The following is a 56123-nucleotide window of genomic DNA, read 5'->3' as shown; positions in this document are numbered from 1 at the left end:
CGGCCGAAGAGCGGAAGAAGTTCAGGAACGAGTCGGTGGGCAGGGCGTACTCGACACCGCCGCCGACCGTCCAGCCGGTCTTGAAGTCGTTCCGGCGGCCGGCGAAGTTCTGCAGGCCGACGCGAGCGCCGTCATCCGTGCCGGTGGCGTAGGCGAAACCGCCGGTGGCGTACACGAGGGTCCGGTCGAAGGCCCAGCCGAGACGACCGCGGACGGTGCCGAAGAAGTCGATGGTGTTGAGCGTGCCGTTGACCGGGATGAAGCCCGGGTTGATCGCCACGGCGTTGGTGGCGAAGCGGGCGCGACGGCCGAAGTCGAGGTACTGGGCGTCAGCCTCGAAGCCGATCACGGCGCCGGAGCCCGGGGTCAGCTGCCAGTTGTAGCCGATCTGGCCACCGCCCGAGAAACCCTCGCGGCTGTCGTTGCTGTAGACCAGCGACGAGCCGTTCGGCAGCAGGGCCTGGTAGGGGACGAGACCGCCCGGAACCAGAGCGACCGGGTTGCCGGGCGTCTGGACGAAGCCGCGGGTGGAGTTGCTGCTGGCGTCGAACGCGTAGCCGGCGTTGATACCGAAGTAGGCGCCGGTCCAGGTGAACACCGGAACGGGGGTGAACACCGGCGGCGGCGCGGCGCGGCGCGGCAGGTCGGCGGCCGAAGCGGCGGCCGTGAGCGCGGTGAACGCCGCGAGAGTGGTGAGAAGCTTCTTCATTACTGTGATCCCCAGCATAAGCCCGATCGCCGGTGAAACTATGCGATCGGGCCCCGCGAGGATGTAGCTTAGCTGCCACAGCGGGAGGAAAGCGTGGCCGTGGACGGGTGTCCGTCCGGGCGATTGCGGCGATTCGACGGATTTTCGAATGCAGAATCCGGATTTCACAGGTCTCCGGACCCCGGCCACTTGATACAGCGGCCGCGCGCGGCGCTCTCAGACTGGAGACGACTCAGACCGGCGGCGTGTCGTTGGCGGCGAGAACCATGCCGGCCAAGTAGAGCGATCCGCAGATCAGGATTCGCGGCGGGCGCTCGAAGGCGATGTCCCGCACGAGGGCGAGGGCCGCCTCGATGCTCGGCGCCGCGTAGGTCTTGAGGCCGACATCCTCGCCGATCCGGGCCACCTCCTCGGCCGGGCGCGCGGCCATGGTCCCGGTGATCGGGACGGCCACCAGGGCCCGGGCCAGGCCCACGAAGTTGCGCAGGAACCCGTCGGCGTCCTTCGTGCCGAGCAGGCCGACCACGAGGACGAGCGGCACGTCGCTCTTCTCGCCGAGATCCGCCATGGCGGCCGCGAGGATCCGGCCGCCGTCGATGTTGTGGCCGCCGTCGAGCCAGAGCTCGGTGCCGGCATCGAGCTGGGCGGCCAGCCGGCCGCGGCCGAGGCGCTGCAGCCGGCCCGGCCACTCGACCTCGGTCAGGCCCCGCTCCAGGGCCGCGATCCCGATGTCGCCGAACCCGGCGGCGCGCAGCGCGGTGATCGCGGTTCCGGCGTTGACCAGCTGGTGACGCCCGGCGAGGCGCGGCCGCGGGAGGTCGAACAGGTCGGTCTCGTCCTGGTAGACGAGCCGGCCGCGCTCCTCGTGCACGGAGAAGTCCTGATTGCCCACCAGCACGGGCCCGGCCCCGAGGGCCTCCGCGCGCCGGCAGAGGACGGCGTCGGCCTCGGCGTAGTCCTGGGCGGCGATCACCGCCGGGCAGCCGCGCTTGAAGATCCCGGCCTTCTCGGTCGCGACCGACTCGACCGTGTCGCCGAGATACTCGGCATGATCGCGGCCGATCGGCGTCACCACCGCGCAGGCCGGCCGGTCGATGACGTTGGTGGCGTCGAGCCGGCCCCCGAGGCCGACCTCCAGGAGCAGGACGTCGGCCGGGCTCTCCGAGAAGAGCAGGAACGCCGCGGCCGTGGTGATCTCGAACATCGTGATCGGCTCGCCGGCATTGGCGCTCTCGCAGCGCGCGAAGGCGTCGGCCAGCCGGTCCTCGTCCACGAAGTGCCCGCCGCCGATCCCGCCGATGCGGATCCGCTCGTGGAAGCGGACGAGGTGCGGGGAGGTGTAGACGTGGGCGGCCAGGCCCCCGGCCTCCAGGATCGACCGCATGAACGCGATGGTCGAGCCCTTGCCGTTGGTGCCGGCCACGTGGATCACGGGCGGCAGGCGGCGCTCGGGATGGTTGAGCCGCGCGAGCAGCCGCTCGATGCGCCCGAGCGACAGGTCGATGGTGCGGGGGTGGAGCGCCAGGAAGCGCGCCATCAGGGCGTCGGACGAGGCCATCGCCGGGCTCAGGCCGCCTCGGAGGCCGCGGCCGGCGCGCCGGCCTGGGACACGTTGGTCAGGAGGCTGCAGAGACGCGTGATCGTCTCCTTGAGCTGGTGCCGGTGGACCACCTGATCGACCATGCCGTGCTCGCGCAGGTACTCCGCCCGCTGGAAGCCGTCGGGCAGCTTCTCGCGGATCGTCTGCTCGATCACCCGCGGTCCCGCGAAGCAGATCAGCGCGCCGGGCTCGGCGAGGTGGACGTCGCCCAGCATCGCGTAGGAGGCGGTGACGCCGCCCGTGGTCGGGTTCGTCAGCACCACGATGTAGGGGAGCCGGGCCGCGTTGAGTCGGCGCACCGCCACGGTGGTCCGCGGCATCTGCATCAGCGACAGGATCCCCTCCTGCATGCGCGCGCCGCCGGAGGCCGCGAACAGCACGTAGGGCGTGCGCTTCTCCAGCGCCGTCTCGGCGCCGCGCACGAAGGCCTCGCCCGCCGCCATGCCGAGCGATCCGGCCATGAAGCCGAATTCCTGCGCGGCCAGCGTCATCGGAAGGCCGCCGACCCGGCCGAAGCCGATCTTGAACGCGTCCTGCAGGCCGGTCTTGGCCCGGGCCTCCTTGAGCCGGTCGACGTAGCGCTTCTCGTCGCGGAACTTCAGCGGGTCGGGGGTGACCTCGGGCAGGGCCACGTCGATCCACGTGCCCTCGTCGAACATCATCTTCAGGCGCGCCTGGGCGCCCATCTTCAGGTGATGCTCGGAACCGGGAATGACCCAGTGATTGGCCTCCACCTCCTTGTGGAACACCATCTGCCCCGTGTCCGGGCACTTGACCCAGAGGTTCTCGGGCGTCTCGCGCTTGAACAAGGTCTTGATCCGGGGGCGCACCACCTCCGAGATCCAGTTCATCGGTTCGACCATCGACTTGCGTCCGTCCGCTTCAAGCCCGCGCAGATATCAGGTGCGGCGCGCTCCGCCGCCAGGGGTGCCCGGTCCGCCCGTCAGGCGGCCCGTCCGACGCCCGCCGACCGCACGCCCGCGGCGAGTTCGCGCACCAGCTCCGTCACAGCCTCGACGGTTCCGGGCTGCGGCCGGCCCTCGCCGTCGAGGGAGCGCACCAGGACGTCCACGAGCGCGGAGCCGACCACGACGCCGTCAGCGCCCTCAGCGATCGCCGCCGCGTGGGCGCCGGTCTTGACGCCGAACCCCACGACGACGGGCAGCTCGGTGTGGCGGCGGATGCGGGCGACCGCCTCGGAGACCTTGCCGAAATCCGGGGTCGCCGTCCCGGTGATGCCGGTGATCGACACGTAGTAGACGAAGCCCGCCGTGTTCGCGAGGACGGCCGGCAGGCGCCGCTCGTCGGTGGTGGGCGTGGCGAGGCGGATGAAGGCGAGGCCCTTGCCGAGGGCCGGCAGGCACAGCTCGGAATCCTCCTCGGGCGGGAGATCGACGACGATCAGCCCGTCGACGCCGGCCGCCAGCGCGTCGTCGAGGAAGCGGTCGACGCCGTAGGTGTGGATCGGGTTGTAGTACCCCATCAGCACGATTGGCGTGGTGTCGTTGCCGGCGCGGAAGCGGCGCACGAGGTCGAGGGTGCCCGACACCGTCTGGCCCGCCTTGAGCGCCCGCAGGCCGGCCGCCTGGATCGCCGGGCCGTCCGCCATCGGGTCGGTGAACGGCAGGCCGAATTCCAGGATGTCGGCGCCGGCGCCCGGCAGCGCCTTCAGGACCTCGAGTGAGGTCGCGGGATCGGGATCGCCGGACATCACGTAGGTGACGAGGACGGACCGGTTCTCCGCGCGGGCGCGGGCGAAGGTGGCGTCGATGCGGCTCGGCATGGTCGGTCGATGTTCGCTTCTGCAGGGCCGCCGACGGCCCGGGATTGCCCCCGCGCTACACCAAAGGCACCGGCCCGTGAAGCGGGCGGGCCCGCGGCGACCGCGGGCGAAGGCGTCCCGGAGGCCCGGCCACGCGCGAGACGCGGCCATGCGCGCGGGCCGGTTGCCGGCGCGCCGCCGCCGGCCTAGCCCTCGCCCATGCCCGAGTCAGCCCTCCCGTCGCGCCCCCTGGCGGCGCTCCTGTTCGACATGGACGGGACGATCATCAGCTCGATCGCCTCCGCGGAGCGGATCTGGTCGCGCTGGGCCGAGGCGCACGGCCTCGACGCGGCCTCCTTCCTGCCGACGATCCACGGCGTGCAGTCGGTCGAGACCATCCGGCGGCTGAACCTGCCGGGCGTCGATCCCGTGGCCGAGGCGGCCGCGATCACCGAGGCCGAGATGGCGGATGTCGACGACATCGTGGCCATCCCGGGGGCGCAGGCCTTCCTGGAGGCGCTGCCGCGCCACCGCTGGGCGATCGTCACCTCGGCGCCCCGGCGGCTGGCGGAGCGCCGCCTCGCGGCGGCCGGAATGCCGGTCCCCGACCTTCTGGTGGCCGCCGAGGACGTGGCGCGGGGCAAGCCCGCGCCGGACTGCTTCCTCCTGGCAGCTGGGCGCCTCGGCGTCGCGGCGCCGGACTGCCTCGTGTTCGAGGACGCCCCGGCCGGCATCCGGGCGGCCGAGGCCGCGGATGCGGCCGTCGTGGTCGTCACCGCGACCCATCACGAGCCGGTGAGGACCAATCATCCCACCATCGCCGACTACACCGGGCTGCGCGTCGCGGCGGCCCCGGAGGGGATCCGGGTGACACGGACCGCCTGAGCCTCTCCATCCCGGCCGCGGATCCGCTGGCGGCCGGCCCCGCCCGGTCGTATCGCCCGCCTGCGCCGCGCGGCGCGCGGATCAAGGTGAAGGGACACGGCCATGGCAACGATCAGTCGACGCCGCGCGCTCGGGGCGGTCGCCGCCGGGGCCGCCGCGGGCCTCGGCCCCGCCGCGGCCGCCGAGGCGCAGCCGGCCCCGCTGTTCCCGCTGCCGCAGGCCATCATCCCGATCCTGGGCGAGGCGCAGGTCTTCCCGGTCCGCCGGATCTACTGCATCGGCCGGAACTACGCGGCCCACGCCCGCGAGATGGGCTCAGACCCGTCGCGCGAGCCGCCCTTCTTCTTCCAGAAGCCGGCGGATGCCGTGCAGGTCGTCGCGGGCGGCGTCGCCGACCATCCCTACCCTTCGCTGACCCAGAACTACCACCACGAGATCGAACTCGTCGCCGTGCTGAAGTCGGGCGGTCGCGACATCGCGGCCGCGCAGGCGCTCGACCACGTCTACGGCTACGCCACCGGCCTCGACATGACCCGCCGGGACCTCCAGCGCGGCATGGGCAACCAGAAGAAGCCCTGGGAGATCGGCAAGAGCTTCGACCAGTCCGCGCCGATCACGCCGATCCTGCCGGTCGCCCGGGTCGGGCATCCGGCGCGCGGCCGCATCCGGCTCGCCGTGAACGGCACCGTGCGGCAGGACGCCGACCTGTCGGACATGATCTGGTCGGTCGCCGAGCAGATCGCCGAGCTGTCGCGGGCCTTCGAGCTGAAGGCCGGCGACATCGTCTTCTCGGGAACGCCCGAGAATGTCGGGCCGGTCGTCCGCGGGGACGTGCTCGCCGGCTCCATCGAGGGCCTGCCGGACCTGTCGATCCGCATCGTGTGATCGCGCGTCGCGCGATCCCCCGCGGAGATCCGGTCGCGGCGGGGCGTTGACTTTCCCTGCCGGCGTCGCGGCTTTATCCGGTACGGATCCGCGGGGGCAGGAGCAGCGCGCGTATGACCAAGCCCGACGGCGTGCCGCCGCACCTCTTCGAGACCGCCGAGGGCCGCCGTCTCGTCGAGGCCCGCTCCGATCCGGCGTGGCGCCGCTGGGGGCCGTACCTCAGCGACCGGCAATGGGGCACGGTGCGGGAGGATTACAGCCCGAAGGGCGACGCCTGGGACTACCTGCCCCACGACCACGCCCGGTCCCGCGCCTATCGCTGGGGCGAGGACGGGATCGGCGGCTTCGGCGACCGCCACCTGAACTGGTGCCTGTCCCTGGCGCTGTGGAACGGGCGCGACCCGATCCTGAAGGAGCGGCTGTTCGGCCTGACCAACCAGGAGGGCAACCACGGCGAGGACGTCAAGGAACTCTACTACTACCTCGACGGGATTCCGACCCACGCCTTCATGCGGATGCTGTACAAGTACCCGCAGGCCGCCTTCCCGTACGGGCGCCTGGTCGAGGAGAACGCGCGGCGCGGCCTCGACGACCCGGAATTCGAGCTCCTCGACACGGGCCTGTTCGACGAGGGCCGCTACTTCGACGTCGAGGTCGCCTACGCCAAGGCCGCCCCCGACGACATCCTGATGCGGGTGACCGCGACCAACCGCGGCCCGGACCCGGCCGCCCTGACGCTGCTGCCGCAGCTCTGGGCCCGCAACACGTGGTCGTGGAAGCAGGGCACGCCGAAGCCGGAGCTGATGGCCGGGTCGGAGGGCTCGGTCTGGGCGCGCCACCCCGAGATGCCGACCTTCCGGTTCTTCGCCGAGGGCGCGGGCGACCTGCTGTTCACCGAGAACGAGACCAACACGCACCGGCTGTTCGGCAGCGGCCCCGCCGAGGGCTTCTACAAGGACGGGATCGACCGGTGCGTCGTGGGCGGCGACCGGGCCGCCGTCAACACCCTGTCCGGCACCAAGTGCGCCGCCCGCTACGACTTGCACCTCGGCCCCGGCGAGACGCGGACCGTGCGCCTGCGCCTGCGCGCCGAGACCGCGCCGGGCGCGCCCTTCGCGGATTTCGACGCCGTCTTCGCCGCCCGCGAGGGCGAGGCCGACGACTTCTACGGGGCGCTCCAGGCACCGATCGCCGATCCCGAGATGCGGCTCGTGCAGCGGCAGGCGCTCGCCGGCATGCTCTGGTCGAAGCAGCTCTACCATTACGACGTGCGCGAGTGGCTCSCCGGCGACCCGGCGCAGCCCGCGCCGGCGCCGGAGCGGCGGCACGGCCGCAACAGCGACTGGTCGCACCTGCGCGCCAACGACATCATCTCGATGCCGGATGCCTGGGAGTATCCCTGGTTCGCGTCCTGGGACCTCGCCCTGCAGGCGATCGTGTTCGGGCTCATCGACCCGGACTTCGCCAAGAACCAGCTCCTGCTGCTGGTCGACGAGGCCTACACCCACCCGAACGCCGCGCTGCCGGCCTACGAGTGGGGCTTCGGGGACGCCAACCCGCCGGTCCACGCGCTGGCCGCTTGGCGGGTGTTCGAGCTGGACCGGGCGCTCACCGGCCAGCCGGACCACGCCTTCCTCAAGCGGATCTTCAACAAGCTCACCCTGAACTTCACGTGGTGGGTGAACCGGAAGGATTCCGACGACCGCAACCTGTTCCAGGGCGGCTTCCTCGGCCTCGACAATATCGGGATCTTCGACCGGTCGAAGCCGGTAGGCGACGGCGCCACGCTGACCCAGTCCGACGCGACGGCCTGGATGGCGACCTACGCGCTGAACCTGATGCGGATCGCCATCGAGCTGGCGCTCGACGACCCGACCTTCGAGGACATGGCGGAGAAGTTCTTCGAGCACTTCCTCCTCATCGCCGGAGCCACGGGCGCGGGCGTGTGGGACGAGCCGGACGGCTTCTTCTACGACGTCATCGAGACGCGCGACGGGCAGCGCCTCCCGATCCGCGCCCGGACCATGGTCGGCCTGATCCCGATCTTCGCGGTGGCGGTGATCAACGAGTGCGACCTCGCGCGGCTGCCGTCCCTGCGCAGCCGGATGGTGTTCTTCCTCAAGAACCGCCCGGACCTCGCGACCCTGGTCTCGCGCTGGAACGAGCCCGGCGAGGGCCAGACGGCGCTGCTGTCGCTACTGCGCGGGCACCGGCTGAAGGCGCTGCTCCACCGCGCCCTCGACCCGAACGAGTTCCTCTCGGATTACGGGCTGCGCGCCGTGTCCCGCGTCTACGCGGACGAGCCGTTCTGCTTCGCCTGGGACGGGCGGGACCTGGGGCTCGCCTACGAGCCGGCCGAGTCGCGCTCGCGGCTGTTCGGCGGCAACTCGAACTGGCGGGGACCGGTGTGGATGCCGGTCAACTACCTGCTCATCGCCGGGCTGAACCGCTTCCACGACTATTACGGCCCGGATTTCCGGGTCGAGGCGCCGACCGGGTCGGGCCGGACCTACGCGCTCCGGGAGATCGCCGCCCACCTGTCACGGCGGCTGATCAGCCTCTCGACCCGCCGCCCGGACGGGCGCAGGCCGGTCTACGGCGACAGCCGGATCGAGCAGGAGGATCCGCATTTCCGCGACCACGTCCTGTTCTACGAGTACTACCACGGCGACAGCGGCCGCGGGGTCGGCGCGTCGCACCAGACCGGATGGTCCGGGCTCGTGGCCCTTCTGATCCAGGAAGTGGCGACCGCCGCCGCCGAGGCGCAGAACCCGGGTTGGCCGTGAGGACCGGTCGCCGGGCTCGCGCGCCGGCGACCGACGCCCATTTACTCCGCGGCCTGCTGCATCCGCAGGCGCTGGCCCTCGCCGATCTGGCGGGAGATCGTCGAGCGGCGGGCGCTGTAGACCGCCGAGACCAGCGGGTAATCGACGGGCAGGCCCCACTTGGCTTTGTAGGCCTCGGGCGTGAGGCCGCGCATCGTCAGGTGACGCCGCAGGGCCTTGTAGGGCTTGCCGTCCTCGAAGCTGATGAGCGTGTCCGGCCGGATCGAGGCCCGGATCTGCGCCTCGGTCGGCCGCCGAACCTGCGGCTCCGCGGGCTGGTCCAGGGCGGTGATCGAGCGGTGTACCTCGGAGAGCAGGTCCGGCAGCGTTCCCGCCGGGACACTGTTGCGCGTGACGTAGGCGCTCAGGATCTTTGCGGCGAGTTCGACGCTCGGCGATGTCATCTGCATGGTCGTCACCTCGATTCTACGTGTTTCGGATGTGGCTCTCGTCGGTTTCCATCGGGCTCTTCGCCGCCGACGGCCGGTGCATGTCCCTGAGACGTTCTCGGCCTCGGCCGGAGGCGGCGGATGGCCTCATTATGGGCCAGTCCGCTGCCGCTACAACCGAGCCGCGCATTTATCGCGCCGATATTTCTACTTAGGATTGAGATTTAGGGTCAACGACGAATCAACGGGCGCGTCGTTGTTCCGGCTCAAGTGCGGTATTGAGGACTCACCTGCCCAACCGGGCGCGTCGGAGAACGCGAAGACATGGAGGCCCTGGTCGTCGGAGCCGGCGTCGTCGGACTCGCCATCGGGCGGGCACTCGCGCTGCGCGGGCATGCCGTCATCGTGGCGGAAGCCGAGGACGCCTTCGGGACGGGTGTCTCGTCCCGCAGCTCGGAAGTGATTCACGCCGGCATGTACTACCCGGGCGGATCCGAGCGCGCGCACCACTGCGTCGAGGGCGCCCGGCGCCTATACAACTTTTGCGCGAGTCACGGCGTCCCGCATCGCGCGTGCGGCAAGCTGATCGTCGCCTCCGACGACGCGGAGGCCGACAAGATCGCGGCGATCCGACGCCAGGGCGAGGCCAACGGCGTCCCGGGCCTCGAACTCCTCGACGGACGCGCCGCCCGGCAGCTGGAGCCGAATCTCGCCTGCACGGTGGCGCTGCACTCGCCACGCACCGGCGTCGTCGACAGCCACGCGCTGATGCTCGCCCTGCTCGGGGCGATCGAGGATCACGGCGGCGCGCTCGCCCTGCGCACCCCGGTCGAGGGCCTGACGCGGCGGGACGGGCAGTGGCAGGCCGCGTTCGGCGGCGCCGAGCCCGGCACGATGGCCTTCGACGCGGTGGTCAACGCCGCGAGCTTCGGCGCCCCGGCCCTGGCCGCCGGCACGGAGGGCTACCCGGCTGAGCGCGTCCCGACGCTGCGCCTCGCCCGCGGCAACTACTTCGGCTGCACCGGCAAGCCGGCCTTCTCGCGGCTGATCTACCCGGCGCCGCGGATCGACGGCGGCCTCGGAATCCATTTCACCCTCGACCTCGCCGGCCGCACCCGCTTCGGGCCCGACGTGGAGTGGGTCGACGGGTTCGACTACCGGGTCGATCCCGCGCGCGCCGAGGCCTTCTACGGCGCGATCCGGCGCTACTGGCCCGGCCTGCCCGACGGGGCGCTGTACCCGGACTACGCGGGCCTGCGGCCGAAGCTGACCGGGCCCGGCGAGGCGGCGGCCGACTTCCGGATCGACGGGCCGGCCGAGCACGGCCTGCCGGGGATCGTGCACCTGTTCGGGATCGAGAGCCCCGGCCTGACCTCCAGCCTGTCGCTCGCCGAGGCGGTGGCCGACCGGCTGGACGCCTGAGGCCTCAGAACAGCCGGTGCTCAGAACAGCAGGTGCAGCGCCAGGGGCGCGAGGATCGCCGTCAGGAAGGCGTTGAGCCCCATGGCGATGCCCGCGAAGGTGCCGGCGACCTCGCTGACCTGGAAGGCGCGGGCCGTCCCGATGCCGTGGGCCGCGAGCCCTGCGGCGAAGCCGCGGGCGCGCATGTCGCGGATCCGCAGGAGGTTCATCATCGGCGTCACGAGGATCGCCCCGATGATGCCGGTGAGGATCACCAGGATCGCCGTGAGCGTCGGGTCGCCGCCGAGCGCCTCCGCGATGCCCATCGCGACGCCCGAAGTCACGGATTTCGGGGCCAGCGAGACGAGGATCGGCTGCGGGATGTCGAGGAGGCGCGCGAGGCCGATCACCACGGCGAGGGTGGTGGCCGACCCGGCGGCGAGGGCCGCCAGCATCGGCGCGAGGGCGCGCAGGACGGTCGCCCGCCGCTCGTAGAGCGGCATCGCCAGCACCACGGTGGCGGGCCCGAGCAGGAAGTGGACGAACTGCGCGCCCTCGAAATAGGCCCCGTAGGGCGTGCCGGTGACGGCCAGGACCGCTCCCACCAGGACGACGGTGATGAGGACGGGGTTGGCGATCGGGTGCCGGCCGGTCACGGCGGCGATCCGGTCCGCCAGGACGTAGGCAGTCAGCGTCACCGTCAGCCACAGGAGCGGCGTCTTGGCGAGGTAGACCCAGAGCGAGAAGTCGCCGCCCACCCGTCACGGCTCCCCGTCGGTCCCGCGCCGCTCGACCAGCGCGGCGACGGCGCGGAACACCAGGACGGTGACCAGCAGAGACAGGGCGGTCGAGACGACCAGCACGAGAGCCAGCTTGGCGCCCTGAGCCCGCAGCAGGTCAAGGCGGCCGACGACGCCGACGCCCGCGGGGACGAACAGGAGCGACAGGTTCATCAGCAGCCCGCGCGCGGTCGTCTCGAGCGTCCCGTCGGTCAGCGGCTTCGGCAGCACGCGCGGCAGGCCGAGGCGGGCATTGTCGCGCAGCAGCAGGAACGCGAACATCAGGCCCATGCCGATCACCGGCCCCGGGATCGGGACGCCCGCGCCGCGCGCGAGGGCTTCGCCCAGCAGCTGCGCGAGCAGGATCAGGGCCAGGCTGGCGATCATCGCGGGCGGCCGGGACTACGCGGCCGCGACGCCCTGCTGTCCGCTGCGGCGGGCCGCCGCGATGGCGGCCTCGTCGAAGCCGAGCAGGCGGCCGAGGCGCTCGACCAGCGCCTCCTCGAACTCGTCGACGTTGCCGTCCGCCGCCGCGACCGACCACGCCATGGTCAGCAGCTCCTCGCGCTCGGACCGGTCGGCCTCGTGCGGGATCATCTCCACGAGGCTCGCCACGTCGCGCACCTCCGAATCCATGGCGGCGGCGCGCTCGATCAGCGCCCGCGCCGCATCCGGACCGTCGGCGTAGTGGCCCTGCACGAGGCGCGAGAGGCGCTCGCTCTCGGCCGGCGCCAGGATGCCGTCGACGCGGGCGACGTGGACGAGGAGCGCGGTGGCCGCGAGATGCGTCTCGTCCACGGTCTCCTGCGTGCCGACGCCGAGAGCCTCGGCCGCGTAGGCGCGCAGGCGTGCGATCAGGGACATGGCGGCTCCGGGGGATCGTGCACCGCAACAGTTCGGGCCCCGGCGGCGCGCCGTCAAGCACGCCGCCGCACGTCGCGCCGGACCGTGTCCCGGTTGCATCGCCGGCGCGGCGCTCACCGGCGCGCTGCGGCCTCCGCCCCCGTCACCAGCGGCGCGAGGATCGCCTCGGCCGCCCGGACGGTCGCGGGCCCGGCCTCGGCGGGCGTGCCGGCGCGGAAGGGCGGCGCCGGGGCGTACTCGGCGACGAGCTGCGCGGTGCGGGCGTAGGAATCCCCGCGCAGGCGCGCGGCGAGCGCCAGCCCGAGATCGAGCCCGCCGAGACCCCGGCCGCGGTGACGCGGTCGCGGTCGAAGACGACGCGCTCGGCCACCGGCCGGGCGCCCAGGAGCGGCAGCACCGCGTCGCGCACGCTCCAGTGGGACGTCGCGCGGTAGCCGCGCAGCAGGCCCGCCGCCCCGAGGATCAGCGACCCGGTGCAGACGCTGGCGATCCAGCCGGCCCGCGCGGCGCGGTCGCGCAGGAAGGCGAGGAGCGCGGCGTCACCCATCTGTGCGGGGGTGCCGTCGCCCCCGGGGACGAACAGGACGTCGAGATCCGCCGGGCAGGTCGCGAAGCCGTGGGTCGCCACCAGGACGAGGCCGGTGTCGCTCGTCACCGGGCCGGGCTCCGCGCCGACGAGGTGGAGGCTGCCGGGCGCGAGGCCGGCGAGGAAGGTCTGCGGCCCCACGAGATCGAGCGCGGTGAGGCCCGGATAGACCAGCATGGCAATCCGGACGGGACGATCCGGCGGGATCGGCGCCGGATCGCCGGCGGCGGCGGCCAGGGTCGGACGGAGCGGCGCGGCGAGGGCTGCAGCGAGCGCGGCGGCGACGAGATCGCGGCGGCTGGCGTCCGGCGCGGTCACGGGCGCGCCGGGCGGGTCACAGGACCCAGGCCGCGTCGCGGTAGGCGCTGTCCCAGAACTGCCACTCGAGCCGGGTGGCCTGCGTGAACGCCCGGTGCATCCGCGCGCGCTCGGCCTCCGACGCGTCCCGCGCCGCGCAGTCCGTGGCGGCGATCATGGCCGCGACCGCGGCGGCGAAATCGTCGCCCGCGTAGGTGTCGATCCAGGCGCGATACGGGTTGTCGGGCGCCGCGCGGGCGAAGATGTCGTCGCCGACCGCCTTGTAGATCCAGAAGCAGGGCAGCAGGGCCGCACAGAGGACCGCGTAGGGCTCGGCGTAGGCGGTGGCCGTGAGGTAGCTGACGTAGTGGTCGCAGGCCGGCGTCAGGGGCGTGGCCGCGAAGGTCTCCGGCCCGATGCCGTAGTCGCGGAAGAAGCCGCCGTGGAGGGCGCGCTCGACCACGATCGCCTCCTGCGCGGCGCGGGAGAACTGCACGATCGTGTCCGGATCCGGCGCCTTCGCGGCGGCGAGGCTCAGCGCCCGGCCGAAGCCGATCAGGTAGTGCGCGTCCTGCACGATGTAGTGCCGGAACCGGTCTTGCGGCAGCGTGCCAGCGGCGAGCTCGGCGTTGAACGGCATCGACCGGATGGTCTCGTAGGCGGCGGCGTTGCGCGCCCAGGCCTCCCGGGAGAAGGCGTCGTCAGGTCCGGGAAATGCCACGGCTTAGCCCTGCCGCTGCGCGTGGGTGACGGCGACGTGGATCAGCTCGGCGAGGGTGCGCACGCCGAGCTTCTGGCGCATCTGCGAGCAGGCGTTCGTCACCGTCTTGTAGCTCACCGACAGGTCGGCCGCGATGGCTCCGTAGGAGCGGCCCTGCGCGAGGCGCGCCAGGATCTGCTGCTCGCGGGGGGTCAGCTGCGATTCCGGCGCGCGGCGGGCGTCGGCGCGCAGCATCGCCACCTCGGTGGCGAGCCGCCGGTCGAGGTAGACCTCGCCGACGCGGACCTTGGCGAAGGCCTCGAACAGCTCGGCCGAGGCGTGGTCCTTGAGGACGTAGCCCAGGGCCCCCGCCTCGAGGGCGCGGGCGACGATCACCGGGTCGTTGTGCATGCTGAAGACCAGGATGCGCGTCTCGGGCGCGACCGCCCGGATCCGCCGGATCAGGCCGAGCCCGGCCATGCCGCTGCCCTGGAAGGTCAGGTCGCAGATCACGACCGGCGGGCGGAGCCGGTGGAAGATCCGGTAGCCGCCGACGACGGTCGTCGCCTCCGCGATGGTCTCGACGCCGGAATCCTCCAGCACGCGTCGACAGCCCTGCAGGACGATGGGGTGATCATCGATGACGAGAACCGGCAGGCGCGTGGCGGCGGCGTCGATCTGGGATGCGATGGCGTTCATGCGCTCGGCGCGGTGTTGTTCTCGTCGCCCCGGTCGGGCGGAACGGGGATCGTGATCCGGACGATCGCCCCGGGGCCGGCATTGTCAAGGGCGAAGGTGCCGTCGAGGGCCTCCACGCGCTCGCGCATCCCCGACAGACCGAGCCCGGTACCGTGTTCCGGCGGGATTCCGGTGCCGTTGTCGCGGATGGTGAGGTCGATCCGGCCGCCGGTCTCGGCCGCCTCGGCCTCCACCCGGGTCGCGGCGCCGTGCCGCACGGCGTTGGTGGCGCTCTCCTGCACGCAGCGGAACACCGTGAGGTCCACGAGGTCGCCGTAGCCCCGGGCCAGCCCGTCGAAGCGGCCCGCGAAGGTGATGCCGGGATGGCGCTGCCCGAAGCCGCGCAGGAGCAGGTCGAGGCAGGTCGCCAGGGGCGCCTGCCCGAGGCCGTGCGGCCGCAGGCGGTTCAGGAGTTCCCGGTTGACGGTCTGGACCTGCCCGACGATCGCACTGATCTCGGCTGCCCGGGCGGCGAGCTTCTCGCGGCTCGGCTCGGCCGCGCCGGAGGCGATGCGGCCGATCGAGGCGGCGTTGGCCTCCAGGGCGAACAGGCACGGACCGAACTCGTCGTGCAGCTCCAGGGCCGTCCGGCGGCGCTCGTCGTCCTGCGCGGTCAGGAGCTGGCGGTTGAGGCGGCCGTTGGCGGCCCGGACCTCGCCCAGGGCCTCGGCGACCTTGTTGAACCGCTCGGCGATCACGGCCAGCTCCCGGGCGCCGGGCGGCTCCAGGCGGGCGGTGTAGTCGTGGTGCTCCAGCTGGGTCAGGCCGGCGCCGAGCCGCCGCAGCGGCGCGAGGATCCGGCCCAGCGCGATGTAGAGCGCGATCAGCATCGCGGCGTTGATCGCCAGGGTGGTCAGCGAGAGCGCCCGGGCGTAGCCCCAGATCTCGTCGATCTCGTCCATCGGCTGCGTGGTGATCTGCGCCGTGCCGAGCCGGCGCCCGTTGACGACGATCGGAAGGGCGTGGCGCTCGATCGGCGGCATGATCAGGTCGGCGAACCAGCGCGGCGCCTCCCGGTCGGCGCGCGGCGGCGGCAGCGGCCGGCCGACCTCGTCACCGTCCGCGTCGAGCACCGCGACCCGGACGTGCCGGAGGACCTTGAAGCGCAGGTCGAGGGTCTGGAGCAGCGTGTCGGGCGCGGCCGTGTCGGACAGGCGGATCGTGTCGGCCACCAGCGACTCGACGGTCGCGAGCGACGCGCGGGTCTCGACGCGCACGGCCGACCGGGCGTTCAGGACGATGACCGCGCAGGAGATCACGGCCGCGAAGGCGTCGATCAGCAGGACCACCGCGACGAGCCGCGCGCGGGTGGACCACGCCGACCAGGGCCAGCGGCGGAGCCGGGGAGCGTCCGGCGCTTCGGCCGTCTCAATACGCGGGGACAGGTTCGGGCGGGTATCCACGCGCTGACGCATAGCGACCGCGCCGGCGAAGTCCATGGCGCCCGCCGCGGGCGGCCGGCAGAGTGGCGCCCCGGACGTGCTCAGGCCGTCCCACCCCCAGTGCCGCGGACGGGGCGAACACCGATTCTTAAGCGGCGCGACGTAATCTTGTGGATAGCCGCGCCAGGACTGGCTGGGCAGGCAATTCGGACCGACATCATTGCGCCGTATTGCAGCTCCTCTATCGCCACCAGAGTCGAACCACCTTCGAATCCTCGGAGTGTGGCGGCCGGTGAAGGGGAGCCCGGTCGCGCGCGGCGTGTATCGTGTCAGAGACCCCGGCCTATGATCGATCTCAACCTCGACCCGTCCGAGACCCGGCCTGACCGGACGCCGTCGGCCAAGACCGGGCCGTCGCTGAATCTCAAGGTCGCGCTGTTCAGCGTGGCCGGCGCGAGCGCGCTGGTCGGCTTCGGCGTCGCCGCCTCGACGGTGATGGCCGGCCTGGCGGCGCCGACCCCCGTGAAGATCGTCGCGTCCCGGCAGGCCGCGGACTGGCCGGAGCTGAAGGACGGGCTGCCCGCCATCAAGGGCTCCGTCCAGGCGGCGGCCGCCCCGGCGCAGCCCGCCAAGCCGGAGACACCGGCGCTCAGGATGGTGTCGCTGCCGGAAGCCTTCGCGGCGATCACGCCGACGCCGCCCGCGCCCGACGCCCCGCGGCCGGCGGCCCCGCAGCCCGCGAAGGTCGCCGCCGCCCCCGTCGCGCCGACGCAGCGCATCCCGGTTCCGACGCCCGTCACGCCGGTCGCGGCCGCGCGGGAAGTCGCGCCTCTGGCGCCGGTCCGCACGGCCGCGCTTCAGACGCCCCGCGCCTCCGAGACGGTCCGGGCCCGTGAGCTCGTCGAGCCGGCCGCGCCGAAGCCGGTGGCGGAGAGCACGGAGCGCGCGGAGAAGGCCGAGCGTCCCGAAAAGAAGGAGCGGGCCGAGAAGACGGAGCGCTCCGGGAAATCGGAGAGGACGGAGCGCGCCGAGAAGATCGAGCGCCCCGAGAAGCCCGCGCCCAAGGCGGCGACTCGCCAAACGCCCGCGCCGACGCGGACCGCCGACAAGGCGAAGGGCGCCGCCAACGCGACCGTTGCCCAGGCGGAGCCCGCCGAGGCTGAGGACACCGAGGTGCTCGGCATCAAGCTCCCGTCCCTGGCGCCGGCCGGGCGGAAGCTGAAGGAGAGCGTCGACGCCCTCGGCGACGCCGTCAAGAACGTCTTCTGATCCGCCGCGCCGGCCCCGATCACAGGGCCGAACGTCTGCCGGGGCCGGCGCTCAGGCCCGGCCCGTCTGGCGCCCGGCCTTGTCGCCCTTCGGCCCGGTGCGCTCGGCCTTGCGCTGGTGCTTGCCGGCCCGCGGGCTCGCGAATCCCTTCGGCCCGGCGGGCGGGCCCCGGCGCTCGGCCGGCGCACCATCGCCCGCGAGCGCCTCGACCTGGATCTCCGGCGAGCCGTTGCGGGCGAAGGATTCGGCGAAGCGCGCCGCCGCGTTGCCACGCACCTCGAACTTGGTCTCGCGGTCGAAGATCCGGATGGCGCCGATCTCCTGGCGCCCGATCCCGCCCCGACGGGTCAGCATCGGCAGCAGCCGGCGCGGGTCGGCGTTGTCGCGGCGGCCGAGGTTCAGCCGGAACCAGACCGCCGGGCCCATGGCGGCGATCCGCTCCGGGTCCATCGGGTCGTAGGGCGGACGCTCGCCGCGGGGCGCGCGGCCCTCGCCCGGATCGCTGACCTCCTCGGGGGCCGGCAGGCGGGTGCGGTACACGCGGGCCAGGAGCGCGGCGAGCTCTTCCGGGCTCTTGCCGGCGAGCAGCGTCTCGGCCAGCGCGACGTCCTCCTCGGCCGGCGGCTCGGCGAAGAGCGGGTCGGAGAGCATGCGCTCGCCGTCGAGCCGGCGGATCTCGTCGGCCGAGGGCGGCCCCGACCATTCGGGGCTCACCTTGGCGATGGCGAACATCTGCTCGGCCCGGCGCCGCCGGGAATTGGGGATCAGCAGCACCGAGGTGCCCTTGCGGCCGGCGCGGCCGGTGCGGCCGCTGCGGTGCTGGAGCACCTCGGCGTCGTGCGGGAGATCCGCGTGGATGACGAGGCTGAGCGACGGCAGGTCGATGCCGCGGGCGGCCACGTCGGTGGCGACGCAGACGCGGGCGCGGCCATCGCGCAGGGCCTGGAGCGCGGCGTTGCGCTCGCCCTGCCCCAGCTCGCCCGAGAGTGCCACCACCGAGAAGCCCCGCTCGGTCAGGCTGGCCTGGAGGTGCCGGACGGCGTTGCGGGTGTTGCAGAAGACGATCGCGGTGGCGGCGTCGGCCTCGCGCAGGAGGTTGAGCACCACGTGCTCGGTCTCCCGCGGCATGATCCGCACCGCCCGGTAGGCGATGTCGGCGTGGCCCTTGGTCTCGCCCTTGATCGCGAGCCGGAGGGCCCCGCGCTGGTAGCGCTCGGCCAGCGTCTCGATCGCCTTCGGCAGGGTCGCGGAGAACAGGTAGGTGGCCCGCTCCGCGGGCGTCGCCGAGAGGATGAACTCGATGTCCTCGCGGAAGCCGAGATCGAGCATCTCGTCCGCCTCGTCGAGGACCACGGCGCGCAGCGCGGTCGGGTCGAGGTTGCGGCGCTCGAGGTGGTCGCGCAGGCGGCCCGGCGTCCCGACCACGATGTGGGTGCCGTCCGCGAGCATCCGGCTCTCCCGGCGCGGATCCATGCCGCCGACGCAGGCCGCGACACGGCCTCCGGCCGGCCCGTAGAGCCAGGACAGCTCCCGCTGGACCTGCAGGGCGAGTTCCCGGGTCGGGGCGATCACGAGGGCGAGGGGCGCCGCCGGGGGCGGCAGATGCTCGGCCTCCCCGATCAGCATGCTGGCCATGGCGAGGCCGTAGGCCACGGTCTTGCCGGACCCGGTCTGGGCCGAGACGAGGAGGTCGCGGGAGCCGGCGGCGGCTTCCAGCACGGCGGCCTGGACCGGCGTCGGGTCGGCGTAGCCGCGGTCGCTCAGGGCCCGCGCGAGGGGGGCGGGCAGGGTCGGGAAAGGCAAGCTTCGGGAACTCTCAACGGCCGTGCCGCGCCCGGCAGCGCGCCATCGCGCGGCGGGGGAATCAGGCGCCGGACTTTATTCGGGTACCCGGAAGGTAACGCCAACCGGGCCGACTGACCACTCCCGTCGCAGCATGGGGCGGTTGCGCGCGCTCGATCCGGGATCCGGCACGCCTCATCGGCGCGCGAATGGACCCGCGGCCGATCGGCCGTCGACGCCGACACTGGTCCGACGACCTGCTAAGGCTCCCGTGAATCGCGCACGTCGAGGCCCGACGCGAACCGAGCGGAGTACACGTTCCTCATGATGGCAGCCCTGCGGGTGGCGGTAGCCTGGGCGACGGTTCTCGCCTTCACGTGGTTCGGCAAGGACTGGCTCGGGGACCTGTCTCAGCCCCTGTTCGCGGGGGGCCTGTTCGCGTGGCTGCTCGCCGTGATCGTCTGGGCCGCCTTCGGCGTGGTGCACGAGGCCGAAGAACTGGCACACCGCCTCGGCGAGCCCCTCGGGACGCTGGTCCTGACGCTGGCGATCGTCATCATCGAGGTGGCGCTGATCTCCGCCGTGATGCTGTCGGCCAAGGACGCGCCGACCCTCGGTCGCGACACGATGTTCGCGGTGCTGATGATCGTGCTGAACGGCGTGGTCGGGCTGGGTCTCCTGGTCGGCGGCCTGCGCCACCACCAGCAGCGCTACAACCTCCAGGGCGCCTCGGCCTTCATGGCGGTGATCATCCCGCTCACCACCATCGCGCTGATCATCCCCAACTTCACCAGCTCCACCAGCGACGGGACCCTGACGACACTTCAGGCGGTCACGTTCTCGGTGTTCACCCTCGCCCTCTACGGCGTGTTCCTGCTGATCCAGACCGGGCGCCACAGCGAGTTCTTCATCGACGCGGAGATACCCGAGGCGACGGAGCCGCCGCACGGCGCGGATCCGGTCTCGGGCGGCAGCGTCGCCAAGCATGTCGGCCTGCTGCTCGCCAACGTCCTGCCGATCGTGATCCTGGCCAAGAGCCTCGCGGTGATCCTCGACCACGGCATCGCGGCGCTCGGCGCGCCGACGGCGCTGGGCGGCGTGCTGATCGCCGCCATCGTGTTCACGCCGGAGGGGATCTCGGCGCTCAAGGCGGTGGCCCGCAACGAGCTCCAGCGGGCGATCAACCTGTGCCTGGGGGCGGCCACCTCGACGGTCGGCCTCACCGTGCCGGCGATCCTGACCATCGGGCTGCTCACCGGCCAGACCGTGGTGCTCGGCCTCAAGCCGACTGAGATGACCCTGCTGGCCGTGACGCTGATCCTCAGCGCCCAGACCTTCTCGGGCTCGCGCACCACCGTGCTGGAGGGCGCGGTGCACCTCGTGCTGTTCTTCGTCTACCTCGTGCTGATCTTCAGCCCCTGATTCGGCTTCCGGCGGAACGCTTCGGTCGGTGCAACCCGCTCCGTCGTCGCGAGCGCAGCGAAGCGACCCGGGGCGGCGCGACGTTGGAGAACGTGGCGCACTCCGGATTGCGTCGCTCTGCTCGCAAAGACACAGAGCTGGGATCCTCGACCGGAAAGCGCCAGGCCTCGTTCAGGCGCCGAAGCGCTCGGTGCGGATCAGGCCCGGCGCGACGCCCTGCGCCAGGATCAGGTCCGAGGCCGCGGCCACGAACCGGTTCGAGCCGCAGAGGAACACCTTGCCGGGCGCCCCGATCCGCGCCAGCGCGTCGGCGACGAGGGGCGAGTCGATCCGCTTGCCACCGGGCTCGCGCGTCGTGGCGAGATGCAGGGAGAAGTTGGGATCCGTCTCGGCGAGCCGCTCCAGCTCGGCGACCGCGATCGCCTCCGCGCGGGTGCGGGCCGAGTAGATCAGCGCCGCCGGGATCGCCCGCCAGTTCTGCGCCCGCCGCCGCAGCATCGCCAGGAGCGGCACCACGCCGGACCCGCCGCCGCCCAGGAGCAGCGGCCCGCCGTCGGTCCCGTCCCAGGAGAACGAGCCGCCGATCGGCCCGCGCAGCTCGACCCGGTCGCCGACCTCGGCGCAGTGCGAGAACCAGCCGGACACCTCGCCGTCCGGCAGGGCCTCGATCATCAGCTCCAGGGTGCCGCTGCCGTCCTGCGCCGAGGCGACGGAGTAGCTGCGCTGCGCCTGGTAGCCGTCCTCGGCGGTGAGCCGGACATCGACGTGCTGTCCGGCCCGGTAGGACTCGGCGAGGCCGCAGCGCAGCCGGACGCTCTTCACGTGCGGCGTCACCGGCGCGATCGCGGTGATCTCCGCCTCGTGCCAGCGGAAGACGATGGGCTCGAACGCCGGGTCAGTCACTGTGTCCGTCACCGTGTCCGTCACTGCGCCAGTCACCACCTTAGGAACCGCCTCAGTCACCGATGTAGCGCTGCTCACGCCAGGGATCCCCGTACATGTGGTAGCCGCGCAGCTCCCAGAAGCCGGCCGTGTCGGTCTGGGTGAACCGGAGGCCTTTCACCCACTTGGCGCTCTTCCAGAAGTAGAGATGCGGCACGAACAGCCGCGCCGGGCCGCCGTGATCCGGATGGATCGGCTGGCCCTCGTAGCGCGTCGCCACCAGGGCGCGACCGCCCACGAGGTCGGCCACCGGCACGTTCGTGGTGTAGTCGTCGTGGGATTCCGCCAGGAGGTAGCCGGTCGGCGCCGCGATCCCGGCATCGGCCAGGATGTCGTCGAAGCTGACGCCCTCCCAGGTCGTGTCGAACTTCGACCACTTGGTGACGCAGTGGATGTCGCCGCGCCAGGTGGTGCGGGGCAGCGCCTCGAACTCCGCCCAGCTCCACGCCTTGATCGGCCGGGCCCCCTCGCGCAGCGTGAACCGCCACGTCGCCATGTCGACGGTCGGATTGGGGCCGATCTGGAGGATCGGGAAGTCGTCGGTGAGATACTGACCCGGCGGCAGGCGCGCGCCGGTCTCGGGCGGCTGCCTGCGTCCGACGAAGCCCCGTGTCACCATGACGGTCGCCGCTCCTCTCGCTCGCCCTCCGGCTCGCCCCCGGGTTTGGTGCGGCGGAGCACCTCACGTCAAGCCGGCACGTGCGGCCGAACAAACGCCCCAAAGCTCGGGTGTGCTAGCAGCTCTGTGCCGATCGATCGGCACGAATCGCCTGCTTTCAGGGGGATGTCATGAAGTACCTTCTCGCGACGAGCCTTGTCGTCGGGAGCCTCGCCACGCTCGCGCCGGCCGCCCAGGCCCGCGACGGCATCGGCGCCGGCGGCGCCGCGGCCCTCGGCGTGCTCGGCGGCCTGGCCGTCGGCGGCGCCATCGCGTCGGCCAACAACGGCTACTACCCGGGCCGCCCGGTCTACCGCGCCCCGCCGCCGGTCTACGTCGAGGAGGATTACGGCCCGGTCTGCCACTTCGAGCGCCGCCGAACCTACGACGCCTACGGCGACGTCTACATCCGCCGCGTCCGCGTCTGCGAGTAGGCGGCTTCCGGAGTCGCCTCTGCGGCGGGCGCCGGTTTCAGGCGCTCGGCGCAGGCGATCCCGGCCAGCACCAGGGCCAGGGCGACCCCTTCCGTCGCGCCGAACGGCTCGCCGACCAGCAGGACGGCGAGGATCGCGCCGAAGATCGGCACGAGGTTGACGAACAGGCCGGCGCGGTTCGGGCCGATGATCTCGACGCCGCGCATGAAGAAGAGCTGCGCCAGTAGCGACGGCCCGAGGCCCACGAAGGCGACCATCAGCCAGCCCTCGCGGTTGGGCCAGACGGCGTGGCCCGTCGCCCACTCGACGGCGAGCGGCGGCAGCGAGGTGACGAAGGCCGCGACCGCCATCGCGGCGAAGAACACCAGGGCCGGCACCTTCGGGCGCGTCGGCAGGAAGATCGTGTAGCCCGCGTAGAGCAGGCAGGCGCCGAAGACGAGCACGTCGCCGCGGTTGAAGGCGAGGTTCGTGAGCACCGACAGGTCGCCGTGCGTGGCGGCGAGGCCGGCGCCGACCAGGGTCAGCGCCACGCCCAGGACCTGCCCCGGCGTGACCGGCACCCGGTAGGCGAGCCGGTTCAGGACGATCACCAGCACGGGGATTGCCCCCTGGAACAGGGCGAGGTTGATCGCGCCGGTATGCACGCCGGCCGCGTAGAACAGGCAGTTGAAGGCCGTGTAGCCGAGGCCGCCCATCAGCAGGATGCGCAGCCAGTGCGGTCGCAGGAGCGGCCACGCGGCGGCGAGCCGGCGCGCGGCGAAGGGAATGAGCACCAGGCAGGCGACCGCCCATCGGAGCGTCGTGATGACCTGGGGCGACACGTGACCGGGCGCCCAGCGGCTGGTGACGGCGTTGCCGGCCCAGAGCAGCGCCGTGACGGTCAAGAGCAGGTAGGCGGGCGCGGCCGGGGAAGCCCGGCGCGCGCGCCCGGTCGTCAACGGCGGCGGAACTGACCGCCGCGCACCGGCGGGCGGGGTCCGGACGAGCGCTCGTCCTTGTGGCGGAACACGAGGCGGCCCTTCTCGAGGTCGTAGGGCGACATCTCGACCGTCACCCGGTCGCCCGCCAGCGTCTTGATGCGGTTCTTCTTCATCTTGCCGGCCGTGTAGGCCACGATCTCGTGGCCCTGGTCGAGCTGCACGCGGTAGCGCGCATCCGGCAGGATCTCGATCACGAGACCATCGAACTGCATCAATTCTTCTTTCGCCATGCACCTTCTCCAGTCGGACCGTCCGGCAGCAGGCGTTCCGGCAATGCGTGTTCGGCTGTCATCGAGCTCGGGAAACGCCGCAGGGCGCGGATCCGATCCGGGGGACCGCCCGCGCCAGCTCAGCAGCACCGCCCGCATGTAGTCCCCGCGGGAACCGGCCGCAAGTCACGGACACCGAACACGTTCCGTCATCGACACGATTTGCCGGCTCTCAGGGCTCGGCGTCGTTGCCGGCGTAGTCGAGGCGACCGTCCGGCGTCCGGCGCCAGATCCGCAGGGCGATCGGTGCTGCGGCGCGGTCGCCCCGCGCGTCGAAGGCCACCGATCCGAGCAGCGTCCGGGACGGCCCCGTCCGCACGGCCTCGGCCACCTTGCGGCCGTCCGCGATGCGGCCGGTCCTCGGGTCGGCGGCGCGGGTGCGCTCGGTCGCCTGCGCCAGGAGCTCCACGGCCACGTAGGCGTTGGCCGCGACGCTCTCCGCCTCGGGCGAGCGCGGCACCGGGCGAGCGCCGCGGATCTCGGGCAGGCGCGGCGGATCGGGAACCAGGGTCATGACCGTCCCCTCCCCGTCCCCGTCGACCGCGGCGAAGGCGGGGTCGAGGATGCCGTCGCTCGCCACCAGGGTCGCGCCGAGGCCGGCCTCGCGCATGGCGCGGAGCAGGGTCACGGCCTCGGGCGCGAGGCCGCCGAAATACACCGCGTCGAGGCGCGCCGCCTTCAGCCGCGCGACGAGGTCCGCGAGGTCGCGGGCGCCCCGGGGGAAGCCGTCGAACAGCACCTCCGGCATGCCGGCCTCCTTCAGCCGCGCCGCCACCGCGTCGGCGAGGCCGCGGCCGAAGGTCGAGCGGTCGCTGAGGATCCCGACCCGGCGCCCCGCGAAGGCCTTCGCCAGGTAGGCCCCGGCCGCCCGGCCCTGCTGGGCGTCGCTCGGTCCGAGGCGGAACAGGTTCCACAGGCCCCGCCCGGTCAGCGGCCCGTAGGCCGCCGCGGGCGCGACCATGACCGCGCCCGCCTCCTCGTACACGGGCGCCGCGGCCGCAACCGCCCCGGATTCGAGCGGTCCGACGACGAGGCGCACGCCGTCGGCGGCGAACTTCTTCGCGACGGCGACGGCCTGCCGCGCGTCGCCGCCGTCGTCGGCCGGGACGAGGACCCAGCGCGGGCGGCCGCCCGCGACGCGGTTGAGATCGGCCACCGCCTGCTCGGCGCCCTGCCGGAGCCCCTGGCCGAAGGCGGAATCCGGACCGGTCAGCGGCGCCGACAGGCCGATCCGCACCGGTGCCTGCGCGACGGCCGGGGCGGACGCGAGGAGAAGGGCGAGGAACGGGAGGAGGCGACGGATCATGGCGGCACTCTAGGACCGTCTCCGCCCCGACCGGAAGGGCGCCGCTCCCGGATCGCCCGGACTATCGTCGGGCGCAGCGTCGCGCAGATCGTTGAGCGGATCGGGACGCTGATGCGCGCGGAAGCGCTGGCGGGCGAGCGCGATGTGCGGAATAAGGGCGTCGGCCCGGCCCGTCGCCGGGCGTGCCGGCGCCCCTCCGCGCGTCGCCGGCCGAGACCCTCTGGGACGATTGACGATCATGACCTCGCTGTTCGCCGGCATCCAGGACGCGCCGCTCGACCCGATCATGCGCCTGTTCGAGGCCTTCAACGCCGACCCGAGCCCCAAGAAGCTCAACCTCGTGGTCGGCGTGTACACGGACGCGGACGGCAAGGTGCCGCGCCTGCGCGCCGTGCAGACCGCCGAGAAGCGCTGGATCGAGAAGGGCCTGCCGAAGACCTACCGGCCGATCGAGGGCACCAAGCCGTTCCGCGACGCGGTCCAGGAACTCCTGTTCGGCAAGGGCGCGCCGATCCTGTGCCAGAACAGGGCCGCGACGCTCCAGAGCATCGGCGGCACCGGCGCGCTGAAGACCGGCGCCGACCTGCTGGCCAAGCTCTACCCGAACGCCACCGTGGCGGTGAGCAACCCGAGCTGGGAGAATCACAAGGCGCTGTTCAGCCAGGCCGGCTTCACCGTGGTCGACTATCCCTACTTCTCGGCCGAGACCGGCGGCGCCGACTACCCGGCCATGAAGGCCTATCTCCAGGATCTGCCGAAGGGCTCGATCGTGGTGCTGCACGCCTGCTGCCACAACCCGACCGGCGCCGATCTCGGCCTCGACGAGTGGCGGGACCTCGTGCCCCTGATGGCCGAGCGCGGCCTGATCCCGTTCCTCGACATCGCCTACCAGGGCTTCGGCAACGGCCTCGACGCCGACGCCGAGCCGGTTCGCCTGTTCGCCGAGTCGGGCCAGGAATTCCTGGTCGCCTCCTCGTTCTCGAAGTCGTTCTCGCTCTACGGCGAGCGCGTCGGCGCGCTCACCATCGTGGCCGAGAACCCGGCTGCGAAGGCCAAGGTCGAGGCCTTCGCCAAGCGGCTGGTGCGGGCGAGCTACTCCAACCCGCACACCCACGGCGCGGCGATCGTCGAGATCGTGCTCACCGACCCGGAGCTGCGCGCCGACTGGGAGCGGGAACTCGGCGAGATGCGCGACCGGATCCGCGCCATGCGCGAGCGGATGGCCGACAGCCTGCAGCAGCGTCACCCGGAGCGCGGCTTCGACGCCATCAAGGCGCAGAAGGGCATGTTCTCTTACACGGGCCTGAGCCCCGCCGAGGCCACCCGCCTGCGCGAGGAGCACGAGGTCTACGCCCTGGAGACGGGCCGGATCTGCGTCGCCGCCGTCAACACCCACAACATCGACCACGTCATCGACGCGATCGACGTGGTGGTGAAGGGCTGAACCGGGTGTCGGCCACCAAGCGCGTCTGCCGATTCAACGTCTGGATCAATCCGGTCTTCGACGCGCGCCTGGGGGCCGAGCCCGACATCGACCTGCAGGTCGGCGACCTGCAGGGACCGGAGGACGCGCTATCGGCGCTGCTGGCGAGGGCCCACGTCCTCCACGTCTCGCCGGCGCGGGACGAGCTGCCGCGCCGCTGGCACGTGACCGACGCGCTGCTGGCCGAATGCCCGAACCTGCTCGCGGTCTCGTCGGCCGGCGCGGGCTTCGACACGGTGGACGCCGCCGCCTGCACCCGGGCCGGCGTCGCGGTGGTGAACCAAGTGGGCGGCAATGCCCGCTCGGTGGCGGAACTGGCGATCGGCCTGATGCTCGCCGTCTCGCGCAAGATCTGCGTCTCCGACCGCCTGCTCCGGACCGCGCGCGGCTTCACCCGCGAATCGCTGATGGGCCACGAGATCGGCGGCGCGACCCTGGGCCTCATCGGGATCGGTCATACCGGCCGGGAGGTCGCCAAGCTGGCCCGCGGCTTCGACATGCGGGTTCTCGCCCACGATCCCCTCCTCCCGGACGCGGAGATCCGGGCCCGCGGCGCGGAGCCGGTGGACCGGGCGCGGCTGCTCGCCGAGTCCGACATCGTGTCCCTGCACTGCCCCCTCGACGGCACCACCCGGGGCAGCTTCGACGCCGCGTCCTTCGCGGCGATGAAGCCGGGGTCGCTGTTCATCACCACCGCCCGGGGCGGGGTCCACGACGAGGCGGCGCTCGCCGCCGCGCTCACCGCCGGCCATCTCGCCGGGGCGGGCCTCGATGTCTGGTCGCCGGAACCGCCGTCCCTCGACGCGGCCCTGCTGCAGCTCGACACCGTGGTGGCGACCTACCACACCGCCGGCGTCACCCACGAGGCGCGGCGAAACGTGGCCGCCTGGGGGGCCGAGCAGATCGTCGGCCTGCTCCGGGGCGAGACGCCGCCGCGGCTCGTCAATCCGGAGGTCTGGCCGGCCGTGCTGGAGCGTCGGGCGCGGCTGCTCGGCGGCGCCTGACCGGGAGCAGGTACCGCTCCGCGCTGTCTGAATGGTGCGCGAACCGGTCACGATCGCTCGGACGGCGCGAGAGGCGTCATCTCTGCGGATGCCCCGCACTTCGGCGTATCCAGAGCCCGGGCGCCGGAGCGACCGTACCCGGCCCTCTCCGCTTGGAACGGCGACGAAGGCGTCTTGGAGCGTCCGCGCTGCGGGCGCACCGTCAGTCCCTCTCAGATTTGAGTTATTCAAAATCTAGCCTGGAGACTCCGCCGGAGATCAAGCTTGACCGTGAATGTTTCCGCACCGTATCTGGCGCCACTCGAAACAGAATGGTCGACATCGTGGTACGGCGTAACTGTGCAAGGTCTTGCACGCGGGCTTCGCGCGGCGTTTCCGGGCGCGCAGCCAGAATCTCCCTCTTCCTCACTCCGGTATTGCTCCCGTCTCCAGGCTGGGCTCAACTTGCCGTTGACAGCTCCCAGGAAGTCCAGCTGGAGGAGCTGTCGGTGGCGGGGACCGGCGACGGGACGTCCCGCGTCGACGGTTACCGGGCCACGCGGGCGGTGAGCGCCACGCGGACCGACACGCCCGTCCGCGAGGTGCCGCAGACCGTCGTGGCGGTGCCGCAGGAGGTGCTGGAGGACGCGGCGGCGACGCGGATCGACAGCGCCCTCGACCTCGCGGGCGTCGGCCGCGGCAACAATTTCGGCGGTCTCGGCCTGACCGAGTTCACGATCCGCGGCGTGGCGACCGGCGAGTATTACCGCAACGGGTTCCCGATCAACCGGGGCTACCCCAACAGCCCCGACATCGCCTCCATCGAGCGCATCGAGGTCCTCAAGGGCCCCTCGGCCTTCCTGTACGGCCGCGGCGATCCCGGCGGCACCTTCAACATCGTGACCAAGCAGCCGCTGGCGGCGCGCTCCCTCACGGTCGGCACGCAGTACGGCAGCTTCGGCGCCAAGCGGAGCACCTTCGACGCCACCGGCGCCCTCGACGAGAGCGGGCAGGTGCTGGCCCGCGTCACCGGCGCTGTCGAGGACAACGGCAGCTTCCGGGACTTCGTCACCAGCGACCGCTACGCCCTCGCCCCGGTCATCGCCTGGAAGCCGACGACGGACACGACCGTCACCCTGGAGGGCGACTTCGTCAGCACGGCGCAGACCTTCGACCGCGGCATCGTCCCGCTGGGGGGCAACGTGCGCGCCCTGCCGCGCAGCCGCTTCATCGGCGAGCCGAGCCTGCCGCCGGCCCATGTCGACAACGCCCTCGGCCAGCTGCGCGTCGAGCACCGGTTCGACCAGGACTGGGTGCTGAACGTCGGTGCCCAGGTTCTCGGCGGGAACCTGTCGGGCTACGGCGTCGGCGCCATCGGCCTGCTGCCGGATGGCCGGACCCAGCGGCGGACCCTGGAATGGCGGGACCTGACGTGGTCCGACCTCGACCTGCAGGCGAATCTCGCGGGCAAGTTCGAGACCGGCCCGTTCCGCCACACGCTCCTGCTCGGGCTCGAATACGACAGCTACCGCTACCGGGAGGTGTTCAACCGCTCGAACGTCGCGACGAACCCGTTCCTCCTCGACCTGCTGGCGCCGCGCTACGGCCAACCGCTGCCGCCGATCACCGCGCGGGTCACGAACTTCCTGCAGAAGACCGAGAGCTACGCCGGCTACGTGCAGGACCAGATCGACCTCACGCCCCGCCTCCACGCCCTCCTGGGCGTCCGGGTCGAGGACCTCGGGCTGGTCTCGACGAACAACCTCACGAAGAACACCACCAGCCTCCAGGGTCTGGTGGCGACGCCGCGCTTCGGCCTGCTCTACGACCTGACCGACACGGTCGCGCTCTACGGCAACTACGCGCGCTCGTTCCGGCCCAATATCGGCACGGATCGCAGCGGCCGGCCCTTCGCGTTCGAGGAGGGTGAGGGCTACGAGGCCGGCGCGAAGGTCAGCCTGCTCGACGGGCGCCTCGACGCCACCGCCGCCCTGTTCGAGATCCGGCGCTCCAACGTCCTGAGCACCGATCCGGTCGACCCGAACTTCAGCGTGGCCACCGGCACGGTGCGAAGCCGCGGCTTCGACCTGACCGCCGCCGGCTACCTGGCCCCGGGCTGGCGCGTGATCGGGACCTACACGCGCGTCGACGCGGCCGTCGCCCGCGACAACACCCTGCCGGTCGGCACGCGCCTCGCCAACGTGCCCGCCAACAGCCTCGCGTTCCAGACCGTCTACGAGTTCCAGAGCGGCGACCTGAAGGGCCTCGGCCTGGGCGGCGGCCTCGACTTCGTCGGCCGGCGCGCCGCCGGGACGGCGCTCGCGACCTTCAACCTGCCACAATACACGCTGGTCAACCTGATCTCGTACTACCAGATCGCGCCGGGCGTGCGGATCTACCTCAACGTCGACAACGTGTTCGACGCGACGTTCTACGACCGCGCGTTCCAGAACCGCTACGCGACGCCGGGGCAGCCCCGCACGATCATCGGCGGCGTCGCCGCCCGGTTCTGAGGCCCCGGCGCTACGCCGCTGCCGCCCGCATCCAGCCGAGCCCCGCCTCGGTGCCGGCCGCGGGATGGTACTCACAGCCGACGAAGCCGGAATAGCCGACCTCCTCCAGGGCGGCGAAGATCGGGTCGAAGGCGATCGTGCCGGTCCCCGGCTCGTGCCGCCCGGGATCGTCGGCGATCTGGACATGGGCGATGAGCGGCGCGTGCGCGCGGATCAGCGCCGCCGGGTCATGGCCGAGGCACACGCAGTGATAGGCGTCGAACAGCAGCTTGACGTTGTCGCGGCCGATCGCCCGGATCGCCTCGACCGCCAGCAGCGGGTCGTCGATCGCGTAGTCGGCGATCGAGCCGGGACCGATCGGCTCGACGATCACCGTCATGCCGCGCGCGCCGGCGGCGTCGGCCGCGAAGGCGAGGTTGTCGAGATAGGTGTCCCAGAGCCGCGCCCGCTCGACTCCCGCGGGCCGGACGCCCGCCATCGGGTGGACCATCCGGCAGCCGAGCTGCGCGACGTAGTCCAGGGTCGGCTCGATCGTGGAGCGGAAGTAATCGATCCGGTCGGGCAGCGCCGCGAAGCCCTTCTCGCCCTTGGCGGCGTCCCCCGCCGGGAAGCCGGTCTGGACCAGCGGCACGCCCGCCCGCTCCAGCCAGCCCGCGACCTCCCGGGCCGGCGTCGCGAACAGCTTGGGATGCTCGACCGCGCGGAACCCGGCACGGGCCGCGGCCGCGAAGCGCTCGGCCAGCGGCAGTTCCGTGAACAGGAAGCCGCAATGGCCGCTGAGACGATTCTTGAAAGCACCGAGCTTCATGGTCAGGCGCTCCCGCCGGTCTCGATCATCGCCCGCATCCGGTCCACCGCCGCGTCGGGTGCGGTCAGGACCGGGACGTCGACGGCCTTCCGTACGGCCTCGGCCGCGCGCGAGGTGGAGAAATGCGCGAGCATGATCGCGTCGCAGTCGCGCAGGTCCGGCGCCCGCGCGGCGATCAGCCGGTTGTGGGTCTCGGCATCGCCGGCGCGCAGCCGCGCCATCGCGTCGTCTACCAAGACCGTCCGGAGGCTCGCCGGGCGTCCGGCCTCGGCGACGAACTCCTCGAACTCGTCCGTCATCGTGCCGACCGAGGGCCCGAAGGTCGCCAGCATGCCGATGCGCGCGCCCTGCGCGATCGCCGCGCGGAACATCGCCTCGTTGGGCTTGAGCACCGGCATCGGCACGGTCTCGATCAGCCGGTCGATCGCCGGACCGAAGGCCGAGCAGGTGATCAGGATGCCGTCGGCGCCCATATCGTGGCCGTAGCGGCCGAACCGCACGAAGCGCTCGATCATCGCCTCCGAGATCGCGCCCGGCTCCTTCGCCCGATCGAGGGACAGGCCGTCGTCGAGCAGGTTGACGGTCTCGGCCTCCGGCCAGCGCTCGGCAAAGGCGGCCTGGATCGGCGCCATGGCGACCGGCGTCGCGTGCAGGAGGACGATGCGGGGCGCCATGCTGTGTTCCCGAGAGGCCGCAGACCCGGCCAGGAGCCGGTCCATATCTGGTCAGCGATTGTTGTAAGCGATTTCAAACAGGTGGCAAGATAGCGCAGGTCAGGGTCCGGCCCGCCTCGGCGGGGCCGTGCTGGCGCGCAGGATCAGCTCGGCGTCGATCTCGGTGAGGCGGACCATCGGCCGCCCCTGGATCCTGGCGATCAGGTGGTCGCCGGCGGCGTGGCCGATCTCGGCGGAGTGGATGCGGATCGTCGTCAGCGGCGGGTCGAGGAAGGGCGCGAAGTCGGAATCGTTGTGGCCGATCACCGACAGGTCGCCGGGAATGGAGAGCCCCCTTGCCCGCGCCTCGATCATCGCCCCGAAGGCGATCTGGTCGGTGCCGCAGACGATCGCGGTCGGCGGCGGCCCGCTGGCCAGCATCTGGCGGAACCCGTCGCGCCCGCCGCCGATCCCATAGGAGATCTCGACGTCGTGCTCCGGGGCGAGCCGCAGGCCGCGGGCCGCGAGCGCCGCCGCGATTCCCGTCACCCGGGCGCCGCCGCGGTCGTTGTCCTTGCGCAGGCCCGAGATCACCCCGATCCGCCGATGGCCGAGATCCATCAGGTAGTTGGCCGCCCGGGCCGCCGAGGCAGCGTTGTCGAAGCCCACGCAGGGGCGCTCGCGGGACAGGCTGAAGGTCTGCACCATCGGGATGCCGGCGCGGGCGATCCGAGCGTGGAGGTCCGGGTGGTGGATGTCGCCGACCAGCATCAGTCCGTCGACGCCGCGCTCCAGCAGGAAGGTCGCCTCGCGGAGCTCGTCCTCCAGGTCGTAGCCGGCATTGGCCGCCACCAGGGTGTAGCCCGCCTGCCGCAGCCGGTCCTGGAAGCTCGACAGGACGCGCACGAAGGCCTCGTTCTCGATGTTCGGCACGACGGCGCCGACGGCCATGAAGCGGCGCGTCGAGAGCGCCCGGGCCGCCCCGTTGGCGACGAAGCCGAGATCCTGCGCGGCCCGCATCACCGCCGCGCGCTTGTCGGCCCGGACGCCGGCGGAGCCGTTCAGCACCCGGGAGACCGTCGCGGTCGAGACGCCGGCGCGGCGGGCGACGTCCCGGGCAACCGGGCTGCGCGTCGGTGGCTCGAGGATCTCCTCCGGCAGGTCCAGCACTGAGATCGATCCCCCATCCCGAACGGCCCCGCGGGGCAGCGCGTCGGCCCCGGATACGCGACGCGGCGATGCCCGGCCAGCAGAAGCGGGCCGAACCGGCAGTATATTGACACCCCACCCGACCGCTGGCTATCTGAAAGCGCTTTCAAGAGGCTGCTCGATCGGGCGGCCCACAGGAGGATCCGATGGCGACGCTCGACCGGCCGGCCTCCGGACTGGGAGCCCCAGAGCGCGCCGCGCCGACCGTCGGCGGCGCGGACGCCGCGGCGCCGGGCATCGCGGCCCCGCAGGCCATCGTCACCAGTCTGAAGCGCAGCGACGCGGTCACGCCCTACCGGTTCCGCGACCTGCTGGCCCTCGACGATTTCGAGCGGCACGCCCGCAAGCTCCTGCCGCCGATGATCTTCCAGTACGTGGCCGGCGGGGTCGAGACCGGCTCGGCCCTGGCGCAGAGCCGTGGCGCCTACGCCGACTACGCCCTCGTCCCTCGCCTGATGCGGGACACCTCGGCGCGGGACACCGCCACCACGCTGTTCGGCCAGACCTACGCGGCGCCGTTCGGGATCGGGCCGCTGGGCGGGGCCGCCTTCATAGCCTACCGGGGCGACCTCGTGCTCGCCGAGGCGGCCCGGCGGATGAACCTGCCGATGTGCCTGAGCGCCTCCTCGCTGATCAGGCTGGAGGACGTCCACACCCAGAACCCGCAGGCCTGGTTCCAGGGCTACCTGCCGGGCGACCAGAACCGGATCGACCGCCTCCTCGACCGGGTCGAAGCCACTGGCTACCGGACCTTCGTGGTGACCGCCGACACGCCGACCCTCGGCAACCGCGAGCACAACATTCGCAGCGGCTTCTCCATGCCGATCAAGGTCACGCCGAAGGTGGCGTGGCAGAGCGCCACCCACCCGCGCTGGCTGCTCGGAACCGTCGCCCGGACCTTCCTCAAGCACGGGGCCCCGCACTTCGAGAACACCGAGGCCGAGCGCGGGCCGCCGATGATGTCCCAGGGCGCGGTGCGCAACACCATCGCCCGCGACCAGCTCTCGTGGAAGAACCTGGAGGCGATCCGCAAGCGCTGGTCCGGCAACCTGCTGGTGAAGGGCTTGCTGGCGCCGGAGGACGTCGACATCGCGCGGGATTGCGGCGCCGACGGCGTGATCCTCTCGACCCACGGCGGCCGCCAGCTCGACTACGCCGTCGCCCCCCTCGACGTGCTGCCGGAGATCGCCGCCCGGAAGGGCGGGCTGAAGATCATCGTCGACAGTGGCATCCGCCGGGGCACCGACGTGATGAAGGCGCTGGCGCTGGGCGCCGACTTCGTCCTGCTCGGACGGCCCTTCATGTTCGCCGCGGCGCTCGGCGGCGCCGCGGGGGTCGAGCACGCGATGCGGATCCTCAAGGAGGAACTCAACCGCGACATGGCGCTGATCGGCGTGAACCGCCTGTCCGAACTCAATCCCGACTTCCTGCGCCGCACCCCGCGGCGGGCCTGAGCCGTTGGCGGGAGGATCGACCGTGCTCGGCTTCCCGGACACGCGCGGCGCGCCGGCGAGCGGCAGCGGGACAGCCGCCCGGGGCGCCGGGGCCGCCGCACCCGGGCGACCGGCATCCCCGCACCGTCGATCCCGCCGGCTGCCCCCGCAGCCCCGTCCTCGATCCGGATGCTCCGCATGACCGACCCCGCCCCCCGCGGCTTCGCCTTCGTGGGCTGCTTCACCACCGAGCGGCGCCGGGCGCGCGGCCGGGGCATCGACATCTATCGGACCGGTCGCGACCTCGGCGACTGGACGCATCTCGGCCGGGTCGAGAACCTGACGAACCCGTCCTTCCTGGTGACCGACCCGGCGCGCGCGATCCTCTACACGGTCCAGGGCGACGGCGAGGCGGCGAGCGCCTTCGCGCTGGAGCCCGACGGCACCCAGCGTGGCCTCGGCAGCGCCGCCACCGGCGGCACCAACAGCGTGCACCAGGCCCTCGACCCCGGCGGTCGGTTCCTGATCGTGGCCAACTACGCCAGCGGATCGGTCGCCCTCATGCCGGTGCGCGCCGATGGCGGCCTGGAGCCCGCGTGCCAAGTGCTGCCGCTCCCGGGCGAGCCGGGCCCGCACCGAATCGAGCAGGCCTGCGCCCACCCGCACCACGTGGTCGTGTCGCCCGACGGTCGCCACGTCATCGTCCCCGACAAGGGCCTCGACCGCGTCTTCGTCCTGAAGCTCGCGGGTGAGCGGCTCGCCATCGTCTCGGAAACCGCCATGCGTCCCGGCGCCGGCCCGCGCCACATCGCGTTCCACCCGCACGAGCCCCTCGCCTTCCTGGTCAACGAGCTCGACTCGAGCGTCGCCACCTGCCGGTGGGACGCGGACGCCGGAGCGCTGACGCCCCTGCACCTCGTCTCGACCCTGCCGCCGGACTTCTTCGGCGCGAGCACCGCCGCGGCCATCGCGGTCACGCCCGACGGACGATTCGTCTACGCGTCGAACCGCGGACAGGACGGGATCGCGCGGTTCCGGGCGGACCCGGCCGGGCGCCTCGAACCCGCGGGCTGGACGTCCTCCGGCGGCCGCGACCCGCGCTTCATGGTCCTGGCACCGGACGGAGGCCACCTGCTCGTCGCCAACGAGCAGGGCGACTGCCTCGTCGCCTTCGCCCTCGATCCCGAGAGCGGAGACCTCACTCGGACCGGTTCGCGCCCGAGCCTCAGTCCCTGCACGATCGCGTTCCTGTAGGAGGCGCCGACGCGTTCAGGCCCGCGCCGCGCGCGGGCCCGACCATGCCCCTCGAAGGGGCAAGAGAGGCGGAACCGGCGGCGGTCGAGCCGTGACCTCTGACCGCCGGGCTGCACCAAGCAAACAAGAAAAGAAAATCATAAATATTCTGGAGGATGCCCATGTTCGCCAAGCGTTACAGGTTCCTGATCGCGTTCCTGCTGTTCATCGCCGGTATCATCAACTACATGGACCGAGCGGCGCTCGGCGTCGCCGCGCCCTTCGTCAAGCAGGACCTGAACCTGTCGCCCTCGGAGCTGGGGGTGATCTTCAGCACGTTCTTCTTCGGCTACGCGCTGTTCGCCTTCGTGGGCGGGCAGCTCGCCGACCGCTACGGGCCGCGCAGCGTCTACAGCTGGGCGGCGGCCTCCTGGTCGGTCCTGTGCATGCTCACCGGCGCGGTGACCGGCTTCGCCCAGATGTTCATCGTCCGCGCCCTGTTCGGCTTCGCCGAGGGGCCGATGAACTCCACCACGAACCGCACCATCACCACGTGGTTCCCCCGCGAGGAGACCGCCCGGACCATCGGCTTCACCTTCTCAGGCCAGACGGTGGGCAGCGCCATCGCGGCGCCGGTCGTCGGCCTGCTGGCGATCCAGTACGGCTGGCGCGTGGCGTTCGTGGCCATCGGCGCCGTCGGCCTGCTGTGGGTCGTGGCGTGGCGGATGCTCATGACCGACCGGCCGCAGGACAATCCGCGGGTCCATCCGGAGGAGACCGCCCTCGTGGAGCGCAGCCGGGCGGTCACGCACCTCGCGCCCTCCGACCATGCCCGCTCGCTGAAGGAGTACCTGTTCCTGCCGAGCACCCTGTCGCTCGGGCTCGGCATGTTCGCGGTGAACTACACCCTCTACATCTTCCTCTCGTGGCTCCCGAGCTACCTCACCGATGCGCTGCACATGCCGGTGAAGGAGATGGCGCTCGTGGCGTCGATCCCCTGGGCCTGCGGCTTCGTCGGCTATGTCGGCGGGGGCGTGGTGGCGGACTTCGTCTACACGCGCATGGGCGACAAGCTCGCCGCGCGGAAGATCACCACGATCGTGCCGCTCGCCATCGCGGGGGTGGCCCTGATCATGGTCAACGCCGCGACCAGCACCGCCATGGCGGTCGCGCTGATCGCGCTCGCCGTGCTGATGCTGACCAGCTCGGTGCAATCCTGCTGGGCGACGATCCACGAGCTGGTGCCCGAGGCCCGGGTCGGCGGCGTCAGCGGCTTCATCCACCTCCTGAGCAACATCTCGGGCATCATCGGGCCGACTGCCACGGGACTGGCCGTGCAGTATCTCGGGGGCTACGCCAGCGCCTTCGTGATCGCCGGCCTGATCGCGGCGGCCGGCGTCGTCGCGATGGCGATCTTCGTGCGGCGGCCGCGCAACCCGGCGGAAGCCGGCCCCCTCGCCGCGGCCAAGGCCGTCTGACCGAGGCTGTCCGATCAAGTCCGCCGGAATCTGGAGCAGCGTCCCATGAGCGCCGAGACCGTCCCGCCCAAACCCGTCCTCCTGACCGGAGCCTCCGGCGCCCTCGGGCGCGTCCTGACCCGCGCGCTCGGCGCGCAGGGCTGGACGCTCCGGCTCACGGACCGCGTCCCCTTCCCCGACCCGTTGCCGGAGGGGGCGCGCTTCCAGGTCGCCGACCTGGAGGACGGGCCGGCGATCCTCCGGCTGGCGGAGGGCTGCGGCACGATCCTCCACTTCGGGGGGATCTCGGTGGAGCACCCGTTCGAGACCGTGATCGGCCCGAACATCCGTGGCCTCTACCACGCCTACGAGGCGGCCCGGCGCGAGGGCGCCCGGATGATCTTCGCCTCGTCGAACCACGCGATCGGCTTCCACCCGCGGTCCGAGGTGCTGGACGACGATTGCGGCCTCGCGCCCGACGGCTATTACGGCCTGTCCAAGGCCTACGGAGAGCTGATGGGCGGCCTCTACCGCGACAAGCACGGGGTCGAGAGCGTCTTCCTGCGGATCGGCTCGTGCTTCCCGGAGCCGACCGACGCGCGGATGCTGGCCACGTGGCTGTCCTACGCCGACCTGACCCGGCTGATCACCCGCGCCACCCTGGCCCCGGACCTCGGCCCGACGGGCTTGGTGGTGATCTGGGGCGCCTCGAACAACAGCCGCATGACCTGGTGGCGGAAGGACGGCCGCGCCGTCATCGGCTGGACGCCGCAGGACAGCGCCGATGCCCACGCGGCGTCGCTGGAGGGGAAGACCAGCGGCAACCCGGTGGTGGAGCGCTACCAGGGCGGCGGGTTCACGGCGATCGACTATTCCCGCGCCGCGCCGCCGCGTTGACGGACCGCTTCTTCGGCGCGGCCACCCGACCGCTCCTCCCGAGACGAGAGACTGGACACACCATGCCGAGCGAGCGACCCGAGACACGCCTCAAATGCGCCCTGGTGGTGCGCGGCGCCTTCGACGCCCACGTCGTCCCGGCCTTCGAGGCCGCGGGGGGCCGGACGGCGATCCACTGGGCGCCGACCACGGTCATCATGAAGACCCTCGCCGAGGGCGAGACCGCCGACGCGGTGCTCGTCCTGTCGGACGCCATGGATCGGCTCGTCGCCGAGGACCGCGTCGAGCCCGAGAGCCGGGTCGACGTGGTGCGCTCGCGCTACGGCATCGCCGTCAAGGCCGGGGCTCCGCATCCGGACATCGCGACCGTCGAGGCGCTGAAGCGCACCCTGGTGGAGGCGCGGTCGGTGGCCTACTCGCGGACCGGCGCCAGCGGGATCTACTTCGCCGGCCTGCTGCCGCGGCTCGGCCTCGCCGACGCGGTGAACGCCCGGGCGACGATCATCCCGCAGGGCTTCACGGCCGAGAAGCTGGTCTCCGGGGAGGCCGACATCGCCGTCCAGCAGATCAGCGAGCTGATGGTCGTGCCCGGCATCGAGGTGGTCGGCCCCCTCCCCGACCCGGTGCAGGAGATGACGACCTTCGCGGCGGCGATCCTGCGCGGCGCGGCGGACCGGGACGGCGCGGTCCGATTCCTCGCCGGGCTGACGACGCCGCAGGCGGCCGAGGCCTATCGGACCAGCGGGCTGGAGCCGGCCTACTGACGGCCCAGTCGTCTGGCCGTACCGTCGCGCTTGCAAGGAGCCCGCCGATCTTTGACAATCTCTGCCAAAGATCGTCATCCAGCGGGCGGAAGTGTCCCGTGGCCAGCATGAACGTCTCGCTGCCCGAAGCCATGAAGGCCTGGGTCGAGGCGCAGGCCGATACCGACCGCTACGCCAATGCCAGCGACTACGTGCGCGACCTGATCCGGCGCGACCAGGAGCGCTTGGCCAAGCTCGGCGATCTGCAGCGGCTGATCGACGAGGGGCTGGCGAGCGGCGTCAGCGACCGGTCGGAGCAGGATATCCGCCAGCTCGGGCGGACGCGATTGGCGGCCCGTCCGGAGCCATGACCTTCCGGACGACGCCCCGGGCCGATGAGGACATCGCCGAGGCCTGTGTGACGGGGGCGCTGCGCTTCGGCGTGACCCAGGCCGAGCGTTACCAGGACGGCCTGTTCGACGCCTTCCGCATGCTGGCCGCAACGCCGCAGATGGTGCGCGAGCGGCGCGGATTCACACCACCCGTGCCGCTACATCCCTATCAAGCCCACGTGACCGTCTACGTCGTGGACGGATCCACCATCCTCACTCTGCACATGCTGCACGGGCGACAGGACTGCGAGCAGGCGCTGAGGTAGGAGTCGAGCCCGCCTCGATACTGGTGGCCGAACGGCTCTGCGGCGGTCTTGTTGCCACCGCCTCCGCGAAACCGGGGTTCGCGACCGCAAAAAAGTCCTTATGCTCGTGCTGTCCGGACGCCCAATCCCGTCCGACCGGATCGCTCCATTCATGCTGAAGACAGCCTTCGTTGCCGCCCGCGACCGCCAGCGGCTGTCGGAGATCGCGACGATCCTCATCGGCTTCGGCGTCACCCGCGTCGTGGACCGGCTCGGCCTGCGCTACCTGCCGCTCCTGCCGCGGCGCCAGCCCCGGGTCGATGTCACGCGCCTGTCCGAGCCGGAGCGGCTGCGCCGGGCGATCGAGGCGCTCGGGCCCACCTTCATCAAGTTCGGGCAGGTGCTGGCGAGCCGGCCGGACCTCCTGTCGCCGGCCTGGACCGAGGAGTTGCAGAAGCTCCATAGCCAGGTCGTGCCGGTGACGTGGGAGCAGATCGGCCCGCAGCTCGAGCTCGATCTCGGCGCCTCGCCCATGGAGGTGTTCGCCGAGTTCGACACCAACCCGATCGCCTCGGCGTCGATCGCCCAGGTCTACCGGGCGCAACTGCACTCGGGCGAGGACGTCATCGTCAAGGTGCTGCGGCCGAATCTGCGCAAGATCATCGAGGCGGATCTGCGCCTCATGGCGCACGGTGCCCGCATCGTCGAGAACGAGTGGCCCGACATGGCCCGCTACCAGCCGCGGGAGCAGATGCGCCACCTCGCGGAGGGCCTCAACGGCGAGCTCGACCTGCTCAACGAGGCGCGCAACTGCGAGCTGCTGGCCCAGATCTTCGAGGACCGCGACGACATCGTCTTCCCGAAGATCCACTGGGAGTACTGCTCCGAGCGGGTGCTGGTGCAGGACTTCATCCACGGCATCCCGCCCAACGACGAGGCGGCCCTGCGCGCGGCGGGCATCGACAAGAAGCTGCTCGCCCAGAAGGGAACCGACGCGTTCCTGCAGATGGCGCTGATCGAGGGCGTGTTCCACGCCGACCCGCATCCCGGCAACATGCTGGCCCTGCCCGGCAACAAGATCGGCTTCATCGATTTCGGCATCATCGGGCGGCTGTCGCAGCGGCGGCGCTCGCAGCTGCTCGTGCTGATCGGCGCCATGCTCAAGCAGGACGCCGACGGCCTCATGGCCGTGCTCCTCGACTGGACCGGCACCAGCAACCCGGATCTCACCCGCCTCCAGGTCTCGGCCCAGTCCTTCGTGGAGAGCCACTCGTCGATCCCGCTGAATCTCGGACTGGTGCTGACCGACTTCATGAACATGGCCCGCGAGAACGACCTCGCGATGCCGACCGACCTGGCCATCCTGTTCAAGGGGCTGGTCACCGCCGACGGCGTGATGCGCCACCTCGACCCGAATTTCGACCTGTTCGCCGCCGCAGGCCCCACGGTCCGGGCGAGCATGCAGACGCAGTTCTCGCTCTCCGCCCTCAAGCAGAAGGCCGAGGCCCTGGGTGTCGGCCTCTACGGCGCCGCCTCGGAGCTGCCGACCCTGATCCACCTGATGCTGGTGCGGCTGAAGCAGGGTCGCGTCACCGTCGAGATCGAGGTGAAGGGCCTCGACAAGGTCACCCGCGGCATCGAGCGCGCGGCCGCGCGGGTCGCCGTGGCCCTGGTGGTGGCGGCCTTCGCCACGCAGCTCGCACCCCGCCTCATCGATCTCGGCACGCCCGTCTTCGTCTCGATCGGATTGATAATTTTTATCCTCGGGATCGGCTGGCTCGTGCTGCTGATGCGAAACAAGTAACCGTCTTCGCACCCGCACAGGGCTCCAACATAAGTTTTCATCTGCAGGCGAATACCGAGCTGATTTGATTATCCTGCGCGCCATGCTAGCGTGAGACATCCAACGATTCGCTCGGCTGCGGGCGGGGAACCGGCACCAGAAGCGGTCTGAACCGCCGGTGCGGCCCTGCCATCGACATCCGTTGCCGCACCGCGCGGTCGGGGAGCTCCGACGGCGCGCCGCGCACGGGCGCCCCGTCGGGATGACGAGGGGGGCGGGCGATGGAAGTGGACATCGTACGGCCGCGGATCGACGGGGCGGAGCGCCGCGTGGAGACGCTCGAGGCGGAGAACATCCGCCTGCGCAGCCTGCTCAGCCAGGCGACCGCCCAGGCCGACTGGGAGCGGCAGCGGAGCCGGCGGCTCGGCCGAATCATCGAGACGGCGAGCCGCGTCGAGGCCGGTCGCATGGCGGCCGAGCGGGTCGAGGCGCCCCGCGGGCCGTCGCCTCGCGAACCGGCCGGACTCGGGCTCGAGGCGAGGCCGCGCCCCTCCGGCCGCGCGCGCGCGATCGGCGTGCCGCAGGCCCCGAACGATTACCTGGAACTGCTGGACCGCGACGGGCGCCTGATCACCGCCAGCGAGGACGGGCCGGCCCTGTCCGCCGCCGGGGACGAGGCTGACGCGATCGGCCGGCCCTGGATCGACGCCTGGACGCGCCCCGAGGACCGGGAGGCGGTGGCCGAGGCGCTCGATCGGGCCCGGATCGGCCGCCCGAGCCGGTTCCAGGCCCAGTCGGAATCCGGCGGCGCGCTCCGCTGGTGGGACGTGGCCGTCACGCCGATCGGCGCGGCGCCGGACCGGCCCGAGCGGATCCTGGCGGTGTCGCGCGACATCACCGACCAGAAGCTGTCCGAGGCGCGCCAGACGCTGCTGATGCAGGAACTCGCCCATCGGATGAAGAACACCATGGCCATGGTTCAGGCCGTCGCGACGCAGACCATGCGCAACGCGCCGTCGCTGGAGGCAGCCGGCGAGGCGCTGGCCGCGCGGCTCCTGGCGCTCGCGAAGGCGCACGACGTGCTGCTCCACGGCTCCTTCACCCGGGCCTCCCTGAGCGGCCTGGTCGAGGGCGCCGTGTCGCTCCACGGGGACGGCGTCGCGGGCCGGTTCCGCATCGCCGGTCCCGAGCTGACGCTCGGACCGCGCCACGGCATGACCCTGGCGCTGATGCTGCACGAGCTCGGAACCAACGCGGCCAAGTACGGCGCGCTGTCGGTGGCCGCCGGCTGGGTCTGCATCACGTGGAACGTGGCCGAGGCAGAGGGCGGCCAGACCCTCCGGTTCCGCTGGGAGGAGAGCGGCGGACCGCCGGTCACGCCGCCGACCCGCACGGGGTTCGGCACGCGGCTCATCGCCCGCAGCCTCGCCCACAGCTTCGGCGGGACCGCCCACATGAGCTACCCGCGCGAGGGCGCGGTGCTGACCTTCGAGGCGCCCCTCGACGCGGTGATGGTCGCCTGATCCCGACGCGGCTGCGTGGCCCTAGGCGCTCAGCCGGGTCTCCGCCTGCAGGTCCCGCAGGGCCGCGACGGTCCGGTCGCGCAGGGTCCTCAGGTCGACCAGCGAACGGGTCAGATCGTCGCCCGCCAGGGCCGATTCCTCGAGGCCGCGGCAGGCCCGGGACAGTTCGGCGCAGCCGAGCATGCCGGACATCGAGACCAGCGTGTGCGCCTCGCGGCCGTAATCGTCGCTCGCGCGATCCGGTCCCTCGAAGGCGGTGGTGAGGCTGACGATGAACCGGTCGAGGATGCGGACGAGCTTCTCCGTGCCGATCACGGCCGTCAGTTCCTCGAGCGCGTCCCGGTTCACCAGGGAGTGCGACACCGTCGGTCTCCAGATACGGATCCGCGACAGCGATCCGAGAGAGGCGCGCAACCGAGGCGCCGCACAACGGCCCAGTTTGCAGCGAAGTGTTTACACCGCGTTGCGTCAGCTTTTCAACGAAGCGTGACCGTTCCCCAGGCTTCGCAGGGTTGACCCGGGCGCATGGATCGGCAGTGGCGACTGGCCGAAGCTTCGCGATGGGCGTTGCGAATCAGTTCGGGCTCTCCTAGCCTCGTGCTCCTGTCGCGCTCGCACCAGGGAGGGAGCTGCATGATCGCTGTGTTTGCCACCCTCCGAGCAGGACTTGTCGGCGCCCCCGCGCGGGTCGGCTAGCCGCTTCCCGCTCTCGCCCGGCCCTGCCGCCCGGCGCCTCTGAACCCGATCCTGCCTGATCTCGCCGGCGCGCATCGTTCGCGATGGGACGCGGCGTAACCCGGAGCCGACGCTCGCCCGCGTCGGGCACTCGCATGTCTCTGTCGTCTCCCCGGAAGGCGGACGCGGTCCGTCGCGTCCTGGCCTTCGTCGTCCGCAGCTGGCGCAGGCGCTGGCCCCTCGTCGCCGGTCTCACCGGCGCGATCACGCTCGCCACCCTGGCGGAGGTGCTGCTGCCGCTCTTCGCGGGCCGCTTGGTCGACGCGCTCTCCGGGAGCGACCGCCGCGCCGCGCTGGACGCGGCTTGGCCGGCCTTCCTGGCGATGACCGGGCTCGGCCTCGCCACCGCGCTGCTGCGGCACGTCGCCTGGAGCCTCGTGGTGCCGCTCTCGCTCCGCACGATGAGCGACATCGTCGGCAACGGCTTCGCCCGGGTCCAGCGCTTCTCGACCGAGTGGCACGCCAACACCTTCTCGGGCTCCACCGTCCGGAAGATCTCCCGCGGCATGTGGGCGATCGACGGGCTCAACGACACGCTGCTGCTGTCGCTCCTGCCCGCGCTCGTCGTCCTCGTGGGCACGGCCCTGATGCTCGGCCTGCACTGGCCGGCCCTCGGCGCGACGGTCGCGATCGGCGCGGGCGCCTATGTCGGCGCGACCGCGCTGCTCGCGACCCGCGTCATCGCGCCGGCGGCCGCGCTCTCGAACGCCCTCGACACCCGCCTCGGCGGCGCGCTGAGCGACGCGATCGGCAACAACGCCGTCGTCAAGGCCTTCGGCGCCGAGGCGCGGGAGGAGGCGCGGCTCGGCCGCCTGCTGGCGAAGTGGCAGCGGCGGACCCGGCGCACGTGGATGATCGTCACCTGGGGCGGCACCGGCCAGCTCGGGCTGCTGCTCGTCCTGCGCACCGCCATCGTCGCCATCGCCCTGTGGCTGTGGTGGCGGGAGCGGGCGAGCCCGGGCGACGTCGCCTACGTCCTGACCGCGACCTTCGTGGTGCACGGGTACCTCCGCGACATCGGCGGCCACATCAACCACCTGCAGCGGGCCATCAACGAGATGGAGGAGCTGGTCGCCCTGGAGGCCGAACCCGTCGGCATCGCCGACCGGCCCGGCGCGGTCCCGCTCGCGGTCGCGGGCGGGACGATCCGGTTCGAGACCGTGCGCTTCCACTACGGCGACCACACGCGGCCCCTCTACGACGGGCTGACCGTGACGATTCCGGCCGGCCAGCGCGTCGGGCTGGTCGGGCGCTCGGGCTCCGGCAAGACGACCTTCGTCAAGCTGATCCAGCGGCTCTACGACGTGTCGGGCGGGCGCGTGACGATCGACGGGCAGGACGTGGCGTCGGCGAGCCAGGCGAGCCTGCGCGCGCAGGTCGCCATCGTGCCCCAGGAGCCGGTGCTGTTCCACCGCTCCCTGGCCGAGAACATCGCCTACGCCCGGCCCGGCGCCTCGGCGCAGGAGATCGAGCGGGCGGCGCGCCTCGCCAACGCGCACGATTTCATCGCGCGGCTGCCGAAGGGCTACGCGACGCTGGTGGGCGAGCGCGGGGTCAAGCTGTCGGGCGGCGAGCGCCAGCGGGTGGCGCTCGCCCGCGCCTTCCTGGCGGACGCGCCGATCCTGATCCTCGACGAGGCGACCTCGAGCCTGGATTCCGAGTCGGAAGCTCTGGTGCAGGAGGCCATGGCGCGGCTGATGCGCGGGCGAACCGCCATCGTCATCGCCCACCGCCTGTCCACGGTGCGGGCCCTCGACCGGATCCTCGTCTTCGACCGCGGTCGCATCGTCGAGGACGGGCCTCACGCCGCCCTGCTGCGCCGCCCGAACGGGGCGTACCGCGCCCTGTTCGAGCGGCAAGCCGACCTCGCGGAGAGCGCGTGAGGATCCTGTTCGTCTGCGGCCGGGCGCGTGCCCGCAGCCCGACCGCGGAACAGATCTTCGCGCGGCTGCCCGGCATCGAGACCGCCAGCGCGGGGGTGTCACCCGACGCCGACGAGCCGGTGGACGCCGATCATCTCGCCTGGGCGGAGATCGTCGTCGTCATGGAGCGCGTGCACCGGCGCAAGCTGATGCGCCGCTTCGGGGCCGCCCTGCGCGGGACCCGCCTCGTCTGCCTCGACATCCCCGACGTGCACGACTTCATGGCGCCGGCGCTGGTGGCGCTACTCGACGCGCGCGCCGGCCGCTTCCTGCCGCGCTGAGACCCGCCACGCCCGGCGGCGCATTGCCGTTCTTTAATCTTCCGGTCATGCGACCAAATGGTGGCTGATCTATTATCTGAACACGGAATGAATGAGGCCAATGCAGATGAAGGCCTTATCTCCGGCTCTAGAGGGAGATATTACTATGTCCTATCGCAAATCTATGGCTGCGGCTCTCGTGCTCACCACAATCCTCGGTGGAACCGCCTACGCGGCGGAGCAGGCCGCCCAGACCAACGGCACGCAGATCAGCGCGAGCCAGGCGGCGGTCGACAAGGATGTCGGCAAGCTCTCGAAGGACGGCGCACAGGGCTTCAGGGATCTTCAGCTCACCCGCCTCGCGATCTTCGAGGCCAATCCCGGTCAGGCCAAGGACATGATCGCCAAGGCGCAGGCCGCTTTCGCCAAGGCCAAGACCGACGACGCGGTCTTCACCAAGGCCGAGGCCGACCTCAAGTCGCCGGCCGACATGGCCGCCCACAAGGGGACTGCGCCGAGCGCCAAGGCCGACACCAAGGCCGATACCAAGGCCGATACCAAGACGGCCTCCAAGGAGCAGGTGGCCTGGGTCCCGGTCGACGCGCAGCTGACCCTCGGCGACGACTTCGTGGCCACGCCCGCCAAGGCCTCCGCGGTGACCGAGGCGAACAAGAACCTCGCTCAGGGCGACCAGAAGGGGGCCCTGGAGAAGCTCAAGCTCGCCCATGTCGACGTCAACTTCACCATGGCGGTCCTGCCCCTGAACAAGACCATCGCCGACGTCGATCAGGCCGCGACGCTGATCAACCAGGGCAAGTATTACGAGGCCAACGCCGCCCTGAAGACGGCCCAGGACAACATGCGCTTCGACGTGATCGACGCGATCGCGGTGCCCCAGAAGGCGGCCGCCGCGACGGCCGACAAGGGCGCGCCGCAGGCCACCGGCACGACGGCGGGTGCCAAGACCAGCAAGTGACCGAACGCCGACGACGGCCGCGCCTGACGGATCTCGGGCGCGGCCCGGTCGGCGCACAGGAGGGAGGGTCGCGTGCGGCGATTCTGGATCTCGACCATCCTAGGACTCGAACTGCTCCTCGGCGGGACCCTGGCGGCCTCCGCCCGGACGGCGGGGGTTCCGGACTTCAACATCCGGGCGATCTGCGCGCCGGAGCACCGGGCGGGATCCACCGCCGTCGACCGGGCGAGCTACCGCGGCTGCCTCTCCGACGAGGCCGCCGCGCGGCGCACCCTGATCAAGCGCTGGGCGACGTTCGACGTGGCGGAGCGCCGAACCTGCGCGACGGAGAGCCAGATCGGCGGCACCCCGTCCTACGTGGCGATGCTGACCTGCGTGCAGCTCGGAAGCGACGCCCTGCCGATCAACCCGTCGGGCCAGCCCTGAGACGAGACCATCCGCGCGACGGATCGCACGCCCGTGATCCGCGCATGAGGAACCGGCGGCATCGCCAAGACGTCCTGCAATGTCGATTGAGTGGAGGAGGCATCATGTTCAAGACTACGGCGCGCGCTGCTCTTTGCCTGGCCTGTCTCTGGTCGGTCACGCCGGCCCTGGCGGCCCCGAAGGAGATGCCCCAGGGCAAGCGTGACGAGATGTCGATGAAGGACACCAAGCACGAAGTGGTGATGCAGCGGAAGGAGAATAAGGAAGCCAACAAGAACGTCGACAGCCTCATCACGAACCGCAAGTGAGCGCGCGCGCCGACGACTGATCGATCGTACGTCCGAGAGGGGTGCCGGACGCGGCGCCCCGCTCCCGGCGGTCCCGGGCCCGGCCCGGGGCCGTAAGCGCGCGTCGCCCCGTCACCGTGGGACCCGCGCAGTCTTCGCGTGGTCGGGGACCGGACAATGGCTTAGGAACGGGGTCCGGGCGCGCGACGCCGCCGCAGGAGCCACCGCCATGCCGGGTCGGACACCGCCGTGACGGCCTACAGCTTGCGCGCCCGGCTGCTCGCGCTCTGGGTCCTGCTGGTCGCCTCCGCGGCCGCCACCGCCTACCTGATGCTCGGCGTCTACGACCAGTCGACGGGCGTCCAGGTGGCGCAGGCCGATCTCGCGGTCGGGCGGGCCTGCCGCGACATCATCGACCGGTACGCCGCCCTCGTGCGTGCGCGCGGGAGGGGCGTCGGGGAGGCCGACCTCGTCGGCACCATCTCGGCTGCTTTGGCGCGCTTCCCGGGCCTTGAGGGCGGAATCTGGAGCGCCGCGCGCGGGTCGGTGGCCTACGCCTATCCGACCTACGAGGGATCCGGGCCGAAGACCGACTTTCCGGCGGCCGAGCGCGACGCCATCGCTGCGCTGAACGCCCAGGCCCTGCGGGTCGACCACGCGGCCTCGGAGCGGCGGCCGAGCCGGACCCAGGTTCTCATGCTCCAGGCCTGCCCGCTGCACGGGCCGGAGGCCGGCCTGACCGCGTGGTCGATGACGCGCGCGCACGTGAACGACGGCCCCACCTACACGCGCTTCCTCGCGGGCCTCGGCTTCCTCGCCGCCACGGTACTCGGATCGGCCGCGTTCCTGAGCTGGTTCCTGTACGGGTTCTCGGGGCGGATCGCCCGGCTCGAGGCCGCGCTCGCCGCGCCGCGTCCGGACGGCCAGGACCTGCCCCATCTCGACCGCACCGGCGAGCGCGAGCTCGACCGGCTGGTCGACGCCCTCAACGCCGCCGGCGGGCGGCTGCGGGAGGCCCAGGCCCAGATCGTGGCGACCGAGCGCCTCGCCGCCGTCGGCCGTCTGGTGGCGAGCATCGCCCACGAGATCCGCAACCCCATCGCGGCGATGCGGCTGAAGGCCGAGAACGCCCTGGTCAGCGGCGATCCGCACCGCGCCGCCGTCGCCCTCGAGACCGTTCTCGGCCAGATCGCACGGGTCGACACGCTGCTGCGCGACCTCCTCAACCTGACGCAGGCGCGGCCGCTCAATCGGACGCCCACACCCGTGGCACCGCTCCTGGCCGAGTGCGCGAGCCTGCACGAGGACCTGGCGCGCGCGCGCGCGGTCTGGATTTCGGTCGAGGCCGACGGGCTGCCCGCCGCGGACCACCCGCATCTCGACCGGGCGCAGGTCGCCCGCGCCGTCGACAACCTGCTGCTGAACGCCCTGCAGCACGCGCCGCCGGGAGGGCGGGTCCGCCTCGGCGCCGAGCGGGTGACGGTCGACGGCGCGCTGCGGCTGCGCCTCTGCGTCGCCGACACCGGCGCCGGGGTCGACCCGGCGATCCGCGCCAGCCTGTTCGAGCCCTTCGTCACCGGCCGGCCCGACGGGACCGGTCTGGGGCTCGCGATCGTGCGCGAGATCGCCGTGGCGCATCGGGGCGAGGCGAGGCTGGTCGAGGGCGCGCCGGAGACCACCTTTGTCCTGGATCTGCCATGGCAACCATCCTGATCGTCGACGACGACAGAGCCCTGCGCGACGGGCTCGCCGAGACGGTGACCGATCTCGGGCACACCGCTTTCCCGGTCGCCTCCGGGTCGGAGGCGCTGGCGCGGCTGGGCGAGGGTCCGGTGGCGGCGGTGCTCCTCGACCTGCGCATGCCCGGAGACCTCGACGGCATGGACACGCTGGAACGGATCCGGGCCCTGCCGGAGCCGCCGCCCGTGACGGTCCTGACGGCCTTCGCGAGCCCGGCCAACACGATCGAGGCGATGCGCCTCGGGGCGCACGACCACCTGACCAAGCCGATCGGCCGGGCCGACCTCGCCGCCGTCCTCGACGCGATGCTGCGCGACGCCCGCTCCGATCCCGTCGGCGCCGCGCCGCCGCCGGACCACCCGGTCCTGATCGGGTCGAGCGCGGGCATGCGGAAGGTCCAGAAGACCATCGGTCTCGTCGCCGACAACGCGTCCACGATCCTGGTCCAGGGCGAGACCGGCACCGGCAAGGAGGAGGTCGCACGGGCCCTGCACGCCTTCTCGCGGCGCCGCGCGCGGCCGTTCGTTCCGGTGAACTGCGCGGCGATCCCGGCCGAGGCTCTGGAGAGCGAGCTGTTCGGCCACGTCCGGGGCGCCTTCGCGGCCGCGACCGCCGACCGCGCGGGCGCCTTCCACGAGGCCCAGGGCGGCACCCTGTTCCTGGACGAGATCGGCGACATGCCGGCCGCGATGCAGGCGAAGATCCTGCGGGTGATCCAGGACGGCGTCGTGACCCCGCTGGGGGGCCGCCCTGCCCGGGTCGATGTCCGCCTCGTGGCGGCGACGCATCGCGACCTGCCGGCGCTCGTCGCCGCGGGCCGGTTCCGCGCCGACCTGTACTACCGGCTGAATGTCGTTCCGATCACCCTGCCGCCCCTGCGCGAGCGCCTGGCCGACATCGTGCCGCTCGCCGAGCACTTCCTGGTCCCTTCGGGCAAGCGCCTGAGCGGCGGGGCCGCCTCGCGCCTGCTCGCCTACGAGTGGCCCGGCAATGTCCGCGAGCTGCGCAACGCCGTGGAGCGCGCCGCCATGCTGGTGCGCGGCGGCGTGATCGCGGCCGAGGCCATCGATCTGCCGACCGCGCGACTCGACCGGCGCGGCGAGGACGGCGCGGCCGACTGGCTCGCCGGCGACCTGCCCGGGGCCGTGGCTCGCCTGGAGCGGACCATGATCGCGGCCGCGCTCCGCGAGGCCGACGGCAACCGTGCCCGGGCCGCCCGCCGGCTCGGCATCCAGCGGCAGCTCCTCTACGCCAAGATCGAGCGCTACGGCCTCGGCGCGCCGGGCACCGATCTGTCGGAAGAGACGACAGACGTTGTCGGGAATCCCGACGCTTCGGCCGGCACCGACACGGCCTGACGCCCGTGCGGGCCGGAGAACCGTTCACATCCCGCGTGAGGCCCGCGCCGCGCGGGAACCGATGGCGCGCGCGGGCGTCGAGCCCCGCGTGCGACGGCACGGCCCGGATCGGGGCCGCGCCGTCCGTCGATCGGGGGATCGCGGCAGGATGAACAGCATCGAGACGGGCGCCCGCGGCGCCGGCGGCCGGACACCCTCGGCCAAGGCCCTGCGCGGCCTCGACGCGCTCAACTTCTTCCTCGCCGACGTGCGCGACGGCCTCGGCCCCTACCTCGCCATCTACCTGATCGCCGTGCGCGGCCCCGACCAGGGCTGGAACGAGGCCACGACCGGCCTCGTGATGACCATCGCGGGCATCCTCGGCCTCGTGGCGCAGACGCCCGCCGGCGCGCTGATCGACGCCACCAACCACAAGCGCGCGGTGGTGATCGGCGGCGCCATCGCGGTGACGGCCAGCTGCCTCGTCCTGCCGTTCATCACGAACTTCTACCTCGTCACCGCCACGCAATCGATCGCCCACGTCGCCGGGACGATCTTCCCGCCGGCGCTGGCCGCGATCACGCTCGGCCTCGTCGGGCCGAAGATGTTCGCCAAGCGGATCGGCCGGAACGAGGGCTTCAACCACGCCGGCAACGCGGTCTCCGCCGCCCTGGCGGGCGGGCTCGCCTACTTCTTCGGGCCGGTGGTCGTGTTCTGGCTGATGGGCATCCTGGCGGCGCTGTCCATCGGCGCCATGCTGATGGTGCCGGCCGACGCCATCGACAACGACCTCGCCCGCGGCATGACCGAGGCGGAGGAGCAGGCGCAGGAGAAGCCCTCCGGCCTCGCCACCCTGCTGCAGAACCGGGCGCTGCTGATCTTCGCGGTGCTCTGCGCGATCTTCCACCTCGCCAACGCGGCGATGCTGACCTCGGTGGGCCAGCTCCTGACGCACATCTCGGGCAAGGACCACGCGACCTCGCTGATCGCGGTCTGCATCGTGGCGGCGCAGTGCGTGATGGTGCCGGTGGCGATCTTCGTGGGCGCGAAGGCCGACGTGATCGGCCGCAAGCCGATCTTCCTCGCCGCCTTCGGCATCCTGGCGCTGCGCGGCGTCCTCTACACGCTGTCGGACAACCCGTTCTGGCTGGTGGGCGTCCAGCTCCTCGACGGCATCGGGGCCGGCGTCTACGGCGCGCTGTTCCCGATCGTCGTCGCCGACCTGACCCGCGGCGGCGGCCGGTTCAACGCGGCCCAGGGCGCCGTGGCGACGGCCCAGGGCATCGGCGCCTCCCTGAGCGCGACGCTGGCCGGCGTGATCATCGTGTCGGCGGGTTACTCCACCGCCTTCCTGGCGCTGGCGGCCATCGCGGCGCTCGGCTTCGTCCTCTACTTCGCGCTGATGCCCGAGACCCGCGAGGCGGTGCGCGCGGGCAGCGAGCCCGAGAGCGGCGCCGGCATGCCGCCGGCCGTGCCGGCGAGCGCCTGAGCGCCGCGATCGGATTCGGAGGCCGGGCTCGCCACGGATTTGCCCGGTCCGAGTTGGCCCGGCACGGTCGCCTCCGGCGGGGCCTTCCGCGAGACGTAGTAGATGTCGACGGCGCGCCAGAACGCGCCCTGCTCCTCCGTCGAGCGGCGCGCGAGGGAGGTCTCGAGGATCGACATCGCGGCCCGCGCGGGCTCGCTCCGCTCGAGTTCCTCGAGCAGGCCGGCGAGATGCAGCATGGGATCTATCTCCGAGCGGACAGCAACCCCCATCAACGCCCGAGCTTGCGTAACGATCCGTCGCGCCCTGCACGTCGGCGCCCTGCATGATCCTTGCCTCGGGCCGGGGCGCGGCTACCATCCCCGCGTCGAGTCCGACTCGCTCTCCCGTCAACCATCGAGGATCTCCGATGTTCTCCTGCCGAAGCGGCGCGGCTCTTCCCCTGCGCGGAGCGGTCTTCGCCCTGGCCCTGGCCAGCGGATTCGGGGCGGCGCCCCTCGTCGCGCGCGAGATGCCCGAGGCCGGCACGGCCGCCGCGGCGAAGAAGCCGAACGTCGTGATCCTCGCCACCGGCGGGACGATCGCGGGCGCCGGCGCCGACGCCGCCAACAGCGCCACCTACACGGCCGCCAAGGTGCCGGTCGACAAGCTGATCGCCGCCGTGCCGCAGGTGAACACCATCGCCAACGTCCGCGGCGAGCAAGTCTTCCAGATCGCCTCCGAGAGCTTCACCGACGCCCAGCTGGTCCAGCTCGGCAAGCGAGTGTCCCAGCTCCTGAAGCAGGACGACGTCGACGGAATCGTGGTCACGCACGGGACCGACACGCTGGAGGAGACGGCGTTCTTCCTCGACCTCGTGGTGAAGAGCGACAAGCCGATCGTGGTGGTCGGCTCGATGCGGCCGGGCACGGCGATCTCGGCCGACGGCGCCCTCAACCTGCTCGACGCCGTCACGGTCGCCGCCAGCAAGGAGGCGATCGGCCAGGGCGTCACCGTGACGATGAACGACTACATCCAGTGCGGCCGCGACGTGAACAAGCGGACCAACATCGTGCCCAGCGCCTTCTACAGCCAGTGGGGACCGCTCGGCATGGTGGTCGAGGGCAAGACCTACTTCTTCCGCTCGCTGACGAAGCGGCACAACATGAGCTCCGAGTTCGACATCGACCAGATCGACAGCCTGCCGCTGGTCGGCATCGTCTACGGCTCGGGCAACATGATCCCGGGCGTCTACGACGCCGAGCTCCAGGCCGGCGCCAAGGCGATCGTCAACGCCGGCACCGGCAACGGCTCGGTCCCCGGCTACCTCGTCGACAAGCTGAAGGAGATCCGCTCCAAGGGTGCCATCGTGATCCGCTCGTCGCGCGTGCCGGACGGATTCGTGCTGCGCAACGCCGAGCAGCCCGACGACAAGTACGACTGGGTGGTCGCCCACGACCTGAACCCCGCCAAGGCCAAGATCCTGGCGGCCGTGGCGCTCACCAAGACCAGTGACACCAAGGAGCTGCAGCGCATCTTCTGGGAGTATTGAAGCCAGGGACGTGCTGGGTCTCTGAGGTTCGACCCCATCCTGCAGCATGCCTCGAACGAGCGCTTCGAGGCGTGGCGACGCCGGGCGTCCGGGCAGAGGCGGGCGGTCACCGTCTTTGCGGGCGCGGCGAAGCACTCCAGGGTCGCGCTGCCCTGGGTCACTTCGCTCCGCTCGTGATGACGATGCGGGCGGCATCGGTCGAACGCGACAGCGACCGCGGCCTCGGACTTGGGGTTTCCTGAGCCGGCGTGCAGACCTCATGTCAGCGCCGGCGCCCGCCCCGGGTTACATCCCGCGGCGCACCCCTTAGATACCGGCCACCGACGCGGGCGCGCGGCCGATCCCGACTCGCGGCCTCGGCCGCGCGCCCGTCGGCACCGAGCCTGGAGGAACGAGCATGACCGAGCTTCATCCCGAGGTCGCGGCGGTCACCGAGCGCGTCGTGGCGCGCTCCCGCGAGACCCGGCGCGCCTATCTCGACCTGATCGCCCGCGAGCGCGAGGCGGGGGTCCGGCGCGGGAAGCTCGCCTGCGGCAACCTCGCCCACGGCTTCGCGGCCTCCGGCGAGGACAAGGCGGCGATCCGCGACGAGCGGACGGTGATGAACATCGGCATCGTCACCGCCTACAACGACATGCTCTCGGCCCATCAGCCGTACGGGCGCTACCCGGAGCAGATCAAGCTGTTCGCCCGGGAGCGCGGCGCCACCGCGCAGGTCGCGGGCGGCACGCCGGCCATGTGCGACGGCGTCACGCAGGGGCAGAGCGGCATGGAGCTGTCGCTGTTCTCCCGGGACACGATCGCGCTCTCCACCGCGGTCGCGCTGAGCCACGGCATGTTCGACGGCGCGGCGCTGCTCGGCATCTGCGACAAGATCGTGCCGGGCCTGCTGATCGGGGCGCTCCGCTTCGGCCACCTGCCGACGATCCTGATCCCGGCCGGGCCCATGCCGTCGGGCCTCGCCAACAAGGAGAAGCAGCGGATCCGCCAGCTCTACGCCGAGGGCAAGGTCGGCCGGGCGGAGCTACTCGAATCCGAGTCCGCCTCCTACCACGCGGCCGGGACCTGCACGTTCTACGGCACGGCCAACTCCAACCAGATGATGATGGACATGATGGGCCTGCACATGCCGGGCGCGTCCTTCATCAACCCCGGCACCAAGCTGCGCCAGGCCGTGACCCGGGCGGCGATCCACCGGCTCACCGAGATCGGCGGCGCCGGCAACGACTACCGGCCGCTGGGCCTCTGCGTCGACGAGAAGGCGATCGTCAACGCCGCGGTCGGCCTGCTCGCAACGGGCGGATCCACCAACCACGCGATCCACCTGCCGGCCATCGCGCGCGCGGCCGGCATCGTCATCGACTGGGAGGACATCGACCGCCTGTCCAGCGCCGTGCCGCTGATCGCCCGCGTCTACCCGAACGGCGCCGGCGACGTGAACCACTTCCACGCCGCGGGCGGCATGAGCTTCGTGATGGCGGCCCTGCTCGACGCGGGCCTCCTGCACGACGACATCCTGACCGTGTCGGGCCAGACGCTGCGCGACCACGCCCGCGACCCGAAGCTCGACGGCGAGGAGCTGGTCTTCGAGGACGCCGTGCCGGAGAGCCTCGACGACACGATGCTGCGTCGTCCCGGCAACCCGTTCCAGGCCGACGGCGGCATGCGGCTCGTGAAGGGCAATCTCGGCCGGGCGACGTTCAAGACCAGCGCCGTCGAGGAGCACCGCCGCACGATCGAGGCCCCGGCCCGGGTCTTCTCCGACCAGGACGAGGTGCTGAAGGCGTTCAAGGCCGGCGAGCTGGAGCGCGACGTCGTGGTCGTGGTCCGGTTCCAGGGCCCAAAGGCGAACGGCATGCCGGAGCTCCACAAGCTCACGCCGCCGCTGGGCGTGCTGCAGGACCGCGGCCACCGGGTCGCTCTGGTGACCGACGGGCGCATGTCGGGGGCGTCGGGCAAGGTCCCGGCCGCCATCCACCTGAGCCCCGAGGCGCTGGGCGGCGGCCCGATCGGGCGGATCCGCGACGGCGACATCGTCCGCCTCAGCGCGGCCGACGGGCTGCTGGAGGTGCTGGTCGACGAGGCAGAGCTTGCCACCCGCCCCGAGGCCGAGGCGCCGGAGCCCGCGCAGGGCACCGGGCGGGAGCTGTTCGCGTTCATGCGTCACGGGGCCGACACGGCGGAGCGGGGCGCCTCCGCGATGCTCGCCGCCGCCGGCCTCTGAAACCGAGAGGGAGTTGCCGACCATGAACGATCTGACCAGCATCGACGCGCTGATGCGCTCCGTGCCCGTCATTCCGGTCCTGGTGATCGACGACGCGGCGCAGGCGCGGCCCATCGCCGAGGCCCTGGTGAAGGGCGGCCTGACCGCCCTGGAGGTCACCCTGCGGACCCCGGCCGCCCTCGACGTCATCCGGGAGATGACCCGGGTCGAGGGCGCGGTGGTGGGCGCCGGGACGGTGCTCAACCCGCGCGATCTCGAGAAGGCCCTGGCGGCGGGGGCCGAGTTCATCGTCTCGCCGGGCCTCACCGAGCCGCTGACCGACGCCGCCAAGGCCAACGGCGTGCCCTACCTGCCCGGCGTCGCGACGGCGGCCGACATCATGCGCGGCCTCGACCACGGGCTCGACCGGTTCAAGTTCTTCCCGGCGGAGGCCGCGGGCGGGATCAAGGCGCTGAAGGCGCACGCGGCGGTGTTCGGCGCGGTGCGGTTCTGCCCGACGGGCGGGATCACCGAGCTGAGCGCCCCGGACTGGCTGTCGATCCCGTCCGTGCTCTGCGTCGGCGGCAGCTGGGTGGTGAAGCCCGGCACGCCGGATCCGGCGGCGATCGAGCGGGCGGCCCGGGCCGCCGCGGGGTTGCGCAAGGCGTAAGCCTCACGACCGACGTCCTTGCGAGCGGAGCGAAGCAATCCAGGGTCGCGCCACATCTCCAGGATGTCGCGCTGCCCTGGGTCACTTCGCTGCGCTCGTGATGACGGAGAGGGCGCGGCCCCGCCCGCAGAGAGGGGGGGCTGTTGCAGCCCCTCACTCCGCCGGCAGCGGCTGCCTCTGCACCCGCGGGACGAAGACACCGCTCTCCGGCTCGAGCGCGATGCGCCGGTCGTGGAAGGCGTCCAGCGTCGAGCGGTGACCGATCGACACGATCGTCGTGCCGGGGAGCTGCTCGCGCAGCATCCGGTAGAGGGCGGCCTCGGAGGGCTCG

53 protein-coding genes and 1 pseudogene (2 of these 54 only partly in view) are annotated in these 56123 nt (G+C 72.1%); 30 read left to right on the top strand and 24 right to left on the bottom strand.

All coding sequences use genetic code 11. From position 1 onward, the window contains the following. From ASG32_RS28860 to trpA, 4 genes are all read right to left on the bottom strand, one after another. Positions 1-709: the 5' portion of an outer membrane beta-barrel protein gene (locus ASG32_RS28860; protein WP_056533176.1), read on the bottom strand. It extends 191 nt beyond the left edge of the window; the window shows 709 of its 900 coding nt (coding positions 1-709); the start codon lies at positions 707-709; its stop codon lies off the left edge, out of view. A gap of 232 nt (positions 710-941) precedes the next feature. After that, the gene (locus ASG32_RS28855) at positions 942-2267 is read right to left on the bottom strand and encodes a folylpolyglutamate synthase/dihydrofolate synthase family protein (RefSeq protein WP_020093041.1); all 1326 of its coding nucleotides are present in this window, start codon (positions 2265-2267) and stop codon (positions 942-944) included. Positions 2268-2275: 8 nt separating this feature from the next. Continuing rightward, positions 2276-3172 carry an acetyl-CoA carboxylase, carboxyltransferase subunit beta gene (gene accD / locus ASG32_RS28850; RefSeq protein ID WP_056533173.1) on the bottom strand — a complete coding sequence of 299 codons (897 nt, stop codon included), beginning with the start codon at positions 3170-3172 and terminating at the stop codon, positions 2276-2278. 80 nt (positions 3173-3252) lie between these two features. Beyond that, complete coding sequence (trpA, locus tag ASG32_RS28845) at positions 3253-4092, bottom strand: tryptophan synthase subunit alpha (protein WP_056533170.1); 840 nt, start codon at positions 4090-4092, stop codon at positions 3253-3255. A gap of 198 nt (positions 4093-4290) precedes the next feature. Between trpA and ASG32_RS28840 the strand changes: the two genes are divergently transcribed. The 3 genes from ASG32_RS28840 (at position 4291) to ASG32_RS28830 (ending at position 8627) form a co-directional block, all read left to right on the top strand. Further along, positions 4291-4956 carry an HAD-IA family hydrolase gene (locus ASG32_RS28840; RefSeq protein WP_020093038.1) on the top strand — a complete coding sequence of 222 codons (666 nt, stop codon included), beginning with the start codon at positions 4291-4293 and terminating at the stop codon, positions 4954-4956. Positions 4957-5058: 102 nt separating this feature from the next. After that, entirely contained in the window at positions 5059-5841 is a 783-nt protein-coding gene (locus ASG32_RS28835) for a fumarylacetoacetate hydrolase family protein (RefSeq protein WP_056533167.1), read from the top strand. A gap of 113 nt (positions 5842-5954) precedes the next feature. Beyond that, positions 5955-8627, top strand: a complete 2673-nt coding sequence (locus ASG32_RS28830; protein WP_056533164.1) for a hypothetical protein — start codon at positions 5955-5957, stop codon at positions 8625-8627. A 41-nt stretch (positions 8628-8668) separates the two neighbouring features. Here the strand turns inward: ASG32_RS28830 and ASG32_RS28825 are convergent, their stop codons facing one another. Continuing rightward, positions 8669-9076, bottom strand: coding sequence for a MucR family transcriptional regulator (locus ASG32_RS28825; protein ID WP_026604910.1), 408 nt, complete (start codon positions 9074-9076; stop codon positions 8669-8671). Positions 9077-9379: 303 nt separating this feature from the next. Between ASG32_RS28825 and ASG32_RS28820 the strand changes: the two genes are divergently transcribed. Continuing rightward, positions 9380-10477 (top strand): NAD(P)/FAD-dependent oxidoreductase, encoded by a 1098-nt coding sequence (locus ASG32_RS28820; protein ID WP_056533162.1) that lies wholly within the window; start codon positions 9380-9382, stop codon positions 10475-10477. A gap of 20 nt (positions 10478-10497) precedes the next feature. Here ASG32_RS28820 and ASG32_RS28815 read toward each other — a convergent pair whose 3' ends face one another. The 7 genes and pseudogenes from ASG32_RS28815 to ASG32_RS28785 all read right to left on the bottom strand — a co-directional run bounded on the left by ASG32_RS28815 (position 10498) and on the right by ASG32_RS28785 (position 15859). Then, a complete protein-coding gene (locus ASG32_RS28815; RefSeq protein WP_056533157.1) occupies positions 10498-11214 on the bottom strand; it encodes an LrgB family protein in 717 nt (238 codons plus the stop codon). Positions 11215-11217: 3 nt separating this feature from the next. Continuing rightward, a complete protein-coding gene (locus ASG32_RS28810) occupies positions 11218-11622 on the bottom strand; it encodes a CidA/LrgA family protein (RefSeq protein WP_020093032.1) in 405 nt (134 codons plus the stop codon). 15 nt (positions 11623-11637) lie between these two features. Next, positions 11638-12099 (bottom strand): TerB family tellurite resistance protein, encoded by a 462-nt coding sequence (locus ASG32_RS28805; RefSeq protein WP_020093031.1) that lies wholly within the window; start codon positions 12097-12099, stop codon positions 11638-11640. A gap of 113 nt (positions 12100-12212) precedes the next feature. Next, positions 12213-13003 (bottom strand): annotated as a pseudogene (locus tag ASG32_RS28800) (DJ-1/PfpI family protein). Between the two features lie 16 nt (positions 13004-13019). Further along, positions 13020-13703 (bottom strand): thiaminase II, encoded by a 684-nt coding sequence (gene tenA / locus ASG32_RS28795; RefSeq protein ID WP_056533154.1) that lies wholly within the window; start codon positions 13701-13703, stop codon positions 13020-13022. A gap of 3 nt (positions 13704-13706) precedes the next feature. Next, positions 13707-14381 (bottom strand): response regulator transcription factor, encoded by a 675-nt coding sequence (locus ASG32_RS28790; RefSeq protein ID WP_012320334.1) that lies wholly within the window; start codon positions 14379-14381, stop codon positions 13707-13709. Continuing rightward, on the bottom strand, positions 14378-15859 hold the full coding sequence (locus ASG32_RS28785) for an ATP-binding protein (protein WP_056533151.1): 1482 nt from the start codon (positions 15857-15859) through the stop codon (positions 14378-14380). The genes ASG32_RS28790 and ASG32_RS28785 overlap by 4 nt, the downstream gene beginning before the upstream one ends. A gap of 288 nt (positions 15860-16147) precedes the next feature. On the opposite strand from ASG32_RS28785, the gene ASG32_RS28780 reads away from it, so the two are divergent. Further along, positions 16148-17071, top strand: coding sequence for a hypothetical protein (locus tag ASG32_RS28780; protein WP_056533148.1), 924 nt, complete (start codon positions 16148-16150; stop codon positions 17069-17071). 51 nt (positions 17072-17122) lie between these two features. On the opposite strand, the gene ASG32_RS28775 is transcribed toward ASG32_RS28780, so the two are convergent. After that, positions 17123-18874: a DEAD/DEAH box helicase gene (locus ASG32_RS28775; protein ID WP_056533145.1), complete on the bottom strand. Its 1752-nt coding sequence runs from the start codon at positions 18872-18874 to the stop codon at positions 17123-17125. A gap of 303 nt (positions 18875-19177) precedes the next feature. Here ASG32_RS28775 and ASG32_RS28770 point away from each other — a divergent pair, with 303 nt between their 5' ends. Next, a complete protein-coding gene (locus tag ASG32_RS28770; protein WP_042671759.1) occupies positions 19178-20275 on the top strand; it encodes a calcium:proton antiporter in 1098 nt (365 codons plus the stop codon). Between the two features lie 171 nt (positions 20276-20446). On the opposite strand, the gene ASG32_RS28765 is transcribed toward ASG32_RS28770, so the two are convergent. Together ASG32_RS28765 and ASG32_RS28760 are read right to left on the bottom strand one after the other, a co-directional pair. Next, positions 20447-21190 carry an FAD-binding oxidoreductase gene (locus tag ASG32_RS28765; RefSeq protein ID WP_244492277.1) on the bottom strand — a complete coding sequence of 248 codons (744 nt, stop codon included), beginning with the start codon at positions 21188-21190 and terminating at the stop codon, positions 20447-20449. 40 nt (positions 21191-21230) lie between these two features. Beyond that, positions 21231-21836, bottom strand: coding sequence for a sulfite oxidase-like oxidoreductase (locus tag ASG32_RS28760; RefSeq protein WP_056533142.1), 606 nt, complete (start codon positions 21834-21836; stop codon positions 21231-21233). 170 nt (positions 21837-22006) lie between these two features. Here ASG32_RS28760 and ASG32_RS28755 point away from each other — a divergent pair, with 170 nt between their 5' ends. Beyond that, entirely contained in the window at positions 22007-22309 is a 303-nt protein-coding gene (locus ASG32_RS28755; protein WP_012320341.1) for a hypothetical protein, read from the top strand. On the opposite strand, the gene ASG32_RS28750 is transcribed toward ASG32_RS28755, so the two are convergent. The 3 genes from ASG32_RS28750 to ASG32_RS28740 form a co-directional block, all read right to left on the bottom strand. Beyond that, entirely contained in the window at positions 22279-23247 is a 969-nt protein-coding gene (locus ASG32_RS28750; protein ID WP_056533139.1) for a DMT family transporter, read from the bottom strand. The genes ASG32_RS28755 and ASG32_RS28750 overlap by 31 nt on opposite strands. Continuing rightward, positions 23244-23519 (bottom strand): translation initiation factor IF-1, encoded by a 276-nt coding sequence (infA, locus tag ASG32_RS28745; RefSeq protein WP_012320343.1) that lies wholly within the window; start codon positions 23517-23519, stop codon positions 23244-23246. Before infA ends, ASG32_RS28750 begins: the two co-directional genes overlap by 4 nt. Positions 23520-23730: 211 nt before the next feature. Further along, positions 23731-24864 (bottom strand): branched-chain amino acid ABC transporter substrate-binding protein, encoded by a 1134-nt coding sequence (locus tag ASG32_RS28740; protein WP_056533136.1) that lies wholly within the window; start codon positions 24862-24864, stop codon positions 23731-23733. A 238-nt stretch (positions 24865-25102) separates the two neighbouring features. Here ASG32_RS28740 and ASG32_RS28735 point away from each other — a divergent pair, with 238 nt between their 5' ends. The 3 genes from ASG32_RS28735 to ASG32_RS28725 all read left to right on the top strand — a co-directional run bounded on the left by ASG32_RS28735 (position 25103) and on the right by ASG32_RS28725 (position 29843). Next, on the top strand, positions 25103-26308 hold the full coding sequence (locus ASG32_RS28735; protein ID WP_056533133.1) for an amino acid aminotransferase: 1206 nt from the start codon (positions 25103-25105) through the stop codon (positions 26306-26308). Positions 26309-26313: 5 nt separating this feature from the next. Then, positions 26314-27351, top strand: coding sequence for a hydroxyacid dehydrogenase (locus tag ASG32_RS28730; protein WP_056533130.1), 1038 nt, complete (start codon positions 26314-26316; stop codon positions 27349-27351). A gap of 488 nt (positions 27352-27839) precedes the next feature. Next, the gene (locus tag ASG32_RS28725) at positions 27840-29843 is read left to right on the top strand and encodes a TonB-dependent siderophore receptor (protein ID WP_082558085.1); all 2004 of its coding nucleotides are present in this window, start codon (positions 27840-27842) and stop codon (positions 29841-29843) included. Between the two features lie 10 nt (positions 29844-29853). On the opposite strand, the gene ASG32_RS28720 is transcribed toward ASG32_RS28725, so the two are convergent. The 3 genes from ASG32_RS28720 to ASG32_RS28710 form a co-directional block, all read right to left on the bottom strand. Continuing rightward, positions 29854-30651, bottom strand: a complete 798-nt coding sequence (locus ASG32_RS28720; RefSeq protein WP_056533126.1) for a TIM barrel protein — start codon at positions 30649-30651, stop codon at positions 29854-29856. A gap of 2 nt (positions 30652-30653) precedes the next feature. Further along, a complete protein-coding gene (locus tag ASG32_RS28715; RefSeq protein ID WP_056533123.1) occupies positions 30654-31325 on the bottom strand; it encodes an aspartate/glutamate racemase family protein in 672 nt (223 codons plus the stop codon). 99 nt (positions 31326-31424) lie between these two features. Then, positions 31425-32474 (bottom strand): LacI family DNA-binding transcriptional regulator, encoded by a 1050-nt coding sequence (locus ASG32_RS28710; RefSeq protein WP_056533120.1) that lies wholly within the window; start codon positions 32472-32474, stop codon positions 31425-31427. 185 nt (positions 32475-32659) lie between these two features. On the opposite strand from ASG32_RS28710, the gene ASG32_RS28705 reads away from it, so the two are divergent. The 9 genes from ASG32_RS28705 (at position 32660) to ASG32_RS28665 (ending at position 42219) form a co-directional block, all read left to right on the top strand. Next, positions 32660-33967, top strand: coding sequence for an alpha-hydroxy acid oxidase (locus ASG32_RS28705; protein ID WP_056533117.1), 1308 nt, complete (start codon positions 32660-32662; stop codon positions 33965-33967). Positions 33968-34144: 177 nt separating this feature from the next. Further along, complete coding sequence (locus ASG32_RS28700) at positions 34145-35200, top strand: lactonase family protein (protein ID WP_244492275.1); 1056 nt, start codon at positions 34145-34147, stop codon at positions 35198-35200. 161 nt (positions 35201-35361) lie between these two features. Further along, positions 35362-36657, top strand: a complete 1296-nt coding sequence (locus ASG32_RS28695; RefSeq protein WP_056533111.1) for an MFS transporter — start codon at positions 35362-35364, stop codon at positions 36655-36657. Positions 36658-36702: 45 nt separating this feature from the next. After that, positions 36703-37533: an NAD(P)-dependent oxidoreductase gene (locus ASG32_RS28690; protein WP_056533108.1), complete on the top strand. Its 831-nt coding sequence runs from the start codon at positions 36703-36705 to the stop codon at positions 37531-37533. A gap of 62 nt (positions 37534-37595) precedes the next feature. Next, the gene (locus ASG32_RS28685; RefSeq protein WP_056533105.1) at positions 37596-38297 is read left to right on the top strand and encodes a substrate-binding domain-containing protein; all 702 of its coding nucleotides are present in this window, start codon (positions 37596-37598) and stop codon (positions 38295-38297) included. Between the two features lie 98 nt (positions 38298-38395). Next, positions 38396-38647 (top strand): type II toxin-antitoxin system ParD family antitoxin, encoded by a 252-nt coding sequence (locus ASG32_RS28680; RefSeq protein WP_199866170.1) that lies wholly within the window; start codon positions 38396-38398, stop codon positions 38645-38647. Then, complete coding sequence (locus ASG32_RS28675; RefSeq protein ID WP_056533099.1) at positions 38644-38934, top strand: type II toxin-antitoxin system RelE/ParE family toxin; 291 nt, start codon at positions 38644-38646, stop codon at positions 38932-38934. The genes ASG32_RS28680 and ASG32_RS28675 overlap by 4 nt, the downstream gene beginning before the upstream one ends. 151 nt (positions 38935-39085) lie before the next feature. After that, a complete protein-coding gene (locus tag ASG32_RS28670) occupies positions 39086-40717 on the top strand; it encodes an AarF/UbiB family protein (RefSeq protein ID WP_056533096.1) in 1632 nt (543 codons plus the stop codon). 260 nt (positions 40718-40977) lie between these two features. Further along, the gene (locus tag ASG32_RS28665) at positions 40978-42219 is read left to right on the top strand and encodes an HWE histidine kinase domain-containing protein (protein ID WP_056533093.1); all 1242 of its coding nucleotides are present in this window, start codon (positions 40978-40980) and stop codon (positions 42217-42219) included. A 21-nt stretch (positions 42220-42240) separates the two neighbouring features. Here ASG32_RS28665 and ASG32_RS28660 read toward each other — a convergent pair whose 3' ends face one another. Beyond that, positions 42241-42582, bottom strand: coding sequence for an Hpt domain-containing protein (locus ASG32_RS28660; protein WP_056533090.1), 342 nt, complete (start codon positions 42580-42582; stop codon positions 42241-42243). A 467-nt stretch (positions 42583-43049) separates the two neighbouring features. On the opposite strand from ASG32_RS28660, the gene ASG32_RS28655 reads away from it, so the two are divergent. The 8 genes from ASG32_RS28655 to ASG32_RS28620 all read left to right on the top strand — a co-directional run bounded on the left by ASG32_RS28655 (position 43050) and on the right by ASG32_RS28620 (position 51391). After that, entirely contained in the window at positions 43050-44837 is a 1788-nt protein-coding gene (locus ASG32_RS28655) for an ABC transporter ATP-binding protein (protein WP_056533087.1), read from the top strand. After that, complete coding sequence (locus ASG32_RS28650; RefSeq protein ID WP_056533084.1) at positions 44834-45157, top strand: hypothetical protein; 324 nt, start codon at positions 44834-44836, stop codon at positions 45155-45157. The genes ASG32_RS28655 and ASG32_RS28650 overlap by 4 nt, the downstream gene beginning before the upstream one ends. A 145-nt stretch (positions 45158-45302) precedes the next feature. Next, complete coding sequence (locus tag ASG32_RS28645) at positions 45303-46112, top strand: YfdX family protein (RefSeq protein WP_056533081.1); 810 nt, start codon at positions 45303-45305, stop codon at positions 46110-46112. 72 nt (positions 46113-46184) lie between these two features. Further along, the gene (locus tag ASG32_RS28640; RefSeq protein WP_056533079.1) at positions 46185-46538 is read left to right on the top strand and encodes a hypothetical protein; all 354 of its coding nucleotides are present in this window, start codon (positions 46185-46187) and stop codon (positions 46536-46538) included. 104 nt (positions 46539-46642) lie between these two features. After that, the gene (locus ASG32_RS28635) at positions 46643-46846 is read left to right on the top strand and encodes a hypothetical protein (RefSeq protein WP_020093001.1); all 204 of its coding nucleotides are present in this window, start codon (positions 46643-46645) and stop codon (positions 46844-46846) included. A 228-nt stretch (positions 46847-47074) separates the two neighbouring features. Further along, positions 47075-48538 carry a HAMP domain-containing sensor histidine kinase gene (locus tag ASG32_RS28630; protein WP_056533076.1) on the top strand — a complete coding sequence of 488 codons (1464 nt, stop codon included), beginning with the start codon at positions 47075-47077 and terminating at the stop codon, positions 48536-48538. Next, a complete protein-coding gene (locus tag ASG32_RS28625) occupies positions 48523-49923 on the top strand; it encodes a sigma-54 dependent transcriptional regulator (RefSeq protein ID WP_056533073.1) in 1401 nt (466 codons plus the stop codon). The genes ASG32_RS28630 and ASG32_RS28625 overlap by 16 nt, the downstream gene beginning before the upstream one ends. A gap of 148 nt (positions 49924-50071) precedes the next feature. Beyond that, positions 50072-51391, top strand: coding sequence for an MFS transporter (locus ASG32_RS28620; RefSeq protein ID WP_056533070.1), 1320 nt, complete (start codon positions 50072-50074; stop codon positions 51389-51391). Here the strand turns inward: ASG32_RS28620 and ASG32_RS35445 are convergent. Beyond that, on the bottom strand, positions 51292-51627 hold the full coding sequence (locus ASG32_RS35445) for a hypothetical protein (protein WP_056533067.1): 336 nt from the start codon (positions 51625-51627) through the stop codon (positions 51292-51294). The genes ASG32_RS28620 and ASG32_RS35445 overlap by 100 nt on opposite strands. A 170-nt stretch (positions 51628-51797) precedes the next feature. On the opposite strand from ASG32_RS35445, the gene ASG32_RS28610 reads away from it, so the two are divergent. The 3 genes from ASG32_RS28610 (at position 51798) to eda (ending at position 55792) form a co-directional block, all read left to right on the top strand. Beyond that, positions 51798-52919 carry an asparaginase gene (locus ASG32_RS28610; RefSeq protein WP_056533064.1) on the top strand — a complete coding sequence of 374 codons (1122 nt, stop codon included), beginning with the start codon at positions 51798-51800 and terminating at the stop codon, positions 52917-52919. 397 nt (positions 52920-53316) lie between these two features. Then, positions 53317-55143 (top strand): phosphogluconate dehydratase, encoded by a 1827-nt coding sequence (gene edd / locus ASG32_RS28605; RefSeq protein WP_056533061.1) that lies wholly within the window; start codon positions 53317-53319, stop codon positions 55141-55143. A 31-nt stretch (positions 55144-55174) separates the two neighbouring features. Then, complete coding sequence (eda, locus tag ASG32_RS28600; protein WP_026604904.1) at positions 55175-55792, top strand: bifunctional 4-hydroxy-2-oxoglutarate aldolase/2-dehydro-3-deoxy-phosphogluconate aldolase; 618 nt, start codon at positions 55175-55177, stop codon at positions 55790-55792. Between the two features lie 153 nt (positions 55793-55945). On the opposite strand, the gene ASG32_RS28595 is transcribed toward eda, so the two are convergent. Next, positions 55946-56123 carry the 3' portion of an ABC transporter ATP-binding protein/permease gene (locus ASG32_RS28595; protein WP_056533058.1) on the bottom strand. The gene runs 1934 nt beyond the window's last position, so the window shows 178 of its 2112 coding nt (coding positions 1935-2112); its start codon lies off the right edge, out of view; the stop codon is at positions 55946-55948.

The organism is Methylobacterium sp. Leaf361 (assembly GCF_001424445.1).
GTDB lineage: Bacteria > Pseudomonadota > Alphaproteobacteria > Rhizobiales > Beijerinckiaceae > Methylobacterium.
This window is presented reverse-complemented; position numbering and strand designations above follow the sequence as displayed.

Coding starts and splice junctions, on each gene's coding strand:
- ASG32_RS28855 (WP_020093041.1), bottom strand. CDS start 2,267: ATGGCCTCGTCCGACGCCCTGATGGCGCGCTTCCTGGCGCTCCACCCC.
- accD (WP_056533173.1), bottom strand. CDS start 3,172: ATGGTCGAACCGATGAACTGGATCTCGGAGGTGGTGCGCCCCCGGATC.
- trpA (WP_056533170.1), bottom strand. CDS start 4,092: ATGCCGAGCCGCATCGACGCCACCTTCGCCCGCGCCCGCGCGGAGAAC.
- ASG32_RS28840 (WP_020093038.1), top strand. CDS start 4,291: ATGCCCGAGTCAGCCCTCCCGTCGCGCCCCCTGGCGGCGCTCCTGTTC.
- ASG32_RS28835 (WP_056533167.1), top strand. CDS start 5,059: ATGGCAACGATCAGTCGACGCCGCGCGCTCGGGGCGGTCGCCGCCGGG.
- ASG32_RS28825 (WP_026604910.1), bottom strand. CDS start 9,076: ATGCAGATGACATCGCCGAGCGTCGAACTCGCCGCAAAGATCCTGAGC.
- ASG32_RS28820 (WP_056533162.1), top strand. CDS start 9,380: ATGGAGGCCCTGGTCGTCGGAGCCGGCGTCGTCGGACTCGCCATCGGG.
- ASG32_RS28810 (WP_020093032.1), bottom strand. CDS start 11,622: ATGATCGCCAGCCTGGCCCTGATCCTGCTCGCGCAGCTGCTGGGCGAA.
- ASG32_RS28805 (WP_020093031.1), bottom strand. CDS start 12,099: ATGTCCCTGATCGCACGCCTGCGCGCCTACGCGGCCGAGGCTCTCGGC.
- ASG32_RS28790 (WP_012320334.1), bottom strand. CDS start 14,381: ATGAACGCCATCGCATCCCAGATCGACGCCGCCGCCACGCGCCTGCCG.
- ASG32_RS28785 (WP_056533151.1), bottom strand. CDS start 15,859: ATGGACTTCGCCGGCGCGGTCGCTATGCGTCAGCGCGTGGATACCCGC.
- ASG32_RS28780 (WP_056533148.1), top strand. CDS start 16,148: ATGATCGATCTCAACCTCGACCCGTCCGAGACCCGGCCTGACCGGACG.
- ASG32_RS28770 (WP_042671759.1), top strand. CDS start 19,178: ATGATGGCAGCCCTGCGGGTGGCGGTAGCCTGGGCGACGGTTCTCGCC.
- ASG32_RS28760 (WP_056533142.1), bottom strand. CDS start 21,836: ATGGTGACACGGGGCTTCGTCGGACGCAGGCAGCCGCCCGAGACCGGC.
- ASG32_RS28755 (WP_012320341.1), top strand. CDS start 22,007: ATGAAGTACCTTCTCGCGACGAGCCTTGTCGTCGGGAGCCTCGCCACG.
- infA (WP_012320343.1), bottom strand. CDS start 23,519: ATGGCGAAAGAAGAATTGATGCAGTTCGATGGTCTCGTGATCGAGATC.
- ASG32_RS28740 (WP_056533136.1), bottom strand. CDS start 24,864: ATGATCCGTCGCCTCCTCCCGTTCCTCGCCCTTCTCCTCGCGTCCGCC.
- ASG32_RS28735 (WP_056533133.1), top strand. CDS start 25,103: ATGACCTCGCTGTTCGCCGGCATCCAGGACGCGCCGCTCGACCCGATC.
- ASG32_RS28720 (WP_056533126.1), bottom strand. CDS start 30,651: ATGAAGCTCGGTGCTTTCAAGAATCGTCTCAGCGGCCATTGCGGCTTC.
- ASG32_RS28715 (WP_056533123.1), bottom strand. CDS start 31,325: ATGGCGCCCCGCATCGTCCTCCTGCACGCGACGCCGGTCGCCATGGCG.
- ASG32_RS28705 (WP_056533117.1), top strand. CDS start 32,660: ATGGCGACGCTCGACCGGCCGGCCTCCGGACTGGGAGCCCCAGAGCGC.
- ASG32_RS28700 (WP_244492275.1), top strand. CDS start 34,145: ATGACCGACCCCGCCCCCCGCGGCTTCGCCTTCGTGGGCTGCTTCACC.
- ASG32_RS28695 (WP_056533111.1), top strand. CDS start 35,362: ATGTTCGCCAAGCGTTACAGGTTCCTGATCGCGTTCCTGCTGTTCATC.
- ASG32_RS28690 (WP_056533108.1), top strand. CDS start 36,703: ATGAGCGCCGAGACCGTCCCGCCCAAACCCGTCCTCCTGACCGGAGCC.
- ASG32_RS28685 (WP_056533105.1), top strand. CDS start 37,596: ATGCCGAGCGAGCGACCCGAGACACGCCTCAAATGCGCCCTGGTGGTG.
- ASG32_RS28675 (WP_056533099.1), top strand. CDS start 38,644: ATGACCTTCCGGACGACGCCCCGGGCCGATGAGGACATCGCCGAGGCC.
- ASG32_RS28670 (WP_056533096.1), top strand. CDS start 39,086: ATGCTGAAGACAGCCTTCGTTGCCGCCCGCGACCGCCAGCGGCTGTCG.
- ASG32_RS28665 (WP_056533093.1), top strand. CDS start 40,978: ATGGAAGTGGACATCGTACGGCCGCGGATCGACGGGGCGGAGCGCCGC.
- ASG32_RS28655 (WP_056533087.1), top strand. CDS start 43,050: ATGTCTCTGTCGTCTCCCCGGAAGGCGGACGCGGTCCGTCGCGTCCTG.
- ASG32_RS28645 (WP_056533081.1), top strand. CDS start 45,303: ATGTCCTATCGCAAATCTATGGCTGCGGCTCTCGTGCTCACCACAATC.
- ASG32_RS28635 (WP_020093001.1), top strand. CDS start 46,643: ATGTTCAAGACTACGGCGCGCGCTGCTCTTTGCCTGGCCTGTCTCTGG.
- ASG32_RS28625 (WP_056533073.1), top strand. CDS start 48,523: ATGGCAACCATCCTGATCGTCGACGACGACAGAGCCCTGCGCGACGGG.
- ASG32_RS28620 (WP_056533070.1), top strand. CDS start 50,072: ATGAACAGCATCGAGACGGGCGCCCGCGGCGCCGGCGGCCGGACACCC.
- ASG32_RS35445 (WP_056533067.1), bottom strand. CDS start 51,627: ATGCTGCATCTCGCCGGCCTGCTCGAGGAACTCGAGCGGAGCGAGCCC.
- ASG32_RS28610 (WP_056533064.1), top strand. CDS start 51,798: ATGTTCTCCTGCCGAAGCGGCGCGGCTCTTCCCCTGCGCGGAGCGGTC.
- edd (WP_056533061.1), top strand. CDS start 53,317: ATGACCGAGCTTCATCCCGAGGTCGCGGCGGTCACCGAGCGCGTCGTG.